General features: G+C 40.0%; 52 protein-coding genes and 1 other annotated feature (1 of these 53 running past the window's edge). Of the genes, 14 read left to right on the top strand and 38 right to left on the bottom strand.

The annotated features are described in order from the left end of the window. On the bottom strand, positions 1-586 hold the 5' portion of the coding sequence (locus BMX30_RS12810) for a glutathione S-transferase family protein (protein WP_090746107.1). The gene continues 431 nt to the left of window position 1, outside the view; only the first 586 of its 1,017 coding nucleotides appear in the window; its start codon is at positions 584-586; its stop codon lies off the left edge, out of view. Positions 587-834: 248 nt separating this feature from the next. Between BMX30_RS12810 and BMX30_RS12815 the strand changes: the two genes are divergently transcribed. After that, a complete protein-coding gene (locus BMX30_RS12815; RefSeq protein ID WP_090746110.1) occupies positions 835-1,710 on the top strand; it encodes an SDR family oxidoreductase in 876 nt (291 codons plus the stop codon). An 85-nt stretch (positions 1,711-1,795) separates the two neighbouring features. Here BMX30_RS12815 and BMX30_RS12820 read toward each other — a convergent pair whose 3' ends face one another. The 4 genes from BMX30_RS12820 to BMX30_RS12835 all read right to left on the bottom strand — a co-directional run bounded on the left by BMX30_RS12820 (position 1,796) and on the right by BMX30_RS12835 (position 5,916). Continuing rightward, positions 1,796-2,662 (bottom strand): alpha/beta fold hydrolase, encoded by an 867-nt coding sequence (locus BMX30_RS12820; protein ID WP_090746113.1) that lies wholly within the window; start codon positions 2,660-2,662, stop codon positions 1,796-1,798. 200 nt (positions 2,663-2,862) lie between these two features. Next, positions 2,863-3,930: a DctP family TRAP transporter solute-binding subunit gene (locus BMX30_RS12825; RefSeq protein ID WP_090746117.1), complete on the bottom strand. Its 1,068-nt coding sequence runs from the start codon at positions 3,928-3,930 to the stop codon at positions 2,863-2,865. 102 nt (positions 3,931-4,032) lie between these two features. Continuing rightward, the gene (locus BMX30_RS12830) at positions 4,033-5,307 is read right to left on the bottom strand and encodes a TRAP transporter large permease (RefSeq protein WP_090746119.1); all 1,275 of its coding nucleotides are present in this window, start codon (positions 5,305-5,307) and stop codon (positions 4,033-4,035) included. 36 nt (positions 5,308-5,343) lie between these two features. Continuing rightward, positions 5,344-5,916, bottom strand: coding sequence for a TRAP transporter small permease (locus tag BMX30_RS12835; RefSeq protein WP_170843879.1), 573 nt, complete (start codon positions 5,914-5,916; stop codon positions 5,344-5,346). A gap of 378 nt (positions 5,917-6,294) precedes the next feature. On the opposite strand from BMX30_RS12835, the gene BMX30_RS12840 reads away from it, so the two are divergent. Further along, positions 6,295-7,203, top strand: a complete 909-nt coding sequence (locus BMX30_RS12840) for a DMT family transporter (protein WP_090746121.1) — start codon at positions 6,295-6,297, stop codon at positions 7,201-7,203. Positions 7,204-7,262: 59 nt separating this feature from the next. Here the strand turns inward: BMX30_RS12840 and BMX30_RS12845 are convergent, their stop codons facing one another. The 3 genes from BMX30_RS12845 to BMX30_RS12855 are packed head-to-tail and all read right to left on the bottom strand — an operon-like array spanning position 7,263 to position 9,045. After that, positions 7,263-8,018 carry an HAAS domain-containing protein gene (locus BMX30_RS12845; protein ID WP_090746124.1) on the bottom strand — a complete coding sequence of 252 codons (756 nt, stop codon included), beginning with the start codon at positions 8,016-8,018 and terminating at the stop codon, positions 7,263-7,265. Positions 8,019-8,041: 23 nt separating this feature from the next. Continuing rightward, entirely contained in the window at positions 8,042-8,716 is a 675-nt protein-coding gene (locus BMX30_RS12850) for a DUF1129 family protein (RefSeq protein ID WP_090746127.1), read from the bottom strand. After that, entirely contained in the window at positions 8,713-9,045 is a 333-nt protein-coding gene (locus BMX30_RS12855; RefSeq protein ID WP_090746129.1) for a PadR family transcriptional regulator, read from the bottom strand. The genes BMX30_RS12850 and BMX30_RS12855 overlap by 4 nt, the downstream gene beginning before the upstream one ends. 608 nt (positions 9,046-9,653) lie before the next feature. Here BMX30_RS12855 and BMX30_RS12860 point away from each other — a divergent pair. Then, the gene (locus BMX30_RS12860) at positions 9,654-10,124 is read left to right on the top strand and encodes a tRNA (cytidine(34)-2'-O)-methyltransferase (RefSeq protein ID WP_090746132.1); all 471 of its coding nucleotides are present in this window, start codon (positions 9,654-9,656) and stop codon (positions 10,122-10,124) included. Positions 10,125-10,401: 277 nt separating this feature from the next. Here the strand turns inward: BMX30_RS12860 and BMX30_RS12865 are convergent, their stop codons facing one another. The 8 genes from BMX30_RS12865 to BMX30_RS12900 form a co-directional block, all read right to left on the bottom strand. Then, a complete protein-coding gene (locus tag BMX30_RS12865; protein ID WP_090746135.1) occupies positions 10,402-10,608 on the bottom strand; it encodes a hypothetical protein in 207 nt (68 codons plus the stop codon). 262 nt (positions 10,609-10,870) lie between these two features. Continuing rightward, entirely contained in the window at positions 10,871-11,614 is a 744-nt protein-coding gene (locus BMX30_RS12870) for a hypothetical protein (RefSeq protein WP_090746138.1), read from the bottom strand. 241 nt (positions 11,615-11,855) lie between these two features. Further along, the gene (locus tag BMX30_RS12875; RefSeq protein WP_090746140.1) at positions 11,856-12,383 is read right to left on the bottom strand and encodes a DUF2812 domain-containing protein; all 528 of its coding nucleotides are present in this window, start codon (positions 12,381-12,383) and stop codon (positions 11,856-11,858) included. Continuing rightward, positions 12,380-12,697, bottom strand: coding sequence for a PadR family transcriptional regulator (locus BMX30_RS12880; protein WP_090746141.1), 318 nt, complete (start codon positions 12,695-12,697; stop codon positions 12,380-12,382). Before BMX30_RS12880 ends, BMX30_RS12875 begins: the two co-directional genes overlap by 4 nt. Positions 12,698-13,053: 356 nt before the next feature. Further along, positions 13,054-15,480, bottom strand: a complete 2,427-nt coding sequence (locus BMX30_RS12885) for an EAL domain-containing protein (protein WP_090746144.1) — start codon at positions 15,478-15,480, stop codon at positions 13,054-13,056. A gap of 195 nt (positions 15,481-15,675) precedes the next feature. Beyond that, complete coding sequence (locus BMX30_RS12890) at positions 15,676-16,164, bottom strand: DUF2306 domain-containing protein (RefSeq protein ID WP_090746146.1); 489 nt, start codon at positions 16,162-16,164, stop codon at positions 15,676-15,678. 48 nt (positions 16,165-16,212) lie between these two features. Beyond that, positions 16,213-17,217: an NAD-dependent epimerase/dehydratase family protein gene (locus BMX30_RS12895; protein ID WP_090746149.1), complete on the bottom strand. Its 1,005-nt coding sequence runs from the start codon at positions 17,215-17,217 to the stop codon at positions 16,213-16,215. A 201-nt stretch (positions 17,218-17,418) separates the two neighbouring features. Further along, entirely contained in the window at positions 17,419-18,981 is a 1,563-nt protein-coding gene (locus BMX30_RS12900) for a hypothetical protein (protein WP_090746152.1), read from the bottom strand. A gap of 318 nt (positions 18,982-19,299) precedes the next feature. On the opposite strand from BMX30_RS12900, the gene BMX30_RS12905 reads away from it, so the two are divergent. After that, positions 19,300-21,012, top strand: coding sequence for a SulP family inorganic anion transporter (locus BMX30_RS12905; RefSeq protein ID WP_244532594.1), 1,713 nt, complete (start codon positions 19,300-19,302; stop codon positions 21,010-21,012). Positions 21,013-21,056: 44 nt separating this feature from the next. On the opposite strand, the gene BMX30_RS12910 is transcribed toward BMX30_RS12905, so the two are convergent. The 3 genes from BMX30_RS12910 to desA all read right to left on the bottom strand — a co-directional run bounded on the left by BMX30_RS12910 (position 21,057) and on the right by desA (position 23,996). Then, entirely contained in the window at positions 21,057-22,037 is a 981-nt protein-coding gene (locus tag BMX30_RS12910) for a 2-hydroxyacid dehydrogenase (RefSeq protein WP_090746155.1), read from the bottom strand. 328 nt (positions 22,038-22,365) lie between these two features. After that, entirely contained in the window at positions 22,366-22,905 is a 540-nt protein-coding gene (locus BMX30_RS12915; RefSeq protein WP_090746158.1) for a response regulator, read from the bottom strand. A gap of 59 nt (positions 22,906-22,964) precedes the next feature. Next, positions 22,965-23,996 (bottom strand): Delta(5) desaturase DesA, encoded by a 1,032-nt coding sequence (gene desA, locus BMX30_RS12920; RefSeq protein ID WP_090746161.1) that lies wholly within the window; start codon positions 23,994-23,996, stop codon positions 22,965-22,967. Between the two features lie 269 nt (positions 23,997-24,265). On the opposite strand from desA, the gene BMX30_RS12925 reads away from it, so the two are divergent. After that, on the top strand, positions 24,266-25,693 hold the full coding sequence (locus tag BMX30_RS12925; protein WP_090746164.1) for a hypothetical protein: 1,428 nt from the start codon (positions 24,266-24,268) through the stop codon (positions 25,691-25,693). 61 nt (positions 25,694-25,754) lie between these two features. On the opposite strand, the gene BMX30_RS12930 is transcribed toward BMX30_RS12925, so the two are convergent. Beyond that, positions 25,755-27,032: an acetyl-CoA hydrolase/transferase family protein gene (locus tag BMX30_RS12930; protein WP_090746169.1), complete on the bottom strand. Its 1,278-nt coding sequence runs from the start codon at positions 27,030-27,032 to the stop codon at positions 25,755-25,757. Positions 27,033-27,338: 306 nt separating this feature from the next. On the opposite strand from BMX30_RS12930, the gene BMX30_RS12935 reads away from it, so the two are divergent. Next, complete coding sequence (locus BMX30_RS12935) at positions 27,339-29,027, top strand: multicopper oxidase family protein (protein ID WP_090746172.1); 1,689 nt, start codon at positions 27,339-27,341, stop codon at positions 29,025-29,027. A 101-nt stretch (positions 29,028-29,128) separates the two neighbouring features. On the opposite strand, the gene BMX30_RS12940 is transcribed toward BMX30_RS12935, so the two are convergent. Both BMX30_RS12940 and BMX30_RS12945 read right to left on the bottom strand, forming a co-directional pair. Continuing rightward, positions 29,129-29,422: a hypothetical protein gene (locus tag BMX30_RS12940; protein WP_090746175.1), complete on the bottom strand. Its 294-nt coding sequence runs from the start codon at positions 29,420-29,422 to the stop codon at positions 29,129-29,131. Between the two features lie 256 nt (positions 29,423-29,678). Then, complete coding sequence (locus tag BMX30_RS12945) at positions 29,679-30,635, bottom strand: calcium/sodium antiporter (RefSeq protein WP_090746178.1); 957 nt, start codon at positions 30,633-30,635, stop codon at positions 29,679-29,681. A gap of 315 nt (positions 30,636-30,950) precedes the next feature. Here BMX30_RS12945 and BMX30_RS12950 point away from each other — a divergent pair, with 315 nt between their 5' ends. Continuing rightward, the gene (locus BMX30_RS12950) at positions 30,951-32,183 is read left to right on the top strand and encodes an esterase/lipase family protein (RefSeq protein WP_170843880.1); all 1,233 of its coding nucleotides are present in this window, start codon (positions 30,951-30,953) and stop codon (positions 32,181-32,183) included. Between the two features lie 146 nt (positions 32,184-32,329). On the opposite strand, the gene BMX30_RS12955 is transcribed toward BMX30_RS12950, so the two are convergent. The 5 genes from BMX30_RS12955 to BMX30_RS12975 all read right to left on the bottom strand — a co-directional run bounded on the left by BMX30_RS12955 (position 32,330) and on the right by BMX30_RS12975 (position 37,433). After that, on the bottom strand, positions 32,330-32,587 hold the full coding sequence (locus tag BMX30_RS12955; protein WP_090746182.1) for a hypothetical protein: 258 nt from the start codon (positions 32,585-32,587) through the stop codon (positions 32,330-32,332). Between the two features lie 310 nt (positions 32,588-32,897). Then, on the bottom strand, positions 32,898-33,398 hold the full coding sequence (locus BMX30_RS12960; RefSeq protein WP_090746185.1) for a GreA/GreB family elongation factor: 501 nt from the start codon (positions 33,396-33,398) through the stop codon (positions 32,898-32,900). Between the two features lie 488 nt (positions 33,399-33,886). Beyond that, complete coding sequence (gene tyrS, locus BMX30_RS12965) at positions 33,887-35,140, bottom strand: tyrosine--tRNA ligase (RefSeq protein ID WP_090746188.1); 1,254 nt, start codon at positions 35,138-35,140, stop codon at positions 33,887-33,889. 44 nt (positions 35,141-35,184) lie between these two features. Then, positions 35,185-35,404, bottom strand: a binding site (T-box leader). 4 nt (positions 35,405-35,408) lie between these two features. After that, complete coding sequence (locus BMX30_RS12970) at positions 35,409-35,921, bottom strand: MarR family transcriptional regulator (RefSeq protein ID WP_090746190.1); 513 nt, start codon at positions 35,919-35,921, stop codon at positions 35,409-35,411. A 504-nt stretch (positions 35,922-36,425) separates the two neighbouring features. Then, a complete protein-coding gene (locus BMX30_RS12975; RefSeq protein WP_090746193.1) occupies positions 36,426-37,433 on the bottom strand; it encodes a S8 family peptidase in 1,008 nt (335 codons plus the stop codon). A 746-nt stretch (positions 37,434-38,179) separates the two neighbouring features. Here BMX30_RS12975 and BMX30_RS12985 point away from each other — a divergent pair. Beyond that, positions 38,180-41,239 carry an efflux RND transporter permease subunit gene (locus BMX30_RS12985; RefSeq protein ID WP_090746199.1) on the top strand — a complete coding sequence of 1,020 codons (3,060 nt, stop codon included), beginning with the start codon at positions 38,180-38,182 and terminating at the stop codon, positions 41,237-41,239. 223 nt (positions 41,240-41,462) lie between these two features. On the opposite strand, the gene BMX30_RS12990 is transcribed toward BMX30_RS12985, so the two are convergent. From BMX30_RS12990 to BMX30_RS13005, 4 genes are read right to left on the bottom strand one after another with little or no spacing between them, the layout of a single operon-like run. Further along, a complete protein-coding gene (locus tag BMX30_RS12990; protein WP_090746202.1) occupies positions 41,463-42,224 on the bottom strand; it encodes an STAS domain-containing protein in 762 nt (253 codons plus the stop codon). Further along, positions 42,217-42,873 carry a cobalamin B12-binding domain-containing protein gene (locus tag BMX30_RS12995; RefSeq protein ID WP_090746205.1) on the bottom strand — a complete coding sequence of 219 codons (657 nt, stop codon included), beginning with the start codon at positions 42,871-42,873 and terminating at the stop codon, positions 42,217-42,219. Before BMX30_RS12995 ends, BMX30_RS12990 begins: the two co-directional genes overlap by 8 nt. Before the next feature lie 13 nt (positions 42,874-42,886). Then, positions 42,887-43,237, bottom strand: a complete 351-nt coding sequence (locus BMX30_RS13000) for a hypothetical protein (protein WP_090746207.1) — start codon at positions 43,235-43,237, stop codon at positions 42,887-42,889. Continuing rightward, positions 43,234-43,539 carry an antibiotic biosynthesis monooxygenase family protein gene (locus BMX30_RS13005; RefSeq protein WP_090746210.1) on the bottom strand — a complete coding sequence of 102 codons (306 nt, stop codon included), beginning with the start codon at positions 43,537-43,539 and terminating at the stop codon, positions 43,234-43,236. The genes BMX30_RS13000 and BMX30_RS13005 overlap by 4 nt, the downstream gene beginning before the upstream one ends. Positions 43,540-44,103: 564 nt before the next feature. Here BMX30_RS13005 and BMX30_RS13010 point away from each other — a divergent pair. After that, positions 44,104-45,279: an LL-diaminopimelate aminotransferase gene (locus BMX30_RS13010; protein WP_090746213.1), complete on the top strand. Its 1,176-nt coding sequence runs from the start codon at positions 44,104-44,106 to the stop codon at positions 45,277-45,279. Between the two features lie 107 nt (positions 45,280-45,386). On the opposite strand, the gene gerQ is transcribed toward BMX30_RS13010, so the two are convergent. The 5 genes from gerQ to BMX30_RS23565 form a co-directional block, all read right to left on the bottom strand. Further along, entirely contained in the window at positions 45,387-45,845 is a 459-nt protein-coding gene (gene gerQ / locus BMX30_RS13015) for a spore coat protein GerQ (protein WP_090746216.1), read from the bottom strand. Between the two features lie 21 nt (positions 45,846-45,866). Next, positions 45,867-46,343, bottom strand: a complete 477-nt coding sequence (locus BMX30_RS13020; protein WP_090746219.1) for a cell wall hydrolase — start codon at positions 46,341-46,343, stop codon at positions 45,867-45,869. Positions 46,344-46,623: 280 nt separating this feature from the next. After that, positions 46,624-47,331 carry a DNA alkylation repair protein gene (locus BMX30_RS13025; protein WP_090746222.1) on the bottom strand — a complete coding sequence of 236 codons (708 nt, stop codon included), beginning with the start codon at positions 47,329-47,331 and terminating at the stop codon, positions 46,624-46,626. Positions 47,332-47,583: 252 nt separating this feature from the next. Further along, a complete protein-coding gene (locus BMX30_RS13030) occupies positions 47,584-48,267 on the bottom strand; it encodes a peptidylprolyl isomerase (RefSeq protein ID WP_090746226.1) in 684 nt (227 codons plus the stop codon). 438 nt (positions 48,268-48,705) lie between these two features. Further along, entirely contained in the window at positions 48,706-48,852 is a 147-nt protein-coding gene (locus BMX30_RS23565) for a hypothetical protein (RefSeq protein WP_170843881.1), read from the bottom strand. 348 nt (positions 48,853-49,200) lie between these two features. Between BMX30_RS23565 and BMX30_RS13035 the strand changes: the two genes are divergently transcribed. From BMX30_RS13035 to BMX30_RS13050, 4 genes are all read left to right on the top strand, one after another. Continuing rightward, on the top strand, positions 49,201-50,199 hold the full coding sequence (locus BMX30_RS13035) for an ABC transporter ATP-binding protein (protein WP_090746230.1): 999 nt from the start codon (positions 49,201-49,203) through the stop codon (positions 50,197-50,199). Beyond that, positions 50,196-50,987, top strand: a complete 792-nt coding sequence (locus tag BMX30_RS13040) for an ABC transporter permease (protein ID WP_090746234.1) — start codon at positions 50,196-50,198, stop codon at positions 50,985-50,987. The genes BMX30_RS13035 and BMX30_RS13040 overlap by 4 nt, the downstream gene beginning before the upstream one ends. Positions 50,988-50,991: 4 nt before the next feature. Beyond that, the gene (locus tag BMX30_RS13045) at positions 50,992-51,777 is read left to right on the top strand and encodes an ABC transporter permease (protein WP_090746237.1); all 786 of its coding nucleotides are present in this window, start codon (positions 50,992-50,994) and stop codon (positions 51,775-51,777) included. Positions 51,778-52,023: 246 nt separating this feature from the next. After that, positions 52,024-52,218, top strand: a complete 195-nt coding sequence (locus BMX30_RS13050) for a hypothetical protein (RefSeq protein ID WP_090746240.1) — start codon at positions 52,024-52,026, stop codon at positions 52,216-52,218. An 80-nt stretch (positions 52,219-52,298) separates the two neighbouring features. On the opposite strand, the gene BMX30_RS13055 is transcribed toward BMX30_RS13050, so the two are convergent. Continuing rightward, positions 52,299-52,850, bottom strand: a complete 552-nt coding sequence (locus BMX30_RS13055) for a hypothetical protein (RefSeq protein ID WP_090746243.1) — start codon at positions 52,848-52,850, stop codon at positions 52,299-52,301. Between the two features lie 88 nt (positions 52,851-52,938). On the opposite strand from BMX30_RS13055, the gene BMX30_RS13060 reads away from it, so the two are divergent. Continuing rightward, positions 52,939-53,856 (top strand): phosphatidate cytidylyltransferase, encoded by a 918-nt coding sequence (locus tag BMX30_RS13060; protein WP_090746246.1) that lies wholly within the window; start codon positions 52,939-52,941, stop codon positions 53,854-53,856. A 124-nt stretch (positions 53,857-53,980) separates the two neighbouring features. Here BMX30_RS13060 and BMX30_RS13065 read toward each other — a convergent pair whose 3' ends face one another. Beyond that, on the bottom strand, positions 53,981-54,379 hold the full coding sequence (locus tag BMX30_RS13065) for a cytidine deaminase (RefSeq protein WP_090746249.1): 399 nt from the start codon (positions 54,377-54,379) through the stop codon (positions 53,981-53,983). Positions 54,380-54,846 lie beyond the last annotated feature (467 nt).

Raw genomic sequence — 54,846 nt, forward strand, 5'->3', positions numbered from 1 at the left:
CAAACCCACATTTATATACACCATTATTTACCTCGTGAAAAATGACATCATTTAAAGCATCAATTTCTTCTCTTAGGGGATCAGGATATAAATCCGGGGCATTTTTTTTATGAAATGGTGCCCAAACCGTTTCGAAATAGTTGGTCAACTTAAAATAGTCATTGTTGACGACCTTTCCTTCTATTAAATCGACAATTGCTGGAACCGTTGGTCGGCCATTATAATCAACATCCGCATTTTTATATACTTCACTTAAATATTGAATTCCTAATACCGGATCGACTCCACCAGGATCCAAAGAGAATTCCCAATCAACATGCGGGAGATTTGGGCGCAAGAGGCTTGCTGTGCCTAAACTGATGACATCTTCCAAACCAAGAACTTTCCGGACAATAACAGACCGGTGTGCCCAAGGACAAACCGCTGACCACAGAAGTCGGTAACGGCCCGCTTCTACCGGAAGTTCTCCCTCTTTCTCTCCAAACGGGGTAATGAATCGATTTTTTTGCCGGTTAAATGACCCATCTTTTTTTATTTCCTTCACTGACTTTGAATCAGAGTTACTTTCTTCATTTGATTGTGACATGGCCAATCTCCTTTCCGACGAACAAAATTCCCATCCACAGAAAATCTGTTTTCTAGTTCTGCCTTATTTTCTTAAGTATATAAGAGTAGTTAGAATATTCATACCCTTTTATTTGCCTAGGCATTAACATAAATGCCTGCCTCAAGGGCATTCTAATGGCGATTAAAAACTCAGGAAAATTTGAAAAAACTCCTTAGGCAAAATGAACGAAAAAAACGATTTCAACCAAACGACGTGGAGGTCTTCTCATGAGCAACTCAAACAATCAGGAAAATCAAAATCTATTCCCTCCCCAGCATCAAGAGGAACACCCTGGCATGGAATATAAAATGGACCCGCTACCTGTTTTCGACGATCAGAAGTACATAGGAAGTGATAAGTTGAAAGATAAAGTCGCTCTGATTACTGGTGGAGACAGCGGAATTGGCCGCGCTGTGGCTTTGGCATTTGCCAAGGAAGGCGCAGATATTGTTTTTGTTTATTATAATGAAGAGAAAGATGCAGAAAAAACGGAGGAACTCATTAAAGCAACTGGACGCAGATGCTTAGCGATTTCCGGTGATATTGCGGATGAATCCTTTTGTAAACAAGTAGTGGCAGATACCATCCAAACCTTTGGGAAACTGAATGTCCTTGTAAACAACGCTGCTGTTCAATATGTACAAAATGGACTAGAAAACATTTCAACCGAGCAGATGCTTCGGACTTTCCAAGTTAATATATTTGGGATGTTTTTCTTAACCAAAGCCGCTCTTGCTCATATGAAACAAAACTCTAGCATCATCAACACCACATCTCTTTCAGCCTATGAAGGAAATCCGCAACTCATTGACTATTCGGCAACAAAAGGAGCGATTGTTTCATTTACTCGCTCTTTATCTAAATCACTAGCTCCTAAAGGAATTCGAGTGAATGGGGTTGCTCCCGGCAAGGTTTGGACTCCGCTTATTCCTTCTTCCTTCCCGGCAGATCAAGTCGCAAAATGGGGCAGCAAAACGGCGATGAAACGTGCTGGCCAGCCAGTAGAATTTGGACCGGCCTATGTATATTTAGCCTCTAATGATTCTTCCTATGTGACAGGGCAAATTTTGCATCTAAATGGAGGGCTGTTTGTAACAAGCTAAATGAATGAATGCTATGGTCAGGCTTCCAAAAGGAAGCTGATCCAGCTTTTTTATCACCCAACGAACCTCCTTTACATGTTTCAAATCATAATTGTTTATGAGAGTTAAGGAACTCTATAAGACTTTCATCCGTGTCTTTTGATGAATAACCAAGCCAAATCAAATGGCCCCATGTGTCCAATAGACATAATTGAGAATGTGGTATATTTTCATGAGCAAAATACGGATGTTCTAGAGGGACCGATCCATCATGTTTGCTGTGCATGATAAGGGTTGGACAATTGATCGCCTGTAACGTTTCAACAGATACCTCTTTAATCTGTTCTAAATCTAGAAAAAACCCATCTCTGGACCGTTGTCGGTTATTCATTTTTCTCACTGCTTCAACATCATCTCTACTATGCATCCCCTTTGCTTCTTTGTAGGTTAGTTTACTAAAAGAGGGAAACATCTGATTAAAAATGAACTGTGGAAATACATTATTCATACTAGAAATTAGCTTCCATGTGTATTTTTCTGTTTGTGGACGAAATAATATTCTCGCCGCTTTGTATTCTTTATCTTTTGGGGTAAGCCATTCTTTCGTAACAGCGGATTGGAGCGTAAGTGAACAAACCCTGTCTGGATAGTTGGCAGCAAAATATATACCACTAGGACCGCCTGCGGATATAGCAAGTAGATGGACTTTTTGTAAATCTAAGTGTTTCAATAACTTCAAATAATACTCGCACGCGGTCGATAAACTTTCTCCCACTGCTTTTGATGTGCCGCCATATCCCGCTCTTGATGGAGTAATGACCGAGAATCCATTCTCTACTAATGCTTGATACCCAAATTCTTCATGACAATTGGAATGTCCGCCGTGAAAGACAAATATCGGCTCGCCATCACCAATAATTGAATATTCAATAGTTAATCCATCCACAGCAAAACTCTCTATTCTTCGTTCCATGAGAAATCCCCCCCTTGCTCTATTAGAGTACTTATCTTTTAAATTGTCTATCTAATTTTTCAGTTTATTCTTTAGTTTCCCTCCTGATGCGCTTTTTTTATAAGGATGTTCAAGCTCCTCTTCTAGGCACGCGCCGATGCAAAAAAGGTGCCAGGCACCATCCAGATTCTGGATGGTGCCTGGCACCTCAAATGTTTTCTTTATTCTGTTACTGCAGAAATTTCCTCTTCAAGCTTATCAAGAATCGCACCGTCTACTGTGGAGATGTTTTCTCTGTAGTAGTCACGGATTGGAAGTGCCAGTTTTCTGAACTCTTCACGTTGTTCTTCTGTTAGCTCAATGATTTCCGTTGGATTGTCCGTATCATTTTCCATTGCTTCCGCATACTCTGTGTTTTGGCGATCTTGCTCGTCATACACCCAATCTTGCATTTCATCGACGGTTTCACTGATTACGTTTTGTACATTTTCTGGTTGGCTGTTATACCAATCTGTATTTACTGTTGTCATCGCAACATAGTTGTTGTGGTTTGATAAAGTTACTGTATCTTGAACTTCATTGAAAGCTGCATCATAGATGAAGAAAACAGGGTTTTCTTGTCCGTCAACGGTTCCACGATCTAGAGCTGTATACAATTCTCCCCAAGGCAATGCTTGTGGGCTTGCTCCATACGCTTTATACGATTCTTGCATTAAAGGAGACTCTTGAATTCGCATATTAAATCCATCAAAATCAGCTGGCTCACGTAGCCCTTTGTTACTAGACCACGCCATGGCTCCCTCTGTCCAAAATGCAAGCGGTGTAATTCCATGTGTTTCGTATTGTTTTACCAAGTCAACATTCAACGCTTCACTTGTATTTAAAATTTCTTGTGTTTTTTCCACGCTGTCCGGAAACAAGAAATGTAAGGCAAAGATTTGGCCTTCCATCACCATATTACCAGTAAAACCAGGTGACATAACTGCGAGTTCCACAGCACCACCTTGCAAGGCTGCTACTTGGTCTGTTTCTGTCCCTAGGCCACCATACTCATATGGTTCCACCGTAATTTTACCATCTGTCTTTTCACTAATACGCTTCGCAAATTCTTCTGCATAAACATATTGTACTTGACCTTGAACTTCCTCTGTTACGAAACGCCATGTAGCGGTATCAAACTCATCAGATGTTGCATCCCCATTTCCTGAGTCTGCGCCTGAATCACCACTGTCTGAATTTGCTTCCTCGTTGTTTCCACATGCGGCTAAAAATAGTCCTAACGTCAGCATAAATACGATTGCTAGAATTTGTTTCTTGTTAAAGATAATAAAACCCCCTATTTGTTTTTAAATGTATTTAAGGATTCCTACATTCGCAGAAATCGACTTAACTTAATCAGGAATCAGCATTAACGATAATTCCGGTATGAAAATTAACAGTACTGATATAACGAGTAACATAATGATAAATGGTGGTGTTCCTCTGATTACATCCATATAGGACTTATTGAACACGGCACTAGCGGTAAAAATATCGACCCCAAACGGAGGGGTTGCTGAACCTAGTGCAGCCTGGAACGTAATCACGATCCCTAAATGGATGAGGTCTACACCCGCTGCCTCTGCCGCAGGAGCAAAGATCGGTGTAAGAATCAAGATAACCACAATCGGATCGACGAACATACATCCGATAAAGAAGAAAATACTTACCATGATTAGCACAAATATCGCACTAGGATCTGTTCCCAATACAGTCTCTGTAATTTGCTGCGGAATTCTCGCGTAGCCTAGGACCCAAGTAAACACTTGGCCTCCTGCCACTAGCACAAATACCGCTGAAGAAACTAACCCTGTGGATAATGCAATCTTCGGTATTTCTTTTATATGAATCGAACGATAGATGACTACTTCCAAGATAAAGGCATACAGCACGCTAATCGCGGCCGCTTCGGTCGGTGTGAAATAACCGGAGTAGATCCCCCATACAATAATGACTGGGAACCCTAAAGGTAAAAGTGCCTTTCTTAAAAATACTAATCTATCTTTCCATGGTACCTTGTCTGCTAAAGGAATGTCTTTTATCTTTGCATAAAAATAACTGTATACCGCAAAGCTTCCAAAGACGATCAAGCCAGGAATAATCCCTGCGATAAATAAGTCACCGACGGATACGCTTCCTGCTGCAAGGGCATAAATAATCATTCCAATACTCGGTGGAATCAATAACGCTACGTCACTGGAGTTGATAATCAGTGCAATGGCACTAGAGTCTTTATAACCAGCCTTGAGCAATCTCTCACGCATCGGCTTACCAATAGCTACCACCGTCGCCTGCGTCGAGCCCGAAATGGCCCCAAAAAGTGTACATGCTGCAGAAGTCGTAACCGCATACCCTCCGCGTATATGCCCGATAAAAGATCCGATAAAGTCCAATAGTCGATTGGACGTTTTCCCTGATGTCATAATATCCGCCGCAAAAATAAACATCGGAACAGCCAATAACACGGGTGATTCAATCCCGGTTAACAACTGGTCAATCAGCAATTCCGGTCGCAAATTTGGAAAGAAGATAAATGCTACAGCAACAGGAGCTACGATTAGCGGGATCATCATCGGAAAATTTAGCAATAGTAAAACAACCATAATCGCTAATAGTGTTGCTACCATATTAAATTCCTCTCTATTCGTATTGTCATCTCAAGCTTACATTGGGAGTTCATGTTCGATTTCCCGCTTATTATCTTTATCGTTGTAATCCACTGCATCGATTCCGAGATAAACTTTGTCCTTCACGCGAATATTAATCCACATGTTCCGTAAAAATTGAATTCCTCCTAGGAAAAAGCCGATGGGAATAAATAAAACCATTAGGTATTGCGGTATTTGTAAGGCTGGGGTAACGGTGCCTTTGGCAAATTCTGCCTGTACATACCCTAAGGAGAGATAGGCAAGACCGAGTAGGATAATCGCAGTGGTTCCATTGATCAGAATGGCTAAAACTTTTCTACCCTTGAGAGGAGCAAAATCATAAAATGCGGACATACTGATATGTCGCCCTTTTCTAGCTGCATAACCTATTCCCATAAAGGTTGCAATGACAATCGCAAATTTACTAACCTCTAGATTCCAATAAAAGAAACTCGAATTAAATACTTCCCGTGCAATGATGTTGGCAACAATTACAACTGAGATAAGAATGATGGAGAAACTCAAAATATACTCTTCTAGCTTCATCATCAACTTGTCAATCACATTAAAAACTTTCAAGTCGCGCATTCCTCCCCTCTTTCACTTCATTTGGTACAAATGTACTAAGGATCAGTTAAATTAATGGTATGTGAAAATACCACTCGCCTCAACTTCCAAATACGCCGATTATTTCCAGTAAACTTCTAAATAGATGGATGAGACCTGTTTAGCCCAGAAAATTCTTAAAGATCCTGCCAAATCGTCTAATATACTCTGAATATATTAATCTAATTCATAAATTCGAAATATTTTAAAAAGATAATTATATGCAGACTATTCACGTTTTTATCTAAACATGATGATTTCGATAAGAAAACTGTAAAATAACTAGGATAAATGGTACCATCCTATATAGAGTCATAAAGATAAAATATTTCAATTTGTTAGAAAAAGAGGTTGTTTTCTATGTATCCCTATCTATTAATGGTCTTTGTAGTCTTTTGTTATGCTGGAAATATACTAGTTGGCAAAGCGATCAATGAGTTGCCACCGTTCACGATTGCCTTTTTTCGGGTATTTGTTGCGTTTGTTGTTTTAATCCCAATTGGAATGAGAACCGCTTGGAAAGCTCGTTTTACCTTTTGGGAACATCGGCGGCCCTTTTTGATCATGACCTTAACCGGAGTGACTTTCTTTAATACCTTTATTTATGGAGCGTTGCAGTTTACAACGGCCACAAATGTAGCCGTATTAGAAACGGTGATTCCCGTTTTGACCGTCCTATTAAGTGTCTATCTATTAAAAGAAAGATTAAGAGGAATCCAACTGGTTGGGATTCTACTGTCGTTTTTAGGGGCTTTATGGGTGGTAATGGACGGAAGAATTCTTGAAATGGCTTCGATGGCTTGGAATATTGGGGACGGCATTATGATCGGGGCGATATTAACTTGGGTCGTCTATTCGATTTATGTGAAAAAGTATATGCATTTATTTCCACCGTTCGCATCGCTGTTTGTCATGACGGGCGTATCGGTCATCGTGTTGTTGCCGATTATGATGGTGGAATGGTCTGTCGTAGGTGTTCCTACTTTTGTCCTTTCAGACCACCTGATATCATTCTTATATCTCGGGATCTTTCCATCCCTAATTGCTTTGATCTTTTATAACCGTGCCGTTGATTTACTAAGTGCCTCACAAGCATCCGTATTCTTAAACCTAATGCCAATCGTCACCATGATCGGAGCCTACTTCTGGTTAGGCGAAAACATCAGCCTCATGGAAATAACCGGCACCATCATCGTAATCAGCGGAGTCATGCTAGTCACACAATTCAACCCAAAACCAAAAAAACTACCAATAAAGGCCTCAGTATGACATGGGGACGGTTCTTTTGCTTCCGAGGAAGCAAAAGAACCGTCCCTTTGTTTCCACTGTCATATCCCCGCTTTCTTCCTTTTTTCCACACTCCATAGATTCAGAAAGAGGACTACGAACATCAATAGAAAAGATCCCAGTTGAACCATAAGGACTTTTTCAACTCCCCAGTCCGTGAATCGGGTAAATACATCAGGGATAAAAAGGATCGTTGGGAGCCAAATTGGAATCCAGGTTTTACTCCAAATTGCGGTGGTGATTAAGATACAACAGCAAATCACAATGACAATGATATCTGTTTTCCAATTACCGATAAAAAACGGATCTACCAAAAAATAACTTCCCACCAATAAGAGAACGATTGTGATGGTTACAACTGAACTTGCAATCATACCCCCAATAAAAAACTTCTTATTAGAATATTGCTTCCGACCAGCTTGCTGTAAAAAATAAACGTAGATGATAAGGCCCAGCGTAGCAATAATTGGGAAACCCACTACTTGGATACTATTTAATTCAAACTCCCCCCTTATCGCTGGCCCCATTAGGAAATAAGCAATGACCCCTAGAAAATAGATGGGAAGAAGCTTAATTAGTTGTTTATAATCCGTCTTCATTTCCTTTTTCAGTGAAGCCATATACTGTTCGGGTGTAAGATCAATAATGTCCTCGATGCTCCTCCCGCTTTTCTCCACTTCCATGAGATGATCTTTAAGTTCCTCAATTAATTCGTTAATATCCCGTTCATTTTTTCCGGACACTCTTAAGTACATTCTTAGGTTATCAATAAATTCTTCACTTTTTGATGAAAGCATCTCCTTACCTCCTTCCCCTTTTCTTACACTCCTTTTACTTTCTTACTCACATACATGGCGAATAAAATTACACTACCAACGAGGAACGATGCCCACCACGAAAAATCAAACGACGGACCGCTTTCGGGTAGAAACTTGACTAATAACAATACAGCAGCCATTCCTGCTGCACCGATGAATCCTGCAATCATTGTTTCTCTACGTGTCTTCCGTTTTTCTTTGAACAATGAGCGTTCGACCATCTTAAAGATAAATACAATTGTAAAAATGACAAAGGCTGCAATGATAAGTGCAATCACCATCACTGAAATTGGGTGAACCATTGTGTCTACATCTGTAAATGGAGATAAAACAAGGAAAAGAACACCTCTAATAATCAATACCCAGCCGAGAATATTCCCAATGATTCCTCCAATAAATGGGATAAACTCTCGTTTCTTCTCCTTTGGGAGATGTTCAATCATCTCATCCGCAAAGCCCCTTGGATCATCACCAAAGATGTCTTTTGCTGTTTTCCCAGCCTGTTGGCCATCTAGTAAATGATCAAGCAATTCCATCAGCACTTCTTCCGATTTTTGCTCGGAAAGAGAAAACTGAAGTCGAATATAAATGAGCAAATCACTATAATAGGCCTCGTTTTCTGGAGTTAACCTTTCCCTTTTCCGATTGTTTTCTTCAATTAATTTCTTGGCGTTCATTCTTCTCTCCTCCCCATCAGTAATTCGCTTACTGGTTGTGAGATTTGCTTCCACTCTTCGGTAATAATCGCTAACGCCTCCTGTCCCGCTTCGGTTAAAAAATAGTACTTCCGATTTGGTCCTGATTCAGATGGTCGCATTTCCCCCCGGATGAGTCCATTCTTTTGGAGCCGCAAAAGAATCGGATATATCGTTCCTTCACTTACATCCGCTAATCCAATCTTCATCAGCTTTTGTGAAAGCTCATAGCCATAGACAGGCTCTTTTTCAATGACAGCCAATACACACCCGTCTAAAATCCCTTTTAATAATTGGCTTCTTATTGACATGATCCATGTCCCTTCCCTCGCTATCTTGTTATGCAAGTTAGTGAATAATAAAAAATAATGTTATCTTTTGAGTATTTGGTAAAACAAGATAGCAAATTTAAAAATAACTACTTGGTTTTACCTAGTAGTTATTTTTATTGTAAATTTTTTTCATTTTTTCGTCAATAGGCTTTACTGCAAGGAACTATATATGGTCTTTTTTTTCATGGACAAACGACACCCGCGTTCCTTGTCCTTGACCTGTTTATCTATAGCGAAAAGTAGCCCCTGAGACTGGTAATATGCCCGCGCAAAACTTGTCAAATTTCCGATTAATTTACCGATTTCCCGAAAAATAGATGCAGTGAATTCCCCCTCCTCTTTAGCTTTCTTTCTACTAATCTACAAAAGAAAAACTATTCCCTAATGTCGATTATTGGAACCTATATTTTATGTCCTGGTTGAAGATAACCATACGAATAGGTTTCAAGGGTAGGCACTCATACATGATCGGTGCCTTCCTTTTTGACTAAAACTTTTTCTCGCAATGGCTCAAAAACAGAGTTTCTTATCTCCACAATCTGTATGCTATAATTTGGAGGGTAAAATACAGATCGAGGTGACCATTCTTGGCAATACATGTTGTCCTATATCAACCAGATATTCCTATTAACACGATAAATATTGCGCGTACTTGTGCCGCAACGGATACGGCTTTGCATTTGATTCGCCCACTTGGCTTTTCGACAGATGAAAAGATGATTGAACAAGCAGGGATTGATTTCTGGCAGTCTGTAAACCTTATGTATTATGACTCATTGGATGACTTTTTTGCAAAAAACAAAGGTGAATTCTACTATATTGAGACATTTGGTGAAAAAACACACTCAGCCTCTGATTTCAGTGATCTATCTAAGGAACATTATTTTATGTTTGGTAAAGAAACAACGGGTTTACCAACCGACTTATTAGAAAATAATCAAGATCACTTTTTGAGAATCCCAATGAATGAACATGTTCGTTCACTGAACCTGTCAAGTACAGCTGCTATACTGGTGTATGAAGCTTTACGCCAGCAAGGTTTTCCTAATTTAAAGTAATAGGATGTTTTTAACAGGATCGCTGTTCAAATCCTAGTACCGATTTTCACTCAGAAAAACCATTGGTTCCGACTAAACTAAGTTTGTAAGCTACTCCTCATTGACTAAGGAACGATAGTGATTTTACAATCCAAACATTCAATTAAATCCAATTTAAAGACAAATAAAAAACTTCCGTCTTGGAAGTTTTTTTATTTAGAGACTCCAAAATTTTACTGCCTGCCATTTCATTCAACCATCTTCCTTTATCCCACCAGGGCAATCTTGCTTTTGAATATTAACCATAATAGCCAATCGTGTTTAGGACTACAACACCAATAATCGAAACCCCTATTCCCGTCACTAACACAACCCCACATGTTTTCGCTTCTTTTGTATCAAACCAGACAACCAGTGTAATAATAATTGAAAAAATCAGCCCGAAAAATATGGAAGCAAAAGGATTCGTAGGCTGAATCCAATCATACCAGTTTAGAAAACCCATGACATCACTCCTCATTCAATGGTACCAAAATTTTAACCGATCCCAACTAAAATCCCGTTAAGATAGTAAACTAAAGCGGTGCTGACTTCTCCGTAAAAGCACATATTCTTAAGAAGGAAGTCCCCATTATTTACGTATGACGGTTTATGATACTACATACCAAATTCTTCCTTCTTCACCTAATGAAAGCATATGAACGTTTCTATAAATCTCACTCTAAAATAGAAGCACAGAGAACTTCCCCTTCCCTCACGCAACAACCTCAACATTCTACTACTTCATAACTTGTCATCTTCTTTTCTAGACTGCTTACGAAATGTTGTGAATCCTCTATATAGATAAGTGCTTTATCGACCTGTTTTTTCAGACCAAAATACCCCTTATAATGAATCGGATGATGAAAAATAATTTCGTGCTTTAACTCATCAGAAATCCCAAAGATTCTCGTAAGTACCCTTGGAAAGGCGGTAGCATGAAAAACCCCCTTCTCATGAACAAGACCTTCACTATTATTATATTTAAGTTTCGCTCTTTGTATTTGCTTAATATCACTTATGTTAAAAGAGATCTCTCTTCTCGCGCCGATTTTGATTTCAATCCGATCGTCCTTCACCCGTATCGGAGTGTTTCTCACCCAATTATAATCACCCATAATATAGAAAATACTGTAAATATGGAGTCCTGTTATGATATAGGCGTATGAGGGATCTACCTTTTTTAAATAAATATGTAAAAACACCATCTCTATCACTTGTTCGTGCATAAGCGCCACGAATAACCAAAAATAGCTAGAGTTCTTAACCAAAGAAAAGGAAAGCTCAACAGGCTCTTTCTTCCGCTTCCAACGGAAAAAAGCATAATACATTATTTTTGTTTCTTTAACCACTATGCTAATAAAAGGGTTCCGATCTAGCTTCCCTTGCTTATATTTAACAAATAAATAGAAAATAAAAAGATCCAATAAAATAAACAGCACAATAGCTGAAACCACCATCTGTTTATCCATGACATTCCTCCCTACCTATAATTTTCTGTCCAGGCAGTCTAATCTGTAAAAGAATAATAGTTACATATATACGTACCTCTAAGGTAGGAAATTAAAATCCCTATGATTTCAATATTTTCATTGTGTAAAACTGTAAAACTGTTTACCTGTTTTTATAGTACAACCTATAAATGGAAAAATAAAGGGTGAATTCCTTATACTGGGACAAGGACCTCACCCTTAATCATTCAATATATACCTGCTATATTTTGAGTCTCAATTTTTGATAATATACAGCAGCTGCGGTCATCATTGCCGGGACAGTCAGAGCTAACACACCAAAAAAACCAATTCTAGCGATATCCTTAAATGTTCCCGTCGTTATTATACTTAATAAAAAGAAGGCAATGGAGGCTACCAATAACACTCCTGCCGCTCCATTGATCAGCTTTCCTAGACGCTGATATTTTTCAACCTTTGAATCTTTGTCACTATATATTGGTGTTGTATTTGAAGGTGCCTTAAACAAATGCATATTGGCTTCTGAACAAACATGTGTCCATCCTGCTGAGGAGAAGAATTCCATGTATTCTTCTTTCTCATCTTCCTCTAAAACACGATAATCAATATTGTAAATGACATCTTCTTTTTCCCCATATTCCAATTCATACCCCATAAATTTAAACGATTTCACATGCCAGCCTTTGAGCGATTTTTTATGGAGCTTCTCCATATCCTTTTGTTCAGAGAATGCTAAGCCACCAGACATCATATATTTTGTCTTTTTCATTCTTGCTCCTCCTTCAATCCGTTTTCCGCTAATTGGATCATTACCTTCCTTCGTTCAATATCTTCTCTTAACACTTCCCGCCCTTTCTGCGTTAAAAGATAGGTCTTCCTGCGCGAGTCAGAATCATCGTATAAATAGATAAGCTCTTGTTGAAGCAATTTTTTTATAATTGTATACATAGAAGCCGGACCAATGTTTACCGTTCCTTTTGTTGTTTCCTCAATTAAGGCCATCACAGCGTATCCATGACGTGGGTTCGATAAAGCTGCCATAATGTAAAATACAGAATCGGTCAGCTGTTCAATTTGTTTCATTCGTACCCTCCTTTATATCACTTTATGATATATCTAAATAAAATATATCACTAAGTGATATATTAATCAACAAATGATTTGAATTTTTCTGATATAAAAAAGACCGAATCCCTTTGGATTCGGTCTTTATACCCTTTTATCTTACACCGCTTGATTACTTAGTCTCTCAAGCTCTTCTTCAATTTCACCACATCTATTCGCTCAAATAATGGAGTTACTTTTGGCAAATGCTGTGATTTAACAACAAACGCCCTCCATCCCGTTTCATGAATATTTAGCATTTCGTTAACTTTTCTGCTTGAAAAAGGCAAGAACGGAGCAAGGATATGAGCATACGACTAAATATTGAAATGAACTTATACGTTTCTAACTTCCTCTCGAATAACAAATTGTTTCTCAATATCTTCTGCTAACATCGGTTTACTAAAGTAATAACCTTGTCCATAATGGCACCCATGCTGCTTTAAGAATTTCGCTTGTTCTTTGTTTTCAATTCCTTCAGCAACGAGTTTGAAATTTAGATTCATGCCCATTTCAATAATGGCTTTTACGATGTTTTGGTCGGTCATGTTGATATCCGCAATAAAAGACTTATCGATTTTTAAATAATGAATCGGCAAATGCTTTAACACACTTAAGGAAGAATAACCGGTCCCAAAGTCGTCGAGGGATACCCTAACGCCTAATGCCCCTAGCCGATTGATAATCTCTTTCGATTCCTCTACATCTTGCAAGACACTTTCGGTAATTTCAATAATAAGATAGTGTGGTTCTAGTTTCGTCTTATCTAACACTTCCGAGATGGTTTTTACGATATCACCAGTTTTAAATTGAAGGACAGAAACATTGATCGCAATCAATAAGTCTTTGTATCCTTTATCATGCCATTCTTTATTCTGACGGCAAGCTTTTTCTAGTACTAGTGTCCCTAGAGGAACTATGAGACCAGTTTCTCTTGCAATAGGAATAAATTCAGAGGGTGGAATCCAGCCAAACGTCGGATGATTCCATCTTGTTAATGCTTCTGTTCCAATCATTCTACCTGTTTCTAAATCTACCTTTGGTTGGAAATGCAAGATTAACTCTTCTTCCCTAATCGCTTTTCTTAAACTGTTTTCCAAGGTTAACGTATCTAGATTGTGAATTCCGTATAAAGAATGATAAAACGAATACGTATTTCGTCCGATTGTTTTTGCTTGATACATCGCCGTATCAGCATTCTTAATCAAGTCAATACTACTCTCTCCATCCTTTGGATAAAGGGCAATCCCAATGCTAGTTGAGGAGTACACTTCCAACCCTCTGAGATTAAACGGGTTTCGGAATTGATCTAAAATCTTTTTTACAATTGCTTCAGAATCCTCTCTCCCCTTGCCTTTCAATAAGAGGATAAATTCATCCCCGCCTTGTCGGGCGACAAGTCCCTCATCTCCGACCGCTTGCTGCAATCTTTGTGCAACTTGTTCGAGCAACAGGTCCCCCATATCATGACCTAAGTTGTCATTTATTCTTTTAAATCGATCTAAATCGAGGAAAAAGACGGATAGTGGTTGTTGACTCTGTTCACATTGTGATAGCGTATTTTGAAGAGTTTCGTTAAACATATAGCGGTTCGGCAAACCGGTTAGATCATCATGAAAAGCAAGGTACGTAATTCGATCCTGCATTTTCTTTTGTTCCGATACATCTTTTACAATGCAATAGGCTCCAACTATTTGATCTTTTACCTTAATTGGAATCGTCGTTGCATGGACGTAAACTTTATGCCCCTGCTTGTGCGTTAATTTAAATTCCAAATTAATTGTTTCTCCTGTTAGCGCCTTCCCAAATTCAATAAGAACTTTATCCAAGTCATTTATATCGACTAAAGGCGCAAAAGGTCTGTCAATCAGCTCTTCTGGATAATACCCGCACAATGGGTAAACCTGTGGATTTAAACTAACAAAGCTTCCATCTAAATCTAGAGTGACAATTGCATCAGGGCTATAGCTGAATAAAGACCGATAGCGCTCTTCTCTTTCAACAAGCTGAGCCAATGTCTTTTTTTGTTCAGTAATATCTTTTCCCACGACCATAATTGCTGGCTTGCCATAATAGTTAATCTTCGTTCCTAACAATTCAAGAGTGATGATTTCCCCATCTGGCCTGATTGATTGATATTCAACAAATTCGTCCCCTCTTTGGTTGTTGTAAATATCGTTCGTACGATTAACAAATATTTCCTTATCAAGGGGATGGACGAAATCAAAAATAGACTTATTTAAAACCTCCGACTCTTCCTTCTTCCCAACCGCGCTGATGGCTGCAGGATTTGCGTAGACAATTTGGTGTTTTTGATGAATGAAAATGATTTGTGGAGAGATTTGAATAACACTTCGATAACGTTCTTCACTTTCTTTCAGTTCTTTTATTAACCTCGTACTGGTAAGAGCTACTAACAACGAAACCATGGCTAAACCAATATGGTTTGAAAAGCGGTCAACCGCATTCCCTCCAAAAAAGGAGATAAAATATACCCCTCCTAAAAGATGCACAACATTAACAAGAAGAGTGCCGACAAGTACAGCCTTCAAATCATAATGAAAAACAAAGATAATAATCGGGATTAAGTAGAGTAAATAAATAGATTCTGGTTTATTATGTGAAAAGGAAGATAGAATAAATTCTATTCCTAGAGGAATCAGGATACTTAAAGCAATTAATATCCAAGAAGGCATCGAAATCCTTTTATTTAAAGCATGGTTAGTACACTTACTTGTCAATCTGGGTAAATGAAATTTCATCCACTAAATCACCTCTATTAGTACAATAGGCATTAACCTATGCTTCTATGTTAAGAGAAATACATACATGTTTCATACTAGCAAAGTCTAAGCTGAATTCAATGGTTATCGTCACATTCTTATTTTGTAATTAATGGAAAGGCAAAGGGACGGTTCTCCTGCTTCCGATGGAAGCAGGAGAACCGTCCCCTTGAACTAGATTTGAAGATTACGATTCTTCTTTGTTCGTTTCCGGATATCATATTTATCTCCAACTTTTTTAATAATCGGTGTGCCAATAATGGTTGGCAGGAACCAAAAAACGAGGGATGGGATGTTTTTAAAAAGAGCGATATTTTGTTGGTTAACCACCATAAACCCTGTAACCATGGCAATATAGGAGCCACCCATACCGGCAATATGCGTGACCATCCAGTTCTTCCACTTCTTTTTATAAGCAATATAGCCGACCAAAGCGAAAAGGAAGCTAAAAATCGCTATATAAAACAAGTAACTACTAACCTCCCAATTCAGAACAGCCATCACAACAGCCGATGTACAAACCATCGTGACGAGCCAAAAATACATTTTCCCTGTGGTCGTATGTCGGCCCCGCCTTTTCGGGGCAAACATAGCCACGAGTCCGATTCCAAGGGCAAGATAGCCTGCAGCAATATGTAAAATCAGCATGAAAGTATCTAGCATTCATCTCCACCCCCTCTATAGTAAGATCACTACCTTGTGAACAAAACGTCAAACTTTGCTTCCCTGTTGCTCCTTCCACTTTAAGATTAACTCTCGTTCGCGTTCTTCCTTCAACCCCGCTCGCCGAACCAAATCCTTTGGCCTTGTTACTGACCATTGGTACGTATCTCTTAATGTTTCTTCTAAACCTCGAAACGTTAACCCTGTCTCTAGCGCTTTATCGATATTAATTTTTAAGAATCCATCCATTTCCTTGCTAGAGATCCATAAAGGAAGCTCGACCCATTCTGCTACCTCTTCACCAATTAAGAAAGACTTTGTTGCAGGAACATACGATACGTGGGGATTCAGTGTTTTTTTCGATTCATCGAAGAATTGCTTAAAGGATAACGGTTCCTGAGGTCCGGTTACATTATAGATACCCGCGCTCTTTTTTTCGACCAATTGAATGATCCAACTAGATAAGTCTCTCACATCAATAAATTGTGTCACGTCCTCAAGAACATCAGGAATTAAAACCTCCCCACCCTTGGCTATTCGTTCGACCCAATAAGTAAACCTGTCTGTTGGATCATGCGGGCCAACGATCAAGCCTGGACGGATAATAAGGGCTTGATCTCCAAAGGCCTTCACCACTTCCTTCTCACAAATGGCCTTTAACGGCCCATAGGTATCCCCTGTAACCTCCTCAACCGTTGGGTCATCTAGCTTACCAACCGGTTCCGCCTCGGTCATATTTTCCTTCGCGAAGTTTTCATAAACAGAAATGCTTGAGATAAACGTATAGTTTCCTACCTTCCCTGATAAAAGCTCTGTCGTTTGTTTGACCACTCTAGGAAGATAGCCACATGTATCAATGACTGCATCCCATTCCCGCCCCTTTAATGCCTCTAAATTCCCATCCCGATCTCCGAATAATTGCTCGACTTCAGGAAATAGATTCGGATTGCTTTTCCCTCGATGAAATAAGGTTAATTCGTGTCCTCTCTTAAGGGCTTCTGCTACTAAGTGACGACCGAGAAAGACCGTTCCACCTAAAATTAATATTCTCATCCCTTCACTCCCTCATTGTTTAACTTGAACAAAGATTCTTTGCCACCTTTTGACCAATAAAGTTCAAGTTTAAGTCCTCTTTAACTTGAAAACCTTGTTATTTCAATTTTTTACCAACAATAATTAATATAACAAGGTTTCTTCCTATATACCATTATTTTCTAACAGGACAGGGATGAACTGCACCCAGGTGCAAGGTGCCTACTCCGTTAGCCATGCATAGATTTCTACGATTGTTTTTTCCATATTGTTATGACCGTTTAAATAATACATAGGTGTATCACTTCTACTTACTTCCTTCATTACCTTCTTATAGAACGCATGAGAAAATACTTTCGTATTAATGAAAACCACATCCGCCCGTTGGATCTTCGATATATCCCTATTCACTTCTGTAACGTCAATAAGTTCGATGGTTGGGAACGATAGCCTTAATTTTTGCTGCCAAACCGGGTGTCCCCCAAAGATTAGGATTTTCTTAGTCTGAATAAAATGTTGCATCGTCTCCATTGATGTCGTGCTGTTAAACGGTTGGTCACTTTGTTCTTCGTAGAAGACATAATGACGAAGGGAATGAACCTCTTTTGAATAATCCTCCGTCTCATTTAGTTGTTGCTCCAACTGCCGTATTTTAGCTTGAGCTGCACGAAGTTCCTGTGTTAACCCTTCTATTTCTTTTTCATTTCGCTCATTCTGCAACTGAAACTCTTTCTCCCTTTGTAAAAGCTTGGTTTCTTTTTCAAGAATGAACGTTTCCTTGGCTTTCATTTCGAAATAATAATCTTGTTTGGATTGATCTAAATATAATTGTTTTGTTTCGTGATAGAGTGAACCTAAAGCTTTCAAATACAAGCAGGTGATAAAAAACAATGCTTCTTCTTCTTTTGTTAAATGGTTATATTTTTTTGCGTACAATATTTCCAAAAAAATTGTATCCAAATCTTCTTTTGTTATTGAAACTTGTTCAGTAGCATCCATCTCATGAATATTTAGGGTTTTCAACCACCCACCGATTGCCCCGATATACTTTGCTGGGGATTCTTGAAACACCCGATTCTCAGCCTCTATTGGCTCACAGTCGGGGTGAGTCTCGTGAATTTTTCTCAACCCACTGCTAATAAGGGCTTCTAGTAAAAGTCCTAAAGAGTCAAATAGATGATTTTTCTGAATATGATATTCCTTATAGAAATCATCGATTTCCGTTCTATGTTGGTCGCGAATTTTTTCAGAAAACAATGTTTTTTGTATTTCAACCTCATTTATGGACGTGTTCAGTACTTCTTGAAAGGATTTCCAAGCAACATTCTCTTGATTAAAAGGTTTATTCTCTCGAACACATAGATACCAAAGAACAATATTGTGATAAAGTAACCCTATTTCTTTTACTGTATTCTTCTTCTGTCTTTTTGCATAACTTCGCATAAAGTGTTCAAAATCGATATATTTATGCCGTTGAATATATTGATAAACAAATTTATATCCCTTTTTAATCAATTGATCGAGTACTCCAAATTGTTGCTTCTGTTCACTCCACTCCAACATTCCAGCCACTTGCCTAATCTTTTCTTCGCTTTTGGTCGTATACATTGAAAACAGAGGATTATTTTTAAATGAACTTTTTTGGTATGCTTCATAATACTCCCACTGATTCTTTTTGTAATAGTCATCAATGAAGGGAAGTAAGAACGAATTCCCTCCTAATGCGATACAAAGAAATGGACGCAGAATTTCTGCTGGCATATTATTTTCAATTATATTTGTCATATGTTTTCCCCTTGTAGTGGTTGAAATGTTTTTTCTATTTATCGCGAGATACGTTTATTTAACACTTATATAAGAAAATTATAGAGTTTTGTTTTATTTTACTATGATTTTCATCACAAAGCAGGAGAACCGTCCCCGAGTTATACATACTTCACACCTGCGGGACACGCACCCCTATCGTCCTGTCCATAAATCATGCTATTATAGATACGTGTAAAAAGGTTAAAGTTGTCTTCTGACTCCTTTTCCTTTCAGAACTAAAGGAACATAAATAGAGTCAGAGAATAATAAGCTCATTCTTTATGGAAGGGATTTTTGATGAACAACAAAATGATTCATTTTCCAAACCAATTATCGAACCTTAGTCAAGCGAATGTCCGAAACGATGTAATTGCTGGACTTACGATTTTTATCATGCTTGTTCCCCAAGGGATGGCCTATGCGATGCTTGCCGGCCTTCCGCCGGTGATGGGATTATACGCATCAACGATTCCGCTCTTTCTGTATGCTTGGTTCTCCTCTTCAAAACATTTGTCGATTGGTCCTGTCGCAACGACTTCCTTGCTGGTGTTTACAGGGGTGTCGATGTATGCAGAACCGAATTCAACAAATTATATTTCGCTTGTATTAGCACTGAGCATCATGGTAGGAGTGATTCAGCTCTTACTTGGGCTGTTGAAGGTCGGCTTTATTGTAAAATTTATTCCTCATTCTGTTTTAAATGGATATACGTCCGCAGCGGCGCTAGTGATCGCTATGAGTCAGTTAAAGCACCTACTAGGTGTAGAGGGCTCGAATCACCTGCAAATTCATCTTCAGTTCGCCGAGCTCTTTAAACATTTTCAAGAAATGAATTTATATACCGTTATCATCGCAATCGGAAGTATTGCAATTTTGCTCGGGTTAAAAAGAATAAAAGGAATTCCCGGTGCTTTTATCTTAGTGATGGCATCCATCGTCCTTGTTTCTTTGTTCCAGTTGGACGATAAAGGGGTCGACATTGTTGGCGCCGTTCCGAATGGCTTTCCATCCTTCGCACTCCCCCACCTTACGCTAAATACGATTCAGATGTTGTGGCCGATGGCGCTAACGATTGCGATAATTAGTTTTATGGAGTCGCTTGCGATAGCTAAAACAGTGGCACGAAAGGAAAAGTATAAGATCTATCCGAATCAAGAACTAAAGGCCCTGGGGCTTGCAAATCTTATTGGTGCCTGTTTCCACTCTTATCCGGTTAGCGGTAGTTTTTCGCGAACAGCGATCAACAAGGAAGCCGGCGGTTCTAGCCAATTGACCTCCGTCGTCACTGGCGTATTTGTCTTAGTAACCATCCTGTTCTTTACGTCCTTCTTTTATTATTTACCTTATGCCGTCTTAGCTGCCATCATCGTTGTATCTGTTTATAAATTGGTGGATTTAAAAGAAATGAAGCATCTCTTTCAAGTCAATCCATTCGAAGGCTGGACGTGGATTACAACGTTCACGATTACTTTAGTTGTCGGGATTCAGTGGGGCATTTTATTGGGGTCAATTTTTACGCTGGTGTTGATTTTAATGAGGAGCACCCATCTCAATATTGTCGAATTAGGTTATGTCGAGACTAAAAAAGCGTTCCGAAATGTGAATCGATATCCAGAAGGGAATACATTAGATGAGGTGTTATTGGTTCGTATCGATTCTTCCTTACACTTCGCCAATAGCTCCGTTTTAGAAGAAAAAATTAAGGGATTTCTCCGTCATAAACCGAGAGCAAAATGGGTTTTAATCGATATGTCTGGTGTCAATGACATCGACACCATCTCTGTTGAAACGCTAGGTGAAATCATTGAGTATTACCAGAAAGAAGAAAAAATCATGTTTCTATTTGTTAATATGAAAGGATCCATTCGTGATAAAGTCAATAAAGCCGAGTGGAGAAGGAACTATAAAGAGTCGATTAACTTAAATTTAGATAAAATGTTAAAAGAAAAAGGATTCAAGTATAAAGAACCACGAAAATTTATCCCGGATGTATGGGATTATCAAATATGATGGTATCGAACGAGGGACAAGGTGATCAGACCTTGTCCCTTTTGTTATTTTCTATTTAAGACTTCTTGGTTTAAAATATTCGGTGGCTTTTCTCCTTTTAAAGCTATGAGCATATTTTCAATCCCATGTTCAACCATTAAGGAGCGAGTGGCTAGGGTAGCGGAACCAATATGTGGTGTTAATACGACGTTCTTCATTGTTAACAGCGGACTGCTCGCTTCTAGTGGTTCGTTCGCAAAAACATCTAGACCGGCCCCAAGAATTTCACCCGTTTGTAATGCTTGAACTAATGCTGGTTCATCAATAACAGGTCCGCGTGAACCATTGACGATAATCGCCGTAGATTTCATTAATTTAAACTCATGATGACTAATCATGTGTCTTGTTTCAGCTGTTAAAGGGACGGTTATACAGATAAAATCAGATACCTTCAGCAATCCACTCAAATCCTCGCAATGTTTGGCTCCGTATTTTTCTTCTGCTTCTAAGTCGCGACTTCGCTTTGTATAGTACACACTCATGTCAAAACCGAGAGCTGCTCTTTTGGCAATCGCACGACCTATGCGACCGAGTCCAATGATCCCAATTTTACGATGATGCACATCGATTCCAAATTGTTCTTCCCCGATAGAATTGCTCCACTTCCCGTTTCGAATGAACGAGTCTAGCTCAGCAACCTTTCGTGCCGTTGCTAATAAGGAAGCGAAGTATAGATCAGCAACAGTATCTGTTAAGGCATCCGGAGCATTCGTCACGATGATTCCTCTACTCGTTAGTTGGTCTAAATCGAGGTTGTCATAACCAGCAGAAAAGTTACTAACGACACGTAAATTTGGGGCTTGGTCTAACATTTCAGAGGTGATTTTCATCGCTGCACCCAATAAAGCATCAGCTGTTTTTAAATCGTTAAAAAATTCATTTTGGTTCTCATCATGGATCTCTGGATAGTACGAGACGTGACAATGCTCACTTAATAAATCTAAGTGCTTTTGTTGTATTTCACGGTAGACTACAACATGGTTCACTTCTTTTTTCCCCCTAAATGCTGATTTTTACTGTATGTAGAACTAACAGCTACAAATATATCCCTTTCACCATTATACAGTGTTTAAGACCTTTTTCAGACTAGTAACCACGAAAATCCACTTACTATCCCTACACCTTCCTATTCAGATGATCTTATACATAAAACCGATTTGGCCGTAGAATGCCTTCATTATTAATTTTTAGGATTAAAAACAAAAAGCCCCTTTTCACCAAAAGAAAAGGGGCAATTAAGTAATGTTTATTTTTTTCATATTGTCTCTCCAAAAGAAAGTCTTTTGTAATGCTTTCAATTTGTTTCAACCGTTTCTATCCGGTTGGTAACTTCATTTTATTGATGATGGTTGAAAAATAACTCCTGACCGTTCTAGTTTTCCCGGGGTAATTAGAATCTTTATTTGTGAACTGCCCGTCACTTAACTGGCCATCTACACCTCGTTCGTTATCATTCAAACCATCTTCACTTAATTCAGGAGAGTAAACTCGCTCCCCGTTCATAATCCTGCGAATCGTGTAGATTAACTCTTTGCTTGGGTCATCTTTCAATAAATAACCTCGTACGTCTGATTGTAATATCTGGGCAAAATTACCCGTCCTAGCAAAGGTCGTCAAAAGGATAACCTTACATCCTCCTGTCGATTTTAAAGCATCTGCTGCTTCAAGTCCGCTCATTATCGGCATTTCTATATCCATGATACAAACATCAGGCTTTAATTGGTGTACAAGAGCAATAGCCCCTTCCCCATTCGTAGCCTGGCCGACCACTTCCATATCTTCTTCTAAATTAAGAAGAGAACCAATTACCCCTAATAGCATCTCCTGATCCTCAGCAATGACAATTCGAATCATAAAGTTCTCTCCTTTATTGGAAACTCCCCATATCAGGGGAGCAAGCGTATCGTTTGTTATTACAGTTCAGGTTTTAATTCAGCTGAAGCTCTATTTTTAGCTAAAGCTTTCACCTCTTTAAAACTCAAGAAATTTTTGCTTTTCTCGTCCCATAGACGGAAACGAAGGGATTTCAAACTTGTCGCAAGAGTAATTGATGGAACGGTTTGCAATGGAGGCGTATTATTGTGTGCCTCTTCTAATTTATAATTCGGAACCCTTGGGCTTAAATGATGAACATGGTGGAACCCAATATTTCCTGTTAAGAATTGAATGAATTTTGGAAGCTTATAAAAGGAACTGCCTTCCACAGCTGCTTTGACATATTCCCATTCTTGGTTTTCTACAAAATAAGTATCTTCAAAAGTGTGTTGGACATAAAACAACCAAATACCAACGGAACCTGCTAAGAAGAAAATCGAACCTTGAACGAGAAGAAATGCCTGCCATCCAACTAACCATGCAAGTAATCCATTCAAAGCAAGGATTAAAACATTTGTTAAATACGTATTCATCCGTTCTTTCTTTTTAGCCCCTTTACGGTTCAATCGATTTTTTAGAACGAATTCAAAAATCGGCCCTAATCCGAACATCACTAATGGGTTCCGATAAAAACGGTAGGCTAAACGTATACGTAATGGTGCTTGTAAATATTCGTCTACAGTCAGAGTCCAAATATCCCCTGTCCCGCGTTTGTCCAAGTTTCCACTTGTAGCATGATGAATGGCATGCTCATTTCCCCAGCGATCAAAAGGGAACAAAGTTAAAACTCCCATGGCGGTTCCGACCACTCGATTTGTACGTCGGTTCTTAAAAAAAGAATGATGCGTACAGTCATGAAAGATAATGAATACCCTCACAAAAAAACCTGCCGCAATCACAATCGGAACTAAAGCTAACCAGTAAGAAACGGATAGACTTATATACGCTAGGTACCATAAAACAATATATGGTCCTACGGTGTTGATGATCTGCCATACACTTTCTTTTGTCGTTGATGTTTCATATGCAGCAACTTGTTTTCTTAACGTATTCGTTTTCTGTAAGGTCATTTTTTTAATTCCCTTCCTGTTCCTTCGTTATCTCAAATTATATAGGAAGGGAATCGAACATGTTAGTAGCAGGTATCATGTACAAAGTGTGACAAATGTCACACCCTTCAAAAAGGACAAGGTTGTAAAGGGGCTGATATCGCCTTTTCACCTCTGTTAACTTAGAACAAACAACTGGGACAATGAACCTGTCCCTGCACCTCTGCCCATATGAAAGCATAAGCTGTCTTACGATTGTTATTAAGTTTTCATAAGGGGGCTTTATATAAATGGAATTAACAGCAGCACATTGGATGTATCTAATTGGAACGTGCATCATTATTTTAACGATGCTGCTACGGCAAAATGTAGTGGTGCCCTCCATCATTGTTACTTTTTTAGTCGGATGGATCTTCACTGGTTCGTTGACGGTTGGTTTGCAAACGATTTTTAATGCAAGTTTAGTAGCGGCTGGTGAGTTATTTAATATCTTTTTGATTATCACGATTATGACCGCTCTATTACACTCCTTGAAATCACTGGGGACGGATAAGCAGATGATTCAACCGTTTCAGCGGGTGATGAAAAATGGCCATATCTCGTTTTGGACGTTGATTTTCGTCACATACGCGATTTCCTTATTCTTCTGGCCAACACCTGCGATTCCATTAGTCGGGGCTTTGCTGATTCCGGTGGCGATTCGCGCGGGGCTTCCACCTGTTGGTGCCGCCATCGCGATTTCTCTCGCTGGTCAAGGGATGGCACTCTCTTCTGACTATGTCATCCAAATCGCTCCTACATTAACTGCGACCGCAGCTGGTGTGGATGTTGGTACTGTAGCCGATCGGGCGTTTGTGCTTTCTATTGTTACCGGTGTGATTGCCATCGTCATCGCCTATTTGACGATAAGAAAGAGCATTTCTTCACCTTCTGAGAATCACTTAACCGCTTGGGAAAAGCTCGATCAAACCCCTGAGCAGATTGAAGCAAATGACAACGCTGAACATCAGAAAAGTAAATACAGCTTACTCTTTTCCATCCTTGTACCGTCAACCTTTTTGATCATCATCGTCTATATGATTCTAGCAAAATTCTCCGATATTATTCCTTCGGTTGAAGGTGGAACTGGAGCCGCGTTAATTGGTGGAGCTTCCGCGTTGCTATTGATTGCCGCTTCGATGTTCAGAAATCTACGTTCATCCTTAACCACGGTTAGTGACAATATTGTAAAGGGATTTTTATTCGCCTTCAAAGCGATGGGTCCAGTAATTCCGATTGCCGGCTTTTTCTTTATCGGTAGCGGAGAATTGTCAGGGAAAATACTCGGTACTGAGGCAGAAGAAGCTCCGTCCTTTTTGTTTGACTTAGTCCTTTCTGGTCAGCAATTCATCCCAGAAAGCGCGTTTATCTCTGGTTTCGGGATTCTTTTAATTGGGATCATTACCGGTTTAGATGGGTCCGGATTTTCTGGTCTGCCGCTGGTTGGTTCGTTATCCGGAGCATTAGGTGGTAGTGTTGGCGTTGACGCAGCAACCTTATCCGCAATTGGGCAAATGGGCTCAATCTGGGTAGGTGGCGGAACTCTAATTGCCTGGTCATCCCTCGTAGCGGTAGCTGGGTTTGCAAAAGTTCCGGTCATGGACCTGGTTCGGAAGAGCTTTTTACCGGTCATGATTGGGTTGATTGTTTCAACCATCGTCGGGTTGTGGATTTTTTAGGGGGAAGTAAACCTATGGCGAACAGTGGCTTGCACTGTTCGCCTTTTCAGTTAAAAAAGCGTTAAATTAACAATCCCATTTTTTTCACGTCAAATAATAGTTCTTCCCGAAACTTCGGATGAGCGAGGCTGATTAAAGACTGTGTTCGTTGTGACAGACTTTGGCCCTTGAGTTGGGTGATGCCATACTCGGTGACAATATAATCGACATCATTCTTGGAAGTGGTCACAACAGAACCTGGGGTTAAAATCGGTTTGATTCTTGAAACGCTCCCATTCTTTGCGGTGGAATGCATGCAAATAAAGCCTTTGCCATTTTTCGAAAACTGGACGCCTGTACCAAAGTCTACTTGTCCACCTGTTGAGCTATAATAGCGTCCGGCCGCCGTTTCTGAAGCACATTGTCCATAGAAATCAACTTCGGTTGTCGCGTTAATCGAAACCATCTTGTCTTCTTTGGCAATCGTCCGGGGATCATTTACATAATCAACCGAAAGCATTTCGAGCTCTTTATTCTCATTCATAAAATCATATAGCTCCTGTGATCCTAGCGCAAAGGTCGCGACCATTTTGCCCACATGCGTGTTCTTCTTCGCTCCCGTAATCACCCCTGCTTGATAAAGGTCCTTAACTCCGTCCGTTAACATTTCTGTATGAATCCCTAAATCTTTATGCCCCTTCAAAAGACTAACAACCGCATTTGGGATTCCGCCGATGCCGACTTGAAGGGTTGAACCATTATCGATTCGCTCAGCAATAAACTCGGCAATTTTTTTATCGGTATCAGTAATCTCGGCGTTTTTCAGTTCAACTAAAGGATGATTATGCCGAACATAACCTAAAATTTGTGAAACGTGAACGAGATTATCTCCGTATGTCCTTGGCATATGTTCATTGACTTGTAGAATAACAGGAATTTTCCCAATGAAATAAGATGCATAGTCTGCTTGCGTGCCAAGTGAAAAATACCCATCACCATTCATAGGCGACGCCTGACAGACAAGAATCGGTTGCTTCGTTGTCTTTTCTAGCAATCTAGGCATTGTATGAAAGTGATTAGGAATTAACTCACACGTTCCATTCAAAAAAGCTTTTCGCGCAAAGCTCCCCATAAAATAAGATTGATAGCCGATATGCGGGTAGGAACCATGCATGTACCTTCTGTCTCTTAGCTCTAGCATTTGATGAATGCGTAATGAGGCAAATTGTTGTGGGTTTTCATCGATGAGAGACAAAATCAAATCAGGTTCTCCGTTTCCAATCGGAATAATCAAATCAGAATCATTTGGGATCAATGATAAAACTTCTTGAATCGTCTTTTCTTTCAGTTGTTCACTCATGAAGGTTCTCCTTACGGCCACAGATTTTAATGTTTTTCTAAAATATTCAATTATTAAAATTTTATCATTTTTTTGTCAGTAAGCAAAGGGACGGTTCTAATGCTTCTAAACAAGAAAAAATAACGGCCCCCGCCCCGTACTTGTATTAGAAACACAATCCTTCGTTAATAAGAATTGCTTATTGGTTCACTAGGCTAATTTACTTAGAGGAACTCGCCAAAATCAAATTCCACACTTGTCCGTTGCCAATGGTAATAATTGGAATACCATAAAATATGTACAAAATTTTAGAAAGGTGTGATTTTTATGGACATGTTTGTCAATCCATCGGATCCAAATACGATTCCAAAATTTGTTGACGAACTGAAAAAGCCCTCTGTGGCAGAGCCTAAATGGAAAAGGAAGTCAAAAGGAAAGTTTAAATCGAAGTCTAAGTCGGCTTATTCAGAGGACTCTTATTATGAACTCGAGATGAGGGAGGCAGAGCATAGGTTTCATCGGCATTTTCCAAAAACCAAGGTTTGGGGCTACGACGGAATGGTACCTGGGCCGACCATTGAAGCACAAAAAGATAAAACCACTTATGTGAAATATATAAATCATTTGCCCAAAAAGCACTTCCTCCCTATCGATTATACGCTACACAGTGCCAGCGACTCCCCTGAGGTGCGGTCTGTGGTTCATCTACACGGGGCAAACGTAGATTGGGAAAGCGACGGCCATCCAGAGGCTTGGTATACCCAAGACTATGCTTTTACAGGACCTAAATTCAAAAGAAAAGTACACGAATACACCAATCATCAACCAGGAACTACCTTATGGTACCACGATCATACGATGGGAATTACAAGACTAAACGTCTATTCTGGACTCGCAGGTTTTTACTTGTTAAGAGATTCTCTCGAAGAAAGGCTAGAATTGCCCAAAGGCAAATACGAAATCCCATTAATGATACAAGATAAATCCTTTAATGAAGATGGCTCCCTTTTTTATCCGGATTCTCCTCCATTCCCGGTCCCAGTCCAACCCTCGATAACGCCATTTTTTGCCGGAAATACCATTTGTGTAAATGGGAAAGTATGGCCGTATTTGAGCGTGGAGCCAAGAAAGTATCGATTCCGGATTCTCAACGCTTCTAACCGAAGAGGCTATGTTTTAGGTCTATCCAATGGACAACCGATGCTTCAAATTGGAACAGATGGAGGTTTTCTTGCTAGTCCTAATGAAATTCATTCTGTTGAGCTATTGCCCGCAGAAAGAACAGATGTGATTATTGATTTTTCAGGTTTAATGGGGCAGAAAATTACCTTAATTAACTCCGATACAGATTTCCAAGACGAGCACACCAATGTCATCATGCAGTTTAAGGTAAATCAGCCTTTATGCGGAGAGGATACAAGCCAGATTCCAACCGAACTCGCTCCATCAATGGACGTACACGAAGGTCATGCCCATACGATTCGGAATCTGCCGTTAACAGCTAGCACTGATTCATACGGAAGACCCATGCTTCTTTTAAATGAACGTATGTACCACGACCCTGCGACTGAAAAACCTTCTCTTGATAGTATTGAAGTTTGGAATTTTATTAATGCAACGAATCTTCCTCATCCAATCCACGTGCATTTAATTCAGTTTAAAATCCTTGAACGGCGACCATTTAATGTAGAACGCTTTCAAAATGAAGGGATCCTGGAATTTACAGGAGACCCTGTGGAGCCGAGAGATTATGAGCGAGGCTGGAAGGATACTGTGAAGGCTGATATAGGCATGGTGACAAAGATTATCATGCATTGGAAGGAACATAAAGGCAATTATATTTGGCATTGCCATTTCCTTGAACATGAAGACCATGACATGATGAGACCGATCACCATCATTGATGACGCCCATCCTGTTCAACCACCACATGCAGACGAACAACATGAAGATGGCGCGACAAATGAAAGCAATACTTCTGTTACACCGGAAAATGATAGCAATGAAAAGGCTTAGGTCACTTGACCGATAATCACTTACAGAAATGAATAAGTTTAGCGAACAGTGACATTAGGCGCTGTTCGGTACATATTTTACTTAAAGGTAAATGATCTTTCCTAGGTAAGCAATCCTTGCTCTTTCCATAAGTCGAAATACTTTTGATAACCCATTTCTCCCGCTGACATTGTATATTCTATATCTTCGAATTTGAAAGTATGAGACCCCGACAAGGCTTCATAGCTTGGATTCCCCAGTACATCTCCGAAGAGCACTTCAAATGTATTCACATCCACTGAATTTGTTGTTCCATTCTCTTGAGATTCAAGCAGAATGAAATCAACTTCTCCTTGTTCAGTACGCCCCTTAAACATCAAACCTGCTTTTTTCAATGCAAAATATAGTGTATTCATCCTTCATCACTGCTCCCTGCAAATGCGCTAATTGAACTATACATCTCCAATCATCCTTTTAACCTTCCAGCTTGTTTGTAGATGTTTTTAAAATTTGTCCATACTGATCAAGATAAATGTCAAAGTAAGTATCATCGAATCAAGATGCTTCCATGTTTAGATCCAGTAGTACCAAGTAATCTAACCGATTGATTCATAAAAAAGCAGTCTAATTAAAAGGTTAATTAGACTGCCTAAAATAATCAGCTAAACAGGTTTAGTTACGGAAGATAATATAAACAAGGTAAACAATATAAATGGTGGCCAATATCGCTCCTTCAAGCTTGGAAATTTTGTACTGGCTTCTTGAAAAGATCAACAACAAACATGTCAGAATGACCATCAGCCACATGTCTAGAAAGATTTTAGAGTCTACCGATAAAGGGTAGATGGTTGCAGAAGCGCCAAGTACGAAAAAGATATTAAAAATATTACTACCGACAATATTCCCCAAAGCAATCTCACTCTGCTTCTTAAGGGCTGCTGTTATAGAGGTCACTAATTCCGGTAGCGATGTACCGACAGCGACAATCGTCAATCCAACTAGCGTTTCACTCATGCCAAGTGAGAGAGCAATCTGTGTGCTGTTATCAACGACAAGGTCACCGCCAAAAACAACCGCAGCTAGACCCCCGATGGTGAATACGAGATTTTTCCCTAAAGAAACGTTTTCTGTGCCAGGTGGAACCTCGTCCATCTGGCTTCGATTATTCCTTGCCATTTCAAAAACATAATAGAGGAAAACAGCAAAGAATAACAGTAAAACGAGACCTTCTGTTCGTGTAATTAAATTGAGCTCTGCTTGTTGAAGTTGCATATCACTAATAAGTAGCAATAACGCTAGAGAAGCCAATAAGGCAAACGGAATTTCTTTCCTTACAGTGTCGCTATGAACGGTAAGTGGGAACACAATGGCTGTAACGCCCAGAATAAACGTAATATTAAAAATATTGCTTCCGACTACATTCCCGATGGCCACTTCACTGCTTCCTTCAAGTGCAGCTATAATACTGACTGTAGCTTCCGGTGCGCTCGTTCCAAAAGCGACAATCGTTAACCCAATCAACAACGGGGAAACTCTCATCAGCTGCGCTAGTTTTGAAGCGCCCTCAACAAAATAATCCGCCCCTTTAATTAAAAGCACAAATCCTAATAGGAGTAAAACATAAGTCATGACCAATCCACCTTTCCACTACTTACCTTCACATTTACAAACGTTTTTTTTCATCCTTTGCCTTTTCACGCAAAACTATTCAAAGGGACGGTTCTTCTGCTTCCTAGATGAAGCAAAACACCTACTCATGCAACGAGATTGTCCTTGTCGATCTTGTTGTTAAAATCCTAACGCCGATTATAACCTAAGAACGGTATTTAGTACATTCATTTAATGGGCAAATTCACCTCACTTAGTATTCATTGGCAGGTATTTAAACCGCAAATGGCGAATAGAAAGCTTGGGTTTTTCTGATGAAAATAAGGGGGTTTTCGCTTGGTAGTCTCTTCTTGCTTTGCAAACGCTTTATCTTTATCTAGTTTATGGACTTTGCCTCTTGCTTCTAAAGGGAAAACAATCGGAAATGACTATCCTCTCGTGCTCGTTCATGGGTTGACTGGCTGGGGACGAGATGAAATGGGAGGAATTAAATATTGGGGTGGCTTGAAAGACATCGAAGAGGACTTAAATGAAACGGGCCACCGCACCTATACCGCCACTGTCGGCCCCGTATCAAGCAATTATGACCGCGCTGTTGAGCTTTATTATTACATTAAAGGTGGAAAAGTCGACTACGGGGCCGCACATGCTAAGAAATATGGTCACAACCGTTATGGACGAACCTACCCAGGGATTTATAGTCAATGGGATCGTAATCATAAGATTCATTTGGTTGGTCACAGCATGGGAGGTCAAACAGCAAGAACCCTTGTAGAGCTTCTTAAAAATGGAGCGGAGGAAGAAAGAAAACACTACCGCGAGCATCCCGAAGATGTCTTTTCTCCCTTATTCCAAGGCGGGAAAAACTGGGTTCATAGTGTGACAACACTTGGTACGCCTCATAATGGCTCAACATTCGCAGATGAACAGCGGCTTGCTCCACTACTTCAAGAAATGGTCCTTCAAGGGGCTAGTGTATCCGGAGCGAAGATGGAAGCACTCACCTACGATTATAAGCTTGATCATTGGGGGCTTAAGCGTCATCCAAGAGAATCGTTTCTAACCTATGCAGAACGAGTTAGAGATAGTTCGATTTGGGAAAGTGAGGATATCAGCCTTCATGACCTGACGACTTGGGGTGCAGCGAAAATCAATCAGTGGGTCAAAACCCACCGGGATGTTTATTATTTTTCTTACACGGGAAAAGCCACTTACCAGGATCGATTGACGGGACGTTCTATCCCAAGACTTTCGATGAACCCATTAATGAGAAGCTCCAGTCTCTATATCGGGTCCTATAAGCGAACTAGCCCCGAACCGAACATTGATGAAAGATGGTGGCCAAATGATGGAGTTGTCAGTGTCATCTCAGCTCAATATCCGTTTGGGCATCCTTATAAGCGATATGATGGAAACGTGCAAAAAGGAGTTTGGAACCACTTTCCTGTTCATTCAGGCTGGGACCATTTTGACCTTATCGGAATCGGAAGCGCCGATAATATTGGGCTGAAGGACCTTAATCGCCTATATTATGAGCTTGCCTGCAACCTTCACCATTTACCAAAATAAAATGACTCGAACGCTTACGGAACTTAGTACCGTTCGCGAAACGAAACCAGGCTCTCCTCCAATTGGAAAGAGAGCCCGTCAAACTATTATTTCAATCAATTAATATAAGATAAAAGAATTAATTCTTTAAAAGGATAGCAACTCAGTTAATTACACTTTTTTACGATGTAAATTAATTGTTTTGAGTCTGGGATAGCATACGATCCTCCATCATTTCGATGAATGAATGTTTCGATTTTATTCTTTACTAAATAGCGGGATGAAATATCACCTTCATGAAAGGAAGCAGTGTCTTCACTTAATACAAGTGCATCTTTGCGATTGTTCATGAGGGTGGCAAGATCTCTAGTTGTGTAAATGGTTCCCTTTTCCAAATCAAGCAGTTCATTCTCTATAGATTCCATCGCTTTTTCCCTCCTTTTAGTTTAAATAATTCGCTCAACAGAGGGAAAATTCCTGCATCTTTTTAAAATAAAAGGCTGTTTTCGTAAAGAGTGTTGTTAAAATCCTAAAGCCTATTTTAACGCAGGAAAAGCTATTTGGTGCGATTAAAAATAGTTTGCAAGCTCTTTTCTCATAAAACGAAAGCTACTTTTCAATGACAACCTAGCTATCATGTTCCATTTAGGCTCCGATAGCAACAAAGTTTGAGAAAAGAGCCAAATAAAAACAAACACAATTAGGTTACCTTCTTAAAAAAATCAACTTACTTATTCAAAGAATCTCTACATCTTCCCATGTCCTATACATCTTTAAAACCCTGCATTTCACTTTTCCAGAAGGAACGGACATAATTGTTTCCTCGCCAATTTTTAAACCAATCAACTTCTTTGCAACTGGTGTATCATAGAAAATCTTGTTTTCCACTATATTCGATTCACCGTATCCGACAATTTCATATATTTCTTCTTCTGTAAAATCTGTATACTCAAACGAACATTTCACAATCGACCCAATATCGACTATTTCCGTATTACGCTCATCAAACTTAATCAATTCAGCTGTCTTATACGCATCTTGCATTTCCCGAATGCGTTCGTCTAACATTCGTTCATCTTGTTCTAATTTATGAAAATTAGGATTTGCGAACTTATCATCCCCGCAAGCATGATAAGCAGAATTTTTATCCATACGCACTTGCTTTAATTCTTGTTTCAAATTCGTTATTTGTTCACGAACCAATTGCTCTCCATTGGGTGTGATTTTTACCGACATAATACTCTCCTTTATTTACATACGATTTGCCTTCAACTCAAAAAATATTTCCAGCAAACAAAGTTCCAGCAAACCTGATGATTTGCAATAGTTAGTATTTCCTTCCCATACGCTGCATATAAAACATATTCAAAAATAGTCTTCAAGAATCTTTCATAAAACCTTTTTGCCATATTCAACTTATTTTTGTCCTTTGCGCTCAGGGTGACTAATTCTCATCATTTCAATTTTCTCCTCAATCATCCAAATTATCTTTATAGGTAGTTTTTTAGGTGAATTGAAAATCATATAACTTTCCAAAATAATGACCATCAATAAAACGAGAATAATAGATAAACTTGCGCGAAGTGCCTCGAACGGAAATCAAAACCACGTTAAAAGTGCCTTATTTAGAAAAGTTGTTTAGATAAATAGACAACAGTAGTAACCGTAATCAAGCTACATAATGTTGATAACAAAACAGCTTGTGCAGCATATTCTACAGTTCCTTACCTCTGTTTCTGTTTTAATTGAACAAATTTTCGTTTTCCAACCTGAATTACTAAGCCGTCAGTTATATGAATGATGAGCTGTGAATTTTCTATTTGTTCTCCATTTACTCTGACGCCTCTATTATCTATCATTCTTCTAGCTTCACTTTTTGAACTTAGCATATTTAATTCAACCAATAAGTCGGTAATTGGAATGTCCCCTTCACCCTTCCATTCAACGACGGGAATTTCATCTGGCATTGCCTTTTTTTGAAAAACAGAAATAAAATTCTGCTCCGCTTGTTCTGCTGCTACTTCTCCGTGGTACATACGAACAATCGTCTTTCCAAGTAACATTTTTGCATCTCTAGGATGTAACTCAGCTGTTTCCAACTGTTCTTTAATCGTTTGAATCTGTTCAGGTGTGAAATCGGTAATTAGATCGAAGTATTTACTCATTAACTCGTCTGGAATCGACATCGCTTTCCCGTACATTTCATTTGGACTTTCATCAATCCCGATGTAGTTTTTCTTCGACTTTGACATCTTCTCGACCCCATCAAGCCCCTCTAATAATGGCATTAGCAAGGCGACTTGCTTTTCTTTTCCAAACTTCTCTTGGAAGTGTCTCCCCATTAGAATATTAAAATACTGATCTGTCCCACCAAGTTCGATATCACATTCCAACTGAACTGAATCGTATCCTTGCATTAAAGGGTAAAAGAATTCATGCAGGGAAATCGGTTTTCCAAAAGCGATTCTCTCTTCAAAATCATCTCTTTCTAATAACCTAGCGACGGTGATTTTTCCAGCAAGTTGAATGACATCTTCAAAATTTAATTTTGACAACCATTTAGAGTTGTAATGCAACTCGACTTTTTCCATATCAATGACTTTCGCAAATTGTTCAAAGTAGGTGTTCGCATTATGTTTTACTTCTTCATCCGTTAATTGCTTCCTAGCCACAGATTTTCCTGTTGGGTCGCCAATTTTCCCAGTAAAATCGCCAATAATCAATTGGATGATATGACCATTCTCTTGAAATTGTCTCATTTTGTTTAGAACCACCGTATGTCCAAGGTGGACATCTGGAGCCGAGGGATCTAATCCTAACTTAATCTTTAGAGGTTTATTCTCTAAAATCGATTTTACTAATTTATTTTCTAACTCCTCGGTTGGAATGATTTCCTTGACCCCTTGGCTGTAAATCCTCATTTGTCTGTTTACTTCTATTTTTTGATCATTAGTCAATTGTTCCATTATTTGCTTCATCTCTTTTCCCTCCTAAAAATAACAAAAAAACCACATCCCTCCAAAAAAGGGACGTGGTTTAACTTTTGCACGCGGTACCACCCTTATTGAAGGACATGGTCCTTCCACTCAACGATTAACGGCTCGTCCGTTCCCTGCTACTAAAGTTCACAAAGAAAGCTCAAGGAATGTAATTCGTGTTATCTATGTATCGGTTTGCACCAACCACCGACTCTCTGTTCACAGGGAGATAACGACTACTAGGTTTCCTGTCATTGCAGTTGCGATATTAAAACTGATTATCTCGAATCACCGTTCGAAGTAATTTCGTCATGTTTCTTTGCTCACCGGTGGACAAACCAGAGACAAGTTCTACTTCCCCTTTATGGAATCGGGGATAAAGGGCCTCCATCACTTGCTTTCCCTTCTCAGTTAAGGCCACATAAGTGGTTCTTCTATCTCTACTGTCCGTTTTTCGATAACACAAGTCTTTTTTTTCAAGAGTTTTGGTTATATTACTGACAGTAGCTTTTGATACAGCCGAAGACTCAGCTAATTTCTTCGTCTCGACTGACTCCCAAATCCACAGATCGTAAAGCATGGAAAACGCCGTCCATGACAATCCATATTCAGATAAGACTTCCTGTTCCATTTTGTTTCTTAAACCCTGCGCCACACGATATAGGTTCGTCACAACAGAAATTGCATCTAAATTGAGAGAATCAATCGGGATTTTAGTTAGTCGATTCAGCGTATCTATTTCTTCAGGAAGCAGTTCTCCTTGATCATTAAATGAATGAATAAGAATCCCCCCATTATTATTTTCTGAATCATTAGCTATGAAACGATATTAGCAAAAATGATTCACGAAAGCAAGAGAGCATAATAAAATAATTTTTACCAAACTGTGTTTTTATATTAGGCGTATTTGCATCCCCTCGGCTTGTTAAACTCTTAAAACAACTAGATTAGGTTGCGTTTAAACTCAACCTTGAGATAAAGAAAAAACTCGCCAAATCGGAGAGTTTTTTCATTGTCTATAATATTCCTTTTTCTCCCTTTTCTTTTTTTGTTGTCGGGAACAATAGATAACTAACTGAAATTAGAAAATCAATGGCTAGAATGATAGACCATGTCCGCACTTATCCATCAATTTAGTTGATAACTAAGTCTATCTATATATAATTCACCGATTATCATTTAATTCCTTCTGAACGAATAAAAGACGCCCAATACAAGCGTTTCAAGCATCTTGTATCGAGCGTCTTGATTATTATCTATTCATAGAATATATAATTGTGTTACCTCACCCCAAAAACTTAGTTTCCAAAGACACCAAACCTGTTACTCCTGCTTCCAACTTGAAGCGTTCTTTTAATTCATCTACTAAGTTTAGCATCAGAAGCCCATTCCCTTCCGAGCTTTTGCGGAAACCTAGCGGAACGGTTCGTCTGATGAGCTGGGCATAAATTTCTGTTTCAGTCAGTGGCCTATTAAACTCTTTTTCACTAAAATTGACTAATAAAGCTAAAGCACCAGCTACATGCGGAGCCGCCATTGATGTGCCAGATAGTTTGGCATATTTATTGTCTGGATACGTTGACAACACCTCTACACCAGGGGCGACAAGGTCGATTTCATCATGAGTATTCGTAAAAGGAGCAAGCGATAAATCAACGCTAACAGCCCCTACCGAAATGACTTCATTATAGGCTCCAGGATAGGCGTACTCATAGGTTTCTTCATACCCATCCCCCTCATTTCCCGCAGCAACAACAACGGAGATTTCATGTTGTATAGCCTTCTGGATCGCGTAATGCAGTTCTGGCACATCTGTCGGTCCTCCGAGTGACATGCATATCACACGTACACGTTCATCATTCGGGCCACTCCAATCCACCGCATAGTTGATCGCCTCAATAATCCATTCATAATCGCCAGCCCCTTCGCCGGTTAAAGCTTTTAAACTTAAAATCTGAGCTTTCGGAGCGACACCTGCGACCCCTTGTTGATTCAAACTAGCCGCAATCGTACCAGACACATGCGTCCCATGGCCGTTGTTGTCTTCAAAAATATCTGGATTGCCCTGGTAATCAGATGTGAAATTTCTTCCACCAATGATTCGGTCCTTTAGATCCTGATGATTGGTATCGATACCAGTATCAATCACGGCGACGACAACACCTTCTCCTTGGTTACTTTCCTTCCATAATGCTGGAGCTTGTACCAACTGAACTCCCACTGGCGTTTCATTTGTGTTTTCAAAAACTGACTGAATCGTATACGGGATTAACTTAACTTGATTTTGTACCATTAAGATCCTCCTTGTGATTATGATTCCGATGGTCCACATGCTTTGCTTTCACAAAGAACATTTGTTCTAATATTATTATACCAAATATTCCTATTTAAAGCATAGATACATAGACTTATTTTTTGAATTGTTACACGGGTGTGTTTGGATTCCGCTTTAAGCACTCTACTTTACGAACAGCAGGCATGCCGGGAGTCCCTTCGGCGCTTTATCAAAATGATAACTAGAAGAAAACCAACTAGAAACCATCTTCATAAGCCTGATGATGATGAAAAGAGGAGGAACCCAGCAAGAACCCCCCCCACCAACATCTAAAGAGGTCCTGCTGGCCTTTCCTACCAAAAGTCGAGGGGCATTCCCAATCATCTTTTAGTAGAGCTATGAAAAATATAAACTCTTCCTCCACTTGCTATATAGAAGAAAGAAATCAAAAGAGACAAGGTAAGACGTTTGCATGTCTCATCCCCCTCTTTGTGCATTTCAACCCCAAGACCCTCCTCAGCCTTAAGACCTACATAAATATCTGCCTTTAGTTCGTTATCGAGAATGACTATTCAGGATAAGCTGAAAAAGTGCTGTAGAGAATGTTCATTTGATGCAGATTTGCTTGTCCGTTATAAAGAAATATTTTTACGCAATCCCGCTTTTTACTGGTTATTTTTTCCTATAATAAGTGTATAATTATTTTCGGGAATCATTCAAAACATTCTTACAGCAGAAATCTAAGAAGATTGAAGGGGATTTTTATGGGTCTGTTAAGGTTTATTGTCGAAAGAAAGATTCTTGTTGGGTTGATGGTGGTATTGGTGATGTTGATTGGCACCAATGCGGTTTTCAACCTCGATAAGGAGCTCATGCCATCCGTAACGATGGATGGTGGTTTCGTTGAAATCAATGCTGGAGAAATGGCAGCAATTGAAGTCGAACGAACGATTACCACACCGCTCGAGCAGAAAATTCAAGGAATAGATGGAGTCGAAAGCATTGACTCGACCACCACTGTTGGCCGGGCAAATCTCCAAATGACGTTTGAAAGTGGCAAAGGCGATGAGGTTTTCAAAGAGGTTGAGCGAGTCGTCAATGCCGCTAGTTCCGAGAACGCTGCCATCAAGGATGTTCAATCCTTCCAGAGCGGCGGCACTCAGAGCTATGAGTTTTACATGGATGTTTCTGGGAAAAACATGCAAGAAATTACCAGCTTTGCGAAGAACATCCTTGCACCCCGACTCGAGGAACTCCCGGAAGTGAGGGATGTGGCCCTTGTCGGAGCACTAGAGCATGAAGTTTCCATCGAACTCAACCGCGAGGAATTGACGAAAAATGGGCTTGATGCTTCTCAAGTGATCGGTGCAATCCAGCAGGTCAATCAGGAAGCGACGCTTGGTGAATTAAGTCAGGATGCTGACTCTCCTTCCCTGCGCTGGAATACGAAGCTCGAGAGTGTCAAGGATGTCGAGAACATCAACATACCGGTACCAAATGGAGGATTTATTGCCTTAAAAGAGGTTGCAAATGTTACGCTCCAACCCGTTGAAACCTCGTCCTTTGTCTGGAAAAACGGAACGAAGGACTTTATCTTTGTTCAGGTTGGCCGTGTTGCTGATGTGACGCAAATTGAAATGGCGGAAAGTGTTCGGGCAGAAATCGAAAACATTCGCGGCGAAGGATTAATTGAAGGATTTGAATTGAATGAGATGGTTGCCCAAGCGGACTATGTCAAAGAATCCATTGACGGCGTGACCAGTAATATTTTAATCGGCGGCGCAATTGCCATTAGCATCCTACTTCTATTTTTACGAAATATTCGAGCCACTTTCATCATCGGACTATCCATTCCTACCTCAGTGCTACTCACCTTTGCCACGATGTGGACTCTTGATTACAGCTTAAATATTCTCACCCTTATTGGACTTGGCCTTGGAATCGGGATGATGGTCGATTCAGCCATTGTTATCCTGGAATCCATCTATCATAAAAAAGAACAAGGATTAACGAAGCTTGACGCGGTGATCCTAGGAACGAAGGACGTTTCTACCGCCGTTATTGCCTCGATGCTGACCACCATCGTCGTGTTCTTGCCGATTGGCTTGCTTGGCGGTGACATGGGCAAGTTTATGATCATGCTTTCTGCGGTTGTAGCGATTACGCTGATTAGCTCGGTGCTCGTTTCGTTTACACTCATTCCTTCTCTATCTGAGAAATTTCTAAAACTGCGGAATGTAAAGAAACAAACAAAAGAGGGCCCAATGATTCACGCCTACAGCTCGGTTGTCGCTTGGACGATTAAAAAGAAACGCCACAGCCTAGCGGTGATTGCCCTATTCATCCTAATGTTTGGCGGATCGTTGGCATTGGTTACGAAAATCCCGATGACAATTATGCCAGATGTTTTTAACCGCTATGCCGAATTAATGGTGAATCTAGAGACTGGATTGACTCTTGAGAAAAAAGAAGAAGTTGTTGAAGAGATCAATGGAGCCCTTGCCAGTGTAAAAGACGTGGAAACGAATTATATCATGGATAATGGCGGCATGATGTACACAATTATTAATATGACAAAGGACGATGAGATAACGCGCGATCAAAAAGAAGTAAATGATGAGATTTTTAAAGTCCTACGCGATTTGGAAGAATCGCAGCCGATTGAAAGTGTCGCTAGTGCGATGACGGGCGGCGGCGGCTATCCAGTTCAAATCAATATCAAAGGCGAGGAGTTTGAAGCGCTTCAAACGACTGCGGATGACTTTGTACGTGAGTTAGAAGCAATTGACGGCATTGTTGGCGTGACGAATTCAATTGAGCGTACGTCTCCTGAAGAAGTGGTTGAGTTAAAGCAAGATGCGATTGAAGAACCTGGATTATCACCTTTACAAATTCGGTCGTTCATTGAACAAAGCTTCCTGCAGATGCCTGTTGGCGAAATGACCATCCCTGACGAAACCGTTCCGCTAGCTGTTAAATGGGCGGAGGCAACCGATTCGAAGTCTTCCCTGCTTGATTTAAAGGTACCAACACCTGAAGGCGAGAAACCTCTTTCTACTTTTATCAGCTTGGAGAATGTTCATGCTCCAAATGAAATCAATCACACCGATGGCGAGCGCTTCTTGTCGATCTCAGCTGATATCGAAGGAAAAGATTTAGGAGCGATTAATCGTGAAGTTCAGAAACTGATTGAGGATTTTGAGGCTCCTGTTGGCTATACGGTTTCTGTCGCAGGCGACCTTGAGCAGCAACAAGAACTAATAAAGGATATGATTTTCATCCTTGCGATTGCGATTTTCCTTGTATACCTAGTTATGGCTGTTCAATTCAATCATCTTGGTCACCCGTTGATTGTGATGTCAATCATTCCGATGACCATGGTTGGTGTCATCCTCGGTCTGTTCCTGACGCAGCGTGAATTAAGCTTGATGTCGGGCATGGGAATTGTCATGCTAATCGGGATTGTCTTAAATAATGCGATTTTACTGATTGACCGCACGAACGCATTACGCAAAGAAGGCTACACTGTACCAGATGCCCTTGTGGAAGCCGGCAAAAACCGAATTCGGCCGATTTTCATGACGACACTCACAACCGTTGGCGGAATGCTGCCGTTGGCTCTTGCTTCCGGTACCTCTGGGAATTACCAGGCACCAATGGCAACGGTCATCATTTCAGGTCTACTGTTTGCGACCTTTATTACCTTGCTGCTGATTCCAGCCGTATACCGCCTCTTCACCACCACCAGCTTTTCATTTAGGTGGAAGAAGAAGAAAAAAGCGGGTACAAAAGAGATAGAAGAAAATCCAGCTCCAATAAATTAAACACCCCGCAGACACTATCATTTCCGATGGTGTCTGCCGTTGTTTTCAGAAGTTTAAACCACAGAAACATCATTTCATGCCATCAAATGTATTGATTCATTAGCGGGGGGCATGTCTTATTAGGTTAAGAGCTACTTCCCTAAAAAGTACAATATACGACCACTATCTTTTCACATAAAAAAATAGCCTAGCAATCACGTGCGATTGCTAGGCTATTTTTCTTTCACTGATCATCTATATTCACGTTCTTCTTTATCGCGTTAATGAGTCGATTGATAAAGGTGGCTTGGATTCCATTTGTTGCGTGATGAATGGTCGTTGCATGCTGTGGATGGACACCGGTAATAATGGATTGTGCACCAATGAGTTTCAGCTGCCCAATGAGCCTATTAAATTCATCGATTCCCGCTTTTTCGACCTTCCCGATCCCATTAAAATCAAAAATAATGAAATCATAATCACCCTCGGATGCTTCGCGTGTGAATTTTTCAGCGTTTTGCTGAATGAGTTGTTCGTCGAGATCCCCAAAAAGGGGAATAAGCGCAGCTTTTTTCGAGAGTTTGATAAAGGGCCCAGATAAATCACGAATGCTTTTAAGCGATTCTTGCAATTGTTCTTTTTTCTCAAATAATTCAAAGTCTGTATCCGCTAACCGTTGGCGCTGGATTTCAACCATTTTGATAAGGGAATTTAGACTCTCGTCTTTCTCGATACAGATGATGTACCCTTTCCCATCCTTCCAGTTTATCCGCACGGTAAATAAGGCTTGAGGAGAATTGATCGAACACATGATAATCTCCCCCTCGGGAGATGAATTTCGTCCTGATAATAATTTCCTTGCCTTGTCTTCACTTTCACTGTCAACTAGATCTAAAAAAGCAGGGACCGGGCGGAATAAGCTTAGAGCTTCGTTCGAGTACTCAAGGATGGATAACTCTTCATCCACGACAAAACAGGGATAAGGAAGATATTGGATGTTAGACATGGTTCCCCTCCCCACAAGCTAATGGCAGCCATTTCTGAAGGCCTGCCAATTCTTCAATCACAGTCGTTGCATCCGTAGCGAATTGATTGAAAGGGGATTTTGAAACCAATCTTCCGCCTAAAAGAACCTCCGGACGGTGTTCCAGTTGCTCCAGGCTGTTTATGTAATCGGAAACCTGGTTTGCAGCATATAACGTTGTAAAAGACATTCCAATGAGATCTGGCTTCCATTTTCTCGCCATGTTTGTCACATATTCTAAAGGGAGGTTCTGACCTAAGAACCTTGTTTCCCACCCATCTTCCTGAAAAAGTAGGGAAACCATTTTAATGCCTAAAAAATGTTGCTCTTCTTCGAGGCAAAAAAACATCGCCTTCTTCTGAATTGGAGCGGTTTTCCTCATTTGTTGCTTATGAAAAAAATAGCGAGTTAATAAAAAATCACATGTGGCACTCGCCAAATGCTCATCCGCTACTTTAATTTTGTTTTCCTCCCAGAGCTTGCCTATGTATATAAGTGAGTTGGTCACTAAATTTTGATAAATATCGAGACTACTTTTACCTTTTCCCACTTCTGATAGAAGCATTTCCCACGCTTTATCTTGATTTCCACCAAGGAGATGGTCGGTAAAAGTGTAGATCTGGCTATTCATCGGTACATCCCCTTTACTTATTTTCTAGTGCGTGGATTGCTGCTTTTAAGAATGAGATATACCCGGTTTGATCGGGATCTGTCACGTTCGCAAGCGCGGACTCAATCCGTCGAAAATTATCAATTAAATGGGCAGTTTGCATCCCTCTTGAAGTTAAAATCTGATTCAGCCAAAGTGCATAGTCGATAAACAACTCTACATTATTCATCTCCAAAGCAATCTTGAGTTGCTTAAAATGATGTTGGTTATCTTCTCTACATTTGTTCTTCCCCGCTTCTCCGTACTTTGTTAATAATTCTGGAAAATCGTTATAAATTCCTTCTGTCACTTCATCTATAATGTTGCTTACGATACTTATATTCATCGAGCCACCACTTGATACTTCCTGACCTTTGGAATGATCGAGGCTAATTCTTGGTCAGGGTAGTTTTTTTCCATATCATGGACTTTTTTAAAGGCATTGCTCGTCGCCCAGTTTAAATAATCATCCTTCGTTTCCCACTCTAATTGCACCGTTAATTCTCCTGGCTTCTTTTCATTCTGAAGAAGTTGAAACGAAAGGAATCCTTTAAAGTCATCCACCATTTTAGACCTTTTCTGATAAATCGCAATGACTTCCTCCGCCTTCTCAGGAGGCACATCAAAAGTTGAATGCACAATATACATAAAATCCCCCTCTTCTAATCTAGTAGTATCATACACTAACAACCAATGGGGAAGCAAAGGGACGGTTCTTCTGCTTCCTTCCTCAACTGATTACAAGGAACCGAGCAAAAGTAAAGGTTTTTTAGGGAGAAATCCGTCTATCATGGTGAAACAGAAGGTCCAGCTCGGAACCAAAAAACTACTTCAAGAATGTTAGGTGCCCGCACAAAATTATATAAAAGTATGAAATGGGGACGGTTCTTCTGCTTCCTGCACCATGCTGGGTACGAGTAAACCATCAAAAGTTTAGTAGTTATTTATTGGGAGGTGGATGAATACGAGACCAGCTTATGCTAGAGAACTCCCCAATTCATTACGCGCTGGATTACGAATATCTCCCCCCTCAAAAATAATACTAAACTTATTTAAGATTTGGTAAAATGAACTACATATCAATCAAGGTCCCTTTCAATCTATCTATTTCAGTTTATTCAGACTATTAACCCCTAGCTCTTTGATACTACTATGAACCTATATTCTAGGAACGGCAAACATACTATACTAAATGGCAAGGAGAGATTTCATTTGAAGATTGCACTATCTGAGAAAATGAATGATTTTAAAACGTTAATCTTTAGCGAACTAGCAAATTATAAGAAACAAAAGCTACTAGAAGGAAAAGAGATCATTGACCTTAGCATCGGGAGTCCCGACCTACCACCTCCTCCATTTGTCATCGAGGAATTACAGAAAAATGTTCAAGACCCTTCTCAGTATGGCTATTCGTTAACCGGAACCGCTGCTCTTCATCAGGCGATTGGTGACTATTATCATCGCCAATTTGATGTTTCCCTTCATACTGATAAGGACGTAGTCGTGGTGATGGGCTCTCAGGATGGAATTGTCCATTTACCGATGGTCCTGACGAATCCGGGCGATACCATCCTTGTCCCTGATCCAGGGTATACCGCTTATGATGCCGGCCTTTCCTTAGCTGGTGCCATTCCGTACAAAATGCCATTGAAAGAAGAAAATCATTTTTTGCCTGATTTGGACAAAATCCCTCTCGAGATCAGAGAAAAAGCCAAGCTGATGATTCTCAACTTTCCAGGAAATCCCGTACCGACCTTAGCGACAAAGAAATTTTTCGAGAAAGTCGTTCAGTTCGCAAACAAACATCAGATTCTTGTGATCCATGATTTTGCTTATTCAGAGCTTTATTATGAGGAAAAGCCGATTAGCTTTTTATCCATCGAAGGAGCAAAAGAAGTCGGAGTGGAGTTTAATTCTCTCTCCAAAAGCTTTAATATGGCCGGCTGTCGAATTGGTTACATTGTCGGCAATGAACAGATTATTACCGGGATGAACCGTTTAAAGTCGAATCTTGACTATGGGGTTTTTTTACCAATTCAAAAAGCGGCGATTGCCGCATTAACCCATTCGGCTTCATTTAGCAAAGATCTGCGAAGCATCTATAAAGAACGAAGAGATCTTCTCATAAACGGCTTAAATGAATTAGGATGGGCAGTACCATCACCGAAGGCGTCGATGTTTGTTTGGGCAAAGGTCCCCGCGCCCTATACGTCCACCGATTTTGCTTATAAATTAATCGATGAGGCGGGAATTGTCGTTACGCCCGGAAATGCTTTTGGAAAAGAAGGCGAAGGCTATGTAAGAATTGCCCTTACACAGAATGTTGAGGTGTTAGAAAAGGCAATCTCAAAGCTGAAGGAACTGAATTGCTTTCCTGTTAAAAAATAATGAAAAAGGTGTATCCTCTTTGCCCTCGAGTGTTTAGGGCGAGCAAGGGGGATACACCTTTTTTAATCTGATGGAACTTTCCATCTAACACGATTGCTTTTTAGTTCTCACTCCGTTGTCGTCATAGACGCCTGGATCCCAGGATTAATTTCCGCTTCAGGATAGTTGATTTGTTCGTCGAATTCAACCCAGTCTAGATTTGCCATCAACAGGAGATAACGTTTCCCAGTGGATGGGTCGCTGATAATGATGTGGTCACGACCGGCCGTTTCGACGCGCCCGCGGTAAACCATTGAACTCCATCTGTTATTCCCTTGGTAAGTATAGTAAAATGTACCGACCTTACCTTTGTTGAAACGGAGGATATTTTCGATAAAAGATTCTTCCACTCTCCCTGTTGGAAGTTGCTGGCCAGTCCCCATTGGAACCACTGGAGTGGCATAAGTGGGTCCAGAATACCCGTTCGCCGGAGAGCCAGGTTGTTGTGGTACAGCCCGCATCATGGAAGCTGGATCAAAACCAGGATAATAATTCATTGGATAAAAACTTGAGTTTCCACAAGTCATGAGAAGCAACTCCTTTTTCATTTAACTATAAAACTCTGGGCAATAGCCCGGTACGGCGACATAAAAACAATGGTTTTTATGCGCAAAGTCGTACACCGTCATGGGGGATCTTGGCATTGTGGGGGTACAAGGAGCGCGGTATCTCTTCCCAGGACTGGGGTTGAAAAACCACAAATTCCTGCTGGCCCGAGGTTCCCTATGACCCTGCAACAGATTCCTTGCCCGTTGGAGGTCCTCCTCTGTGGGTCGTTGTGTATACAGTGCACCATTTAAGACGGGCTCAAAGTGAGGGATTCCAGTTCCAGGTATGGTCTGATAAATCGCATGCCTAATATTGCGTAAATTTTTAAAATCAGGATCACAGTTTGCCTCGACCCGATTGGCCACAACCGTTCCTACCATGTTCATCCCTTGAGCTCCTTCACCGATCCCTTCGGCCAGCATAAGCCTCGCCAACTCCTCGACATCACGTTCCGTATGCCTTATACGCTTACCCATTTTCTCACCCCTTTCGGCTTATACAAGTAACTTATTGTCTTAACCTATATTTGGTAACTTGCCTATCCGCCCAAATCCATGAAGTGCAGTGTAAAGAAAGAAAATCATGCCATTTGATCCAAGCTCGTTCGGTAGAACTAGATTGCATTTAAGTTTAAAACAAAAAAATGTGTCCCCCACAACACTTGAGCTTTAGGGCAAGTGTTGTGAGGGACACAACTTTTTTATCCGGATTTTTTAAAATTTCCACGCGGAGAATTCTAGTGTTTATGTATTCTCGTTAACAAATACAGGTTTTGCGCTTCATGCCTACTCGATCTTTCTCTTCGATTTTCTGGATATATGTGGAGGCGAGCGGGACCTTGCAAGCTGTATTCCCGACGTCGACATTTACTTTTCCAATCTCATCGGCCACCTGTTTCGCTTCCTCCGTTAATTCTTTCACATAGGAGCCAACCGAAATGACAAACCCGTTCATCACATAACGTACCCGGTTCCGTTCCTGATGGACCGTGGTCTTCACTTGATTTAACAAGGCTTTTATTTCAGCTACGTCTAGGTTTTCATCCGGTGTAATTGAAACATAGTTCGCATAGGTACTCCAGCCGCAAACAGCTAGCATTTCTTTGTCTGATTTCATCCATTCTCTTGCCAATTCAAGCGCATAATTACTCTCAGCAGCTACCTGAGCAACAGTGTATTCAGCTAACATATACCAATAGGCTTTGTCTGCCCAATTCTGTAAGGTTTCCTTTGAAATAAGCTTTGGATTGACGGAGAGACCGGCCAGATACATCGCATCATGATGTCCGGAATCATATAATTTCATGACTAAATCTTGATCCTTTTTAACATGCTTGACAAGCTTTTTTAAATCCCCAATTTTTACTCCAAAAAAGGGCTCTTCTACCCCGTGATTTGTATAAATTTGCTTTGTCTGTTCGGAACCTAACTCCCTTAACTTATCCATGATTTCTTCATAGGACATGAACGACTTCCTCCTAATCTTTCTTTTTAAGGCTTGTTGATTTCATTTCAGTCTTAAATATTATCTACCACTGACCTGGACGTATATACCAGATGTTACGTTTAACACGAACCCACGTTGGATAATTCTATGTTGGTATCTATGATTCCTTGTTTACCTAGGTTTTTTTAGGTACCTTACTAGCAAACCTATATGAAACTCAATTTGCATATACAAAAATGCCTCCCCTAGCCGGTAAGGAGAGGCACATTCTTATTGAATTTTTGGTTCAGGATAATCGTATCCTTTTGTATCAACTACGACCGTTTTTATTTTTTGATCCTCTAACGGCATGTCCATGCTGTCGCGTTCAACCGATACAATGGCATCAGCGGTTTCCATTCCTTCGATGACCTTTCCGAAGGCTGCATACTCTCCATCAAGATGAGATGCTTCGTTCACCATGATAAAAAACTGTGAACTTGCAGAGTTTGGATCGTTCGTTCTAGCCATAGAAATCACCCCGCGCTCATGGGTAACGGTGTTTTGTTCAAATCCATTTGAACTGAACTCCCCCGCGATTGTGTAATCAGGTCCACCAGTACCGGTTCCATCCGGGTCTCCCCCTTGAATCATGAAGTCAGGTATAACCCGATGAAAAATCAGGCCATCATAAAAACCTTCTTCAACCAAAGAGATAAAGTTTGCGACCGTATTAGGAGCTGCTTCTGGAAACAACTCAAGAACGATTTCTTGGCCATCTTCCATCGTCATCGTCACAACTGGACGCTCTTGAACATCCGAAGGGTATTCCGTTGTTTCAATGGTTTCGTTCGTCTTGTTTTCACTCGTCTTGCCTTCTTCTTCCTTTTCTGCGCCGCCGCACCCAGCTAAAATAAACATCAATCCAGCGATGGCCACCAACAGAAACCCAAATGCTTTTTTATGTAGCTTCATATCCTTACTCCTTTCGAGCATGGGGACGGTTCTTCTGCTTCCTTTCGGAAGCAGAAGAACCGTCCCTTCACTTTCTAGCTTATACCATCATTATAACATTTCCTGCAAGTTCTAAGCCTCAAATTTCATGAAGATACAGGAGATGAAGCCTCGTGCATGCGAAATATCCGAAACACGTTAAAAAGTAGCACGGTTACTTGTCTTATTCCGCTAGTTCGAGCAGTTCATAAAGGGACTTTTGAAATATCTCAGACGGGACTGGTTGTGCTTTTTGATTTTGTAGTTAGCACATAGTGCTATAAGAGATTATTAAAACCCAACCACATCGAGTTCCTATGCTCCTTCCTTACCCTAACGACCTAACAGCCTATGAATAAATCAAACTTTCATGAAAAAAGAAGACTCTACTATTAAAGTCTTCTTTTAAAAAGTATTAGATTAATGAACCCGAATCTCTTCTCTTATATCCTCATCAAAATGAACCCTTGTATGCTTTGATTCAATCCTCTCAAACTCTTCCAATTCCTCACTAACAGCATCACTATACCACCAGTTTTTCAATTCTAGAATCAGCTCAGTAAGCATTTTGATTCCTCCATTTTTGGGTAATTGGAACTCTTATGTCCTTATTATACCCCTGTTTTTCTAGTAATTAAAGCGCTTACAAAATAGGCGAAATAGCAAGATAAATTAGAAATTATTGTCTATTTTCTGGTCTGTACTAGACTTACATTGGGTTGTAGATTGCTAGCTTTAGAGATGGCAAATAGTAATAAAACCCAGCCGATAAACAATACTTATCAGAGCTACCAAAAACACCGAACGCTCGTGATCATGGAAGCAGAAGAACCGTCCCCTTGCTTCCTTTCTACACTCAGGTTACAATTAAGTTTTGTGAAAACGGTGTGAGTTAGTTTTTGGGGGGATCTATGAATGAACGTTATTGAGGTTCAGAATTTACGTAAAGAATTTAAGTCGTATTCTAGTCGTTCTGGTTTGTCTGGGGCGTTTCGGGACTTGTTTACGAGAAATTATAAAACACTTGCTGCGGTTGATGATATCTCCTTAAACATCAAACAAGGGGAAATGGTCGGCTACATTGGCGAGAATGGTGCAGGGAAATCGACGACCATTAAGATGTTAACTGGCATTCTAACGCCAACATCCGGTTCAATCGTTGTTAATGGGATGAACCCTCATAAGCAACGAGAAGAATTCGTGCGCACCATCGGCGTGGTGTTCGGACAGCGTTCCCAGCTATGGTGGGACATTGCCGTACAGGAATCTTTTCGACTATTAAAAAAGGTCTACCGTGTCTCAGATGAAGATTATAACCGCCATATGGGCCATGTAATCGAAACATTAGAAATTGGTCCATTATTGGATAAACCTGTTCGAAAGCTATCGTTAGGACAACGGATGCGTTGCGAATTAGCGGCGGCACTTATCCACAACCCTCCCCTACTGTTCTTAGATGAGCCAACGATTGGACTTGATGTCTTAGTAAAGTTAAAGATTCGTAAGTTTTTAAAAGAAATCAATGAACAGTATAAAACTACGATTCTGTTAACAACCCATGATTTAACCGACATCGAAGCCCTATGTGAACGGGTCGTTTTGCTAGATGAAGGGAAAATCATTTATGATGGCAAGCTCAATCAGCTTCAATCACAGGCAGTTGAAGGAAAACAAGTAGAATTTGAGTTTCTGACAGAGATTGCTAAAAATAATCTTGTCTTTTTACCAAATGTTCAATGGGAGCAAAAAGACGCAACCACTTGGCTTGCCCATGTCAACGGGGACGAACGCCTTGTCTCGCAATTGATTAGCCTCGTCGTGCAAAAAAATCCGATTAAAAATGTCCGCATCAATGAAGTCTCGACCGAAGAAATTGTTCGCAAGATTTATGAAGAAGGAATGGCCCTCGCATGAGTATGTATCTTGAAATGATTCGGGTTCGATTTTTAATGATGCTTGCTTATCGTACAAATTATTATAGTGGGATCTTGATTTATAGCATTAACATCGGGGCCTATTATTTTCTCTGGTCAGCAATCTATGGAAACAATGAAGAGATTCAAGGATTGTCCGTCCTGCAAATGACTACGTATGTGGCGGTTGCCTGGATGGCGCGAGCTTTCTATTTTAATAATATCGACCGTGAAATTGCCGCTGAAATCAAAGACGGCAAAGTCGCGATTGAAATGATTCGCCCTTATAACTATCTAGGGATGAAAACCATGCAGGCGCTCGGGGAGGGAATCTTCCGGTTATTGTTCTTCTCGGTACCAGGAATGATCATTGTGGCGTTAGTATTTCCGATTAGCTTTTCTGCTAATTTGTCGACCTGGCTGTTTTTCTTTGTCTCGCTCGTCTTTAGTTTTATCGTCAATACGCAAATCAACCTACTCACGGGGATCATGTCTTTCTTCCTATTTAATAATACCGGGTTAATTCGAGCGAAACGGGTGGTCATCGATTTGTTTTCAGGTCTACTTCTCCCGATCTCTTTTTATCCTTTGTGGGCGCAAACAGTCATGACGTATTTACCATTTCAAGCCATCAGCTATATTCCGAGTATGATTTTTACCGAAGGCTTTGTTGGTAAGGAGATTTTTAACGCTGTCTTGCTACAAGCATTCTGGGCTTTGATCTTATTGATCCCGATTCGCCTGTTATGGTCTCTTGCTAAAAAACAATTAATTGTCCAAGGAGGCTAATGGAGTGTTTTACGTTTCGATGTTTTTTCAATACGCCTCTCAATATTTAAAAACAAGGTTAACATACAGAATAGATACGGTTATTGAAATTTTATCTGACTTATTGTTTCAAGCCGTCAACCTCATCTTCATTCTCATCGTGTTCGACCATACAGCCTCCTTAGGTGGATGGAACCGTGAGGAAATCATTTTTATTTACGGATTTTTCCTTGTTCCCTATGCGTTATTTTCCTCGTTTTTTAATATCTGGGACTTTAACGAGCGCTATATTGTCAGAGGGGAAATGGACCGAGTGTTAACTCGACCGGTTCATAGTCTTTTTCAGATTATTATGGAGCGGATGGAGCTTGAATCTCTCTTCGGCGTGATTACTGGATTGGTGATTATGGGCTATGCCGCGACGGAGCTAGGGTTAACCTTTGCTTGGTATGATGTATTGATCTTTATTAGCATGGTGCTAGGCGGGGCGTTTATTTATGCAGGTATTTTTATTTCGATTGCGACGATTGGGTTTTGGTCTGATAGCCGGACGGATATTATGCCGATGATGTATAATATCGGGAACTACGGTCGTTACCCGGTGAACATTTATCATAAAGTGATACGGTTTGTGTTAACGTGGATTTTACCGTTTGCTTTTGTCGGGGTGTATCCGGCTGCGTATTTCCTAAATCGCGAAGAATGGTATGGATATGCGTTTTTGACCCCTGTCATGGGGATCGTTTTTTTCAGTATCTCCTATTTACTTTGGAATGCTGGTGTGAAAAGATATCGTGGAGCCGGGAACTGAACTATTCGTTCAGTTCCCCTCCTTTGACAATATACGGACACAAGCCGACAATACTGATCAACGATGTAAGTCTATTTTCATTTTCCCGATTAATAGTGTTTAGGGCAGGGTAATGTAGAAATGAGGGGTGAAAAGATGAAAGTAACAATAACGAAAGCCGCAAACGAGCAGTTGACCAACCAACTAGGACCTGAACCAAAACTTAAGCTCAATGAAGTCCGAACAACTGGTTGAGGGGCGACCTATGTGTACGAACTTGCTCAGGTTGAGCAAACCAAGAACGAGGAAATCTTTAAAGTCGATCAAATCACCATCTATATTGACCCACTCGTCATCAATCACCTAGATGGAGACATTACAATCGACCATAACAAAAATTATGGCTACATCCTAAAAAACAACTTCGAAGTCTTAACCTTCGGAATGAAATTAACGAAGTAAAGGGACGGTTCTCTTGCTTCCATTGGCTCTCTTCTTATGCAGAAGTGTCCAACTAGGAAGCAAGAGAACCGTCCCCTGCTTTACAAACGATTCCTAACTGGCTCATAATCGAATAACTTGCCTTCATACACATGATGAAACCTTTCATTGGTTCGGAAATCATCAGGGGTGACGAGCGCCGGGAGTTTATCCCATAATCGTATGCCTGATCGGTGAAGAGTTTCCGCAACGAACTGCGAACAGAAATACGAATTGCTGAACTCAATCGGTTCATTCAAAGTTATTCCAAGAATGCCAAGGAGATTATAGAGAAATTTATGTTGATTTTTCTTAAAAACATTTAACACCCGTTTCATTTTTTCAACATCTCGTTCAGACACTTCAAGCCGGTAAATTACGCAAGTTGTCTCGGGGTACTTACTATATGTTCCTTGGAAAATATCTTCCTTCACGAACCCGCCATTCATCGGATTGCTTGGGTTTTTTCGCCCGAAACTATATAACTCTTGCAAACTAGAGTCAAAAGAGATCGAGGCATGATTATAGGGAGCCCCTGTGTATTTTTTAATTGATTTAGTAAATAAGGTTCCGGTGTCTGTAAGCATAATATATACACTTCGCTTAGAATCCATCTATATTCCCTCTTTTAAATCTGTCATTTTTATCCTATAGTAATTATACATAACTTTCTAAAAAAATAGGTATAAAGTTGGTGAAAGATTGAATAGTACACTCTGGACACAAGTCATCATTTTTATTTGCTTACTAACTATCAGTCTATTATTTCTAATTATGAAAAGGAGCCAGCCAGATAAGGATTTTACTTCGCTTTCTTCACGTGTGAAAACTTGGTGGGGAATGTTCGTAATCTTTATTTTTGCAACGTTATTTAACCCTGTCGTTTCATTAATATCGTTAATGGTGCTTTGCTTTTTTGCCCTACAAGAATTTTATTCAATGATAAAAACGAGAAAGGTGGATCGCAGGGCGTTTTTGTGGGCCTACCTATCGATTCCGGTCCAATTTTATTGGAGTTATATCGAATGGTATGGAATGTTTATCGTCTTCATTCCTATTTATGTATTTTTATTTTTGCCGATTCCTCGAATCTTAGGAAAAAAAGGAACAGTAGGATTTTTACGTTCGGTGAGCTCGACCCAATGGGGATTAATGCTGATGGTTTTTGGTTTAAGCCATTTAGCTTACTTCCAATTTGCCTCCCCTGAATATGGGGCAAATCTCGTTTTGTTCTTGGTTTTACTCACACAATTGAATGATGCGGTTCATTTTTTAATTACCTTGTATTTTGGGAAGCGAAAGGTTATTCCAACAGCGAATCCTAATATCTCATGGGAAGGATTTATTGGTGCGACAATCGTAACAACGCTCGTTTCGTATTTCGTCTATCCCTATTTAACCCCTTTTGATCAAACCTTTGGGATCATCTCTGGATTCCTGATTGCAATTGGAGGCTTTTTTGGAGCTTCAACTATCTCCATCCTCAAACGGGATTTATTAATCGGAGAGGATGAAAAATTTGCAGCATTGAAGGAAAGTTATCTCAGTCGCGTTGATAGCTTAACCTATACCTCACCAATCTTTTTTCATTTTATCCGTTACTTTTTTGATTTTATGTAGCACCGGGACACGCACCTTGTCCCAAATGCGATATGGTGTCTTCCCTGTTTAAAAACAAAAAAAGGGCATGTTTTGAAAAATTAATCAAAAATGCCCTTTTCTATTAAATTAAAAAGTATTTTAATTACATATCTAGCTCTGTGAAAGCATAAGGTAATAAATCTTTTAAGGTCAATTCTAAGATATCTTTCTTCTCATTTGTTAAGTAAACTGGCATATCAGGCATACAAAATTCTGCTAAAACTTGCCTACAAATACTACACGGTGGAAGAAAATCTTCGGTGTCACCTGCAACAGCGATCGCCTGAAAATCACCTTTCTTGTAACCGTTTGCGATTGCAGTAAAAATAGCGGTCCTCTCTGCACAATTGGTTGCTCCAAATGAAACATTTTCTACGTTTACGCCATTAACCACCGTACCATCTTTGAGTAATAGCGCTGCTCCAACTGGAAATTTCGAGTAAGGTGCATAGGCATTCTCCAACGTCTTACGGGCCATTCCCATCAATTGTTCTTTATTCATATTACCCATCCTTTTCAAAGAAGAATGAACTTTTCACAATTCCCTTAAGCCAACATATAGTTGGCAGGATTTATAATTTTATCATTTTTTGGAATACTCGTCAACGCTTGCAAAGTCAAAAAGACACGAGTGGGACCTTGTCTCTTTAATGAGGAAGCAAGAGAAGAACGAAATCGCTAACGCGATGGCTCTTTAAAAGCCCCCTCAGACCAAAAAAAGAATAAAAAAATGAAAAAGTATGTCTTTTGTGATATTGTTTAATCGCCAAACCAAACAATAGAAAGACATACTTTTTCATATGACAAATATTTTATCATGGACAACCTCAAAAATACACCTCAATATTCTCATTAAGCTAAGTAGGGCTCCACCTACTGATATTTGATTCAACACTAAACTTAATCAAATATCGGGAGGCAATTTTATGAATCAATATGAACAAAAAGTGGAGCTATTCTTTGAGCTTA

Origin of the sequence: Mesobacillus persicus, from assembly GCF_900109925.1 — a bacterium.
In the GTDB taxonomy this organism is placed as follows: domain Bacteria; phylum Bacillota; class Bacilli; order Bacillales; family Cytobacillaceae; genus Mesobacillus_B; species Mesobacillus_B persicus.

Excerpts from the sequence above, each read along its gene's own strand:
- BMX30_RS12960 (WP_090746185.1), bottom strand. The coding sequence starts at position 33,398 with ATGTCGGTAAAAATCACACCCAATGGAGAGCAATTGGTTCGTGAACAA.
- BMX30_RS12840 (WP_090746121.1), top strand. The coding sequence starts at position 6,295 with ATGTATCCCTATCTATTAATGGTCTTTGTAGTCTTTTGTTATGCTGGA.
- BMX30_RS12915 (WP_090746158.1), bottom strand. The coding sequence starts at position 22,905 with ATGATTCGAATTGTCATTGCTGAGGATCAGGAGATGCTATTAGGGGTA.
- BMX30_RS12830 (WP_090746119.1), bottom strand. The coding sequence starts at position 5,307 with ATGGTAGCAACACTATTAGCGATTATGGTTGTTTTACTATTGCTAAAT.
- BMX30_RS12865 (WP_090746135.1), bottom strand. The coding sequence starts at position 10,608 with ATGGGTTTTCTAAACTGGTATGATTGGATTCAGCCTACGAATCCTTTT.
- BMX30_RS12900 (WP_090746152.1), bottom strand. The coding sequence starts at position 18,981 with ATGACAAATATAATTGAAAATAATATGCCAGCAGAAATTCTGCGTCCA.
- BMX30_RS12870 (WP_090746138.1), bottom strand. The coding sequence starts at position 11,614 with ATGGATAAACAGATGGTGGTTTCAGCTATTGTGCTGTTTATTTTATTG.
- BMX30_RS13065 (WP_090746249.1), bottom strand. The coding sequence starts at position 54,379 with ATGAATAAAGAACAATTGATGGGAATGGCCCGTAAGACGTTGGAGAAT.
- BMX30_RS12820 (WP_090746113.1), bottom strand. The coding sequence starts at position 2,662 with ATGGAACGAAGAATAGAGAGTTTTGCTGTGGATGGATTAACTATTGAA.
- desA (WP_090746161.1), bottom strand. The coding sequence starts at position 23,996 with ATGACCTTACAGAAAACGAATACGTTAAGAAAACAAGTTGCTGCATAT.
- BMX30_RS12955 (WP_090746182.1), bottom strand. The coding sequence starts at position 32,587 with ATGGAATCTATAGAGAATGAACTGCTTGATTTGGAAAAGGGAACCATT.
- BMX30_RS12925 (WP_090746164.1), top strand. The coding sequence starts at position 24,266 with ATGGAATTAACAGCAGCACATTGGATGTATCTAATTGGAACGTGCATC.
- BMX30_RS12930 (WP_090746169.1), bottom strand. The coding sequence starts at position 27,032 with ATGAGTGAACAACTGAAAGAAAAGACGATTCAAGAAGTTTTATCATTG.
- BMX30_RS12975 (WP_090746193.1), bottom strand. The coding sequence starts at position 37,433 with ATGGTACAAAATCAAGTTAAGTTAATCCCGTATACGATTCAGTCAGTT.
- gerQ (WP_090746216.1), bottom strand. The coding sequence starts at position 45,845 with ATGACTTGTGGAAACTCAAGTTTTTATCCAATGAATTATTATCCTGGT.
- BMX30_RS12875 (WP_090746140.1), bottom strand. The coding sequence starts at position 12,383 with ATGAAAAAGACAAAATATATGATGTCTGGTGGCTTAGCATTCTCTGAA.
- BMX30_RS12995 (WP_090746205.1), bottom strand. The coding sequence starts at position 42,873 with ATGAATAGCCAGATCTACACTTTTACCGACCATCTCCTTGGTGGAAAT.
- BMX30_RS12835 (WP_170843879.1), bottom strand. The coding sequence starts at position 5,916 with ATGCGCGACTTGAAAGTTTTTAATGTGATTGACAAGTTGATGATGAAG.
- BMX30_RS13035 (WP_090746230.1), top strand. The coding sequence starts at position 49,201 with ATGAACGTTATTGAGGTTCAGAATTTACGTAAAGAATTTAAGTCGTAT.
- BMX30_RS13000 (WP_090746207.1), bottom strand. The coding sequence starts at position 43,237 with ATGAATATAAGTATCGTAAGCAACATTATAGATGAAGTGACAGAAGGA.
- BMX30_RS12940 (WP_090746175.1), bottom strand. The coding sequence starts at position 29,422 with ATGAATACACTATATTTTGCATTGAAAAAAGCAGGTTTGATGTTTAAG.
- BMX30_RS12935 (WP_090746172.1), top strand. The coding sequence starts at position 27,339 with ATGGACATGTTTGTCAATCCATCGGATCCAAATACGATTCCAAAATTT.
- BMX30_RS13040 (WP_090746234.1), top strand. The coding sequence starts at position 50,196 with ATGAGTATGTATCTTGAAATGATTCGGGTTCGATTTTTAATGATGCTT.
- BMX30_RS12855 (WP_090746129.1), bottom strand. The coding sequence starts at position 9,045 with ATGTCAATAAGAAGCCAATTATTAAAAGGGATTTTAGACGGGTGTGTA.
- tyrS (WP_090746188.1), bottom strand. The coding sequence starts at position 35,140 with ATGAAGCAAATAATGGAACAATTGACTAATGATCAAAAAATAGAAGTA.
- BMX30_RS12890 (WP_090746146.1), bottom strand. The coding sequence starts at position 16,164 with ATGCTAGATACTTTCATGCTGATTTTACATATTGCTGCAGGCTATCTT.
- BMX30_RS12825 (WP_090746117.1), bottom strand. The coding sequence starts at position 3,930 with ATGCTGACGTTAGGACTATTTTTAGCCGCATGTGGAAACAACGAGGAA.
- BMX30_RS12905 (WP_244532594.1), top strand. The coding sequence starts at position 19,300 with ATGAACAACAAAATGATTCATTTTCCAAACCAATTATCGAACCTTAGT.
- BMX30_RS23565 (WP_170843881.1), bottom strand. The coding sequence starts at position 48,852 with ATGCTTACTGAGCTGATTCTAGAATTGAAAAACTGGTGGTATAGTGAT.
- BMX30_RS12845 (WP_090746124.1), bottom strand. The coding sequence starts at position 8,018 with ATGCTTTCATCAAAAAGTGAAGAATTTATTGATAACCTAAGAATGTAC.
- BMX30_RS13055 (WP_090746243.1), bottom strand. The coding sequence starts at position 52,850 with ATGGATTCTAAGCGAAGTGTATATATTATGCTTACAGACACCGGAACC.
- BMX30_RS12885 (WP_090746144.1), bottom strand. The coding sequence starts at position 15,480 with ATGAAATTTCATTTACCCAGATTGACAAGTAAGTGTACTAACCATGCT.
- BMX30_RS13030 (WP_090746226.1), bottom strand. The coding sequence starts at position 48,267 with ATGAAGCTACATAAAAAAGCATTTGGGTTTCTGTTGGTGGCCATCGCT.
- BMX30_RS12895 (WP_090746149.1), bottom strand. The coding sequence starts at position 17,217 with ATGAGAATATTAATTTTAGGTGGAACGGTCTTTCTCGGTCGTCACTTA.
- BMX30_RS12985 (WP_090746199.1), top strand. The coding sequence starts at position 38,180 with ATGGGTCTGTTAAGGTTTATTGTCGAAAGAAAGATTCTTGTTGGGTTG.
- BMX30_RS12945 (WP_090746178.1), bottom strand. The coding sequence starts at position 30,635 with ATGACTTATGTTTTACTCCTATTAGGATTTGTGCTTTTAATTAAAGGG.
- BMX30_RS13005 (WP_090746210.1), bottom strand. The coding sequence starts at position 43,539 with ATGTATATTGTGCATTCAACTTTTGATGTGCCTCCTGAGAAGGCGGAG.
- BMX30_RS12850 (WP_090746127.1), bottom strand. The coding sequence starts at position 8,716 with ATGAACGCCAAGAAATTAATTGAAGAAAACAATCGGAAAAGGGAAAGG.
- BMX30_RS13020 (WP_090746219.1), bottom strand. The coding sequence starts at position 46,343 with ATGGGTAAGCGTATAAGGCATACGGAACGTGATGTCGAGGAGTTGGCG.
- BMX30_RS12990 (WP_090746202.1), bottom strand. The coding sequence starts at position 42,224 with ATGTCTAACATCCAATATCTTCCTTATCCCTGTTTTGTCGTGGATGAA.
- BMX30_RS12815 (WP_090746110.1), top strand. The coding sequence starts at position 835 with ATGAGCAACTCAAACAATCAGGAAAATCAAAATCTATTCCCTCCCCAG.
- BMX30_RS13025 (WP_090746222.1), bottom strand. The coding sequence starts at position 47,331 with ATGTCCTATGAAGAAATCATGGATAAGTTAAGGGAGTTAGGTTCCGAA.
- BMX30_RS12880 (WP_090746141.1), bottom strand. The coding sequence starts at position 12,697 with ATGAAACAAATTGAACAGCTGACCGATTCTGTATTTTACATTATGGCA.